This is a genomic window from Wolbachia endosymbiont of Kerria lacca, assembly GCF_051602725.1.
Classification (GTDB): domain Bacteria; phylum Pseudomonadota; class Alphaproteobacteria; order Rickettsiales; family Anaplasmataceae; genus Wolbachia.
On sequence record NZ_CP192272.1, the window covers coordinates 1268766 to 1324954 of the forward strand.

Sequence of the window (56189 nt, forward strand, 5' to 3'; positions counted from 1 at the left end):
ATAAATGAACGGTATTGATCCATTATTTCTTCTTCCATCTCCTGCCGTAACTGTTCTCTTTGCCTCTCAATTTGCTCATCTTTAGTCTCTAGCTCTCCCTCTGACGATTTAAAATCCCACTTTTCATCCCACTCTAGCTCACTTACCTCTTGTTCATCAGATTCTAAATGTGCGTTATGCTCACTTTGCAAATTTTGCATTTGAGGTTTTAAATTCGTTAAACGTTCATCCTGCCGTAACTGTTCTTCTTGACTCTTAATCTGCTTATTTTTAAGCTCTACCTCGTTCTTTAACTCTTCATATTTCCACTTTAGCTGATCTACCTCTTGTTTATAAGATTCCAGATTTGTGTTGTACTTATAATCTAAGCATTGAATTGTAGATTTTAAATTCTGTATATCTTTCCAATTTTCATCTAATATATCTCCTGCTTCCTCTTCCGCTTTTTTAAACTGTTTCAATTTATCTTCCAGTTTTTCATTTTTTGCATTAGCAATTGTTAACTTTTTCTCTAGATCTTTCTTTCCTTCATTTGCACTTTCAAGTTCTTGTATTTTCTCTTGCAGCTCTGTTGATATATTTTCTAGCTTCTCATCTTTTTGTGTTAGTCCAATTTGCAATTTTACGTTTTTTTGCTTTTCTTCTTCAAGTTTATTCTGTAAATCACTATTGCACTTCTCTAATTCTTCAATTTCTTGCTTAGCCTCCATGAGTTCCTGTTCTGATTTTTTTTGCTTTATTATGCAATTACTTAACAGCTGGTCTAATTCCTCTTGCAATTTTCTTACCTCACTTGTCAACTCTTCTTTTTCTGCATTAGCAACTTCCAGCCTCTTCTTTAGATCTTCTTTTTCTTCTTCATACACACTCTCAAGTTTTTGCGCTCTTTCTTCCAGCTCTGTTGACATATTTGCTAGCTTTTCATTTTTTTGTGTCAGTTCAGCTTGCAATTTTGCATTTTTTTGCTTTTCCTCTCCAAGTTCATTCTGTAAATCACTATTATGCTTTTCAAATTCTTGCTCAGCCTTGTCGAGCCTATATTTTAAATTCGTTAAGCGCTCATTCTCTTCGATCATTATACGTTCTGCTTGCTCGCTCTCTATCTGCAATGTATCTTCCAGTTTCTTATTTTTTACATTGGCAACTTCCAGCTTTTTCTTCAGGTCTTTCTTTTCTTCATATGCACCTTCAAGTTCTTGCGCTCTTTCTTGCAGCTCTGTTGACATATTTGCTAGTTTTTCATCTTTTTGTGTCAGTTCAGTTTGTAATTTTGCATTTTTTTGCTTTTCTTCTCCAAGTTTATTCTGTAAATCACTATTATGCTTTTTTAACTCTTCAAATTTTTGCTCAGCATCTTCGAGTCTACATTGTAAGTTGTTTCTCTGCTGATTTAACTCTCTAATTTCTTGCTTTTCTTCTCCAAGTTCATTCTGTAAGTCACTATTGTGCTTTTCTAACTCTTCAAGTTCTTGTTCAGCCTTGTCGAACCTATATCGTAATTCGTTCCTCTGCTCATTTAATTCTCTAATTTCTTGTTCAGCTTTTGTAAGCTTTTGATCTAGTTGTTGTGAGTTAACTTCTGTTTGCGCTGCAGCTTCTTGCAAATTAACTTCTGTCTGAGTTTCAGTTTCTTGAGAGCCAATTCCTGTTTGAGTCTTAACGTGTTGCACAGAGACCTCTGTTTGAGTTTCAGTGTGCTGTGAATTAACTTCTGTTTGAGTTGCAATTGCCTGAGTTGCAATCTGCTGTGGATTAACCTCTGATACATTGTTGCTAGTGAAAGAAAGAATAGGATTGCTTTTAGCATCATTTTCAAGATCTTTCATCTTTTCGTCTTGATTGATTACGATATGTTCGTTATTTTGCAGATTACTAACAGCCGGTGCAATGTTAGCATTTTTGTTCTTTTTCAATAATGCTTTTACAGCATCATGTAGAGAGAGGTCTTGAGTATATAATTCCTCATTTTGTCTTATTAATTCCCAAAACTCCTCAGGTGGCGATTCAAAATCTTTACCATTAAACTGTAGTACTTTAGTTATACCAGAATTACTTACATTCATAACCATAGTACAGGTAAAAGTTTTCCCATCCTTGTCCTGCACAGGCCAAGTGCTTGTCATTTCATAATATGCACCCTCTTTAAATTCATAATGTCTTTCCTTACCTTTTCGGTAAGCGTATATGTCATGCTTTTTATTGCAATAAATATTCAATGTGCTAATATCCCTTTCTTGCTGTAAGATATCACTAATTCTTATTGGCTCACTTCTATTGTAATTAATAAGATTAATGTTTAACACTTTATCAGAATTGTTAGTTTCTACATAAAAAGCTCGAAGGTCTATGTCTTTGTCTCTAAAATACTTACTTACAGCTTTTTTTGCCTGATTTGCTAATTCTATAAAGTTTTTTTTAAAGCTCTTGTTGAAAGATAGATCTATATATGCTTGCTTAAAATTTTCATCATTTGTCAAATCCATGAGCAAGTCATAAATCTCCCATTTGTCCTGATAGTATTCTTCTAAAACAGTAATGCTATTTTTTCTTTTCAGTTCTGCTAATATGTTTTTCAATGTCAGGAAATTTGTTGACATAGTATACCCCCTATTACTATTGTTTTGATAATATATTTACTTTGGGAGTGATTAACTCCTTTTGTATTAACCTTTTTAGTTGAATTTAATTGCGAGCGTTAAACTCGATCTTAGTCATTTTGTTTATTGTTCCCCACTATCTATTTGTGTTACTATACTAATAGTAGCACTAAGTTTTAGGCTATGCAAGAATTTCTATTGAACGTAAAGCTAGTAAACTTCAGAAATTTGGTATGCTAATTCTGTTGCAACTAATTCATGTTTATTACCAGAGGTATACTGTGTCTCAGTTCAATATTTTCTTTCCTAACAGACTTAGAATTGAGTTGAGTTAAAAATACGATTTTATTTAATACTTTTCAAAGATGACAATATTTTGTAAAAATAGGTTTTTAATAGGACAATAATATGGAAATTTTTCTTGATAGTGTTGATTTGAATGAAATTAAGGAGCTAAAAGAGTTCATTGATGGTATAACAACTAATCCTTCTTTAATAGCAAAATCTGGACATAAAGATAAGTACGAAGATTTAGTAAGCGAAATATGTTCTATTATAAAAGGACCTGTTAGTGTTGAAGTTGTTGCAGATAGCCATGAAGATATGGTTAAGGAAGGCCTTAAGTTAGCGAAAATCGCTAGTAATATCGTAGTAAAGTTACCTCTTACACATGAAGGATTAATTTCTTGTAAAAAGTTGTGGACAGAACATAAAATACCTGCTAACATTACATTATGTTTTTCTCCTGGACAAGCACTGTTTGCCGCTAAGGCCGGTGCTTGTTTTATTTCTCCCTTTGTTGGTCGCCTTGATGATATAAGCTATGATGGCTTATCGCTAATAGAAGATATATGCACTATATATTCTAATTATAATTTTAAGACAAAAGTTCTTGTTGCATCAGTAAGAAGTCCAGCACATGTAATAGAAGCTGCACGGATTGGTGCTCATTCAATTACTGTGCCAGCAAAAATACTTAGACAGTTAATTAATCATCCACTTACTGATCAAGGGCTCGCAATATTTGAAAAAGACTGGGGCGTAAAACAATAAATGACATTGCTAAAAAAGACATAAAAACACAGTAATTTATATAAAAAGGACATAGGTACCATCTGTCCTTTAAAGACATGTAGGTCAATGATATGCGTAATTCAGTGTTTTAAACATGATAGTCCTCCACTAATAAAAAAGATTGAGAAAAATGTATACAGCTACGACCGAAGTATAGCTAAAATATATTTTAACTGAAGATTATAGATTAATTGAATTGAAAAGTCTGCAGACGAAGATAGATTCCGAGCTCTAGAACACCTTCACTGTGCATGGTAACAAAACTATTAGAGTTTGTTAAGTAATTTTTTATCGTAATTTTACGAACGTGCCATGCCAGTAATTATATCTAGTTAAATTTGTAAAGTAATACAGTGTTTTCGATAGTTATAAAAAAGCTGGATTTCAGTACTGGAGTAACATTTTGGAAATTGGGATGAAAAGAGGGAAAGTACTGGTTTGAAATTAAGTTTTCTGGATGCCAGTGGGCTTTGTTGCACCACTCAAGGAAAGAACAGGCAGTTACTGATGGAATTTGTTATAAAATAGATATTTAGCCGACAAAGGAAAAATATGCCAATAAGAATGAAAGTCAGTAACTGCAATGAATATAACAAATTTCTTCAAGAAAGGGGAAATGTTTTTCATTATATCAACGATGCCATTGAAAATTGGTACGAAAATAGTCCAAAAGTAGCAGGTGGCAACAATGTCTACAGCGACAAAGTAGTGATTCTAATTCACATAATAACCTATCTATTCAGGATTGGTCTTAGGCAAACAGTGGGATTTATAGAGAAATATCTTGAGCAAATAGGGAAAATTTTGCAAATTATCAGCTATTCGCAGGCTTCAAGAAGGTTTAAAAAGCTTAATATCAAAATCAACGACTGCAGAGTTGATAAGAACGATATGGAAGATATTGAAATTGCTATAGATAGTACAGGTATCAGCATCTACAATAATATTCCAGGCCATAGTAAGGCAAATGGTACAGATAGAAAGTATCGCCGCTATGAGCAAACAAGAAAGCTACATGTAATGCTAGAGATAGGTAGTAAAAAAGTTATAGCTGCAAAATACAGTAGTGGAGTTTATTCCGACCACTATGGAGCCTGTGATCTTATTGAAAGAGTGGATACCAAGTATAACATAAGCACGATATATGCAGATAGGGCATATAATCGAAAGAAGTTATACAAACTGTGCGATGAGCTTGACATAAAGACAAGGATTCCTCCGCAAAATAATGCAGTAGAGCATCCAAAGTTGGATTATATGAATGAGAGAAATTCTACAATCAAGCTCATAAAGTCATATGATGAAGATGGTATGAAGAGGTGGAAAAAAGAGATAAATTATTGGAAGAGATCTTATATAGAAAGTTTTTTCTCGCGACTGAAGCAAATATTTGGATTTAGTTTTAGGAATAAATCTGAGATTAATCGTGAGAAGGAACTGCTACTCAAGTGTTATTTGCTTAACAAATTTACTGAAATAGGCATGGCTAAGTTTGATATAGCTTCATGAATTTATTATACATTACCCACTATCCGAAGAGCTGTGCAACAAAGCCATTCCAGTGCTGGAATGACAAGAGAGGAGCTCCAGGTACAGCTGTTACCTATAGAATGGCAGTACTAAAATGATAACAAACTGAATGACATATTTAATCTCTATACAGATGTACATCACGCACCGATTTCCATTCAAGGTAATGTCATTCCAGCATTAGAATCCAGTTAGATTTGCGAGTATAAAAGTAATACAACATTTTTGATGATGGAAGCCATTACTAGGATAACAAGAAAGGAAGTGCTGATTTCAGTGTTTATACGTTAGCCATGCATCTAAAAATTTATAAACAAAAGATTACACTTCACAACTTTGTGATGGAATAAGTTTTTCAATGCTGTTGACGCAAAACTCAGTTGTATTATTAGCTATTTCATCGAATTTATAATTTATATCCTTACCTATTTTTTCATCTTTAATATATTCATACAGAGCTAAAATAGCTATAGTTGAACATATTGCGATGAAACCAACTTTTGCTGTAATAAGTAATGATATCCCACCTGCAAGTATGGACACTGCTCCAATAGCTAGGTTTATAATTTTATTTTGTGTTGATTGATTCTCTTTATCCTCTAAAACGTTTGATATTGCTTTTGAGGCAATTTTTATTGCTATTGCTGTAGTTGAGATTATAACAAACATCATAGCTATTTTTGCTAAGAGAAAAATTGATGGTAGCATTATTACAAGAAACAGTGAAGCACCTCCTATAAATAACCATTTCTCATTTATTTTTTTAGACTGATCTGTATTATTAGGCATTGCAACCCTCCACTTTCATTAACAGTTTATTCATATAATATGAAACATGCGATAGTCAAGATGTTTTTGTGTGGAGAAGCTTGCGATTGAGTTTTGAAGAGCTTTAGCTTTACAAGATGGTAGATTTGGTGATTATCGTAAGATTCTTGCAGTCATTTTAGTGGGAAGAATTTGTAAAATATGAAAAAATAACCGCCAGAAAATTGGAAACGCTATAACTTTCTTTCCTTTAAATATACTTTTTAAAATATATGCTGCAGCTTTTTCTGGCTCCCATATGAAGGGAAGTGGTTTATTAGACTTAAACATATCTGTTTTTACTGGCCCTGGCATTATGGTGATAAACTTTGTGCTACTGTTAGAATATTGGATTTTTAGTGATTGAAAACAACTTTTTAGTGCTGCTTTGCTGGCACAGTATGCAGAAGCATGTGGTGTTGCATGCATAGCAACAAGAGAAGATATAACCGCAAAAGTTGCCAAGGAATTATGATGAATCCATTCTTCAATCCAGTTGATAACTCCAAAATAATTGGTTTCAAATGTTTTTCTATGAATGTTGGTATGAAACTTATCTTCTATTTCGCCACATCCTGCATTAAGAAAAAAGAGATTTGGTATAATATTTTGCTTTTTTAAAAAATCAGACGAGTTTTTAATATTTTCACTTTTGCTTACATCACATGTTATAGGTAAAAAATTACTACCTAATTCTTCTTTTAATTTTTCCAGTTTTTCAGTGCGCCTTGCAATGCCAACCACAAACCATCGATCTTTAATGAGCAACCGTGCTAGACTTTCTCCAATGCCAGATGATGCTCCTGTAATGAGACAAGTTTTTCTATCCATGTGAATTTATATAACATGAAGTATGAATGTAATGACTATTGCCTATTCACACAAGTTAAGTTTGCTATAATTTTCCTAAATAATAAAAAAAGAAAGCTACTTATAATTTTGAATTTTATATAAACTTAAAGGGAAATTTAGTATTTGCTTACTTGTAATTTAAAATTCTTATATAATATTTTAAATGAGTTGAGAGAATTAAATGCAGGATGCAGCTTTAGTTTTACAAGATGGCAAGTACTTTTTGGGAAAATCGGTAGGTAAAAGAGGCAAATGTATAGGTGAAGTTTGTTTTACCACTGGTATGACAGGTTATCAGCATACTATAACAGATCCTTCTTTTGCTGATCAAATAATAGCGTTCACTTTTCCTCATATTGGTAATGTTGGAATAAATCACAAAGATAATGAAGGAGAAAAAGTTTTTGCAAGTGGTGTGGTTATGCGTGAACTTTCTCCTATGTCTCACTCTTCTTCATATATTAGTTTAAATGATTGGTTGGAGAAAAATAATGTAGTTGGGATATCGGGAATTGATACTAGAGCTTTGACGAGATATTTGAGAAAACATGGATCTCAAAATGGAATGATATGTCCGTCAAGTGAGGTACATATATTAGATGAATTGAAGAAATACAAATCTGTAAATGGAATAGAAATAACTAAGAAAGTCAGTTTAAGTAATAACTTTCAAAGCGTTCTTAATGCAAAATATAGGGTTGTAATTGTTGATTTCGGTGTAAAAAATAGTATAATCTCACGCTTAGTAGAACTTGATTGTGCGGTTGAATTAGTCAAACCAGATACAGGTTTTGCTCACAAAATATTAAGCATGAATCCAGATGGTATAGTGCTTTCAAATGGCCCTGGTGATCCACAAGAGATAGGAGAGAGTGTAACTTCAGAAATAGAAATTATTGTGAAATCTAAAATACCAGTTTTTGGCATATGCCTGGGCCATCAATTACTTGCAGTTACTTTGGGAGCAAAGACTGTCAAGATGGATATTGGTCATCGAGGGAGTAATCATCCAGTTTATGATCTGGAGAGTAAAAAAGTTGAGATAACTAGCCAAAATCATGGTTTTGTTGTTGATTCAGCTTCTCTTCCAAGTAACGTTGAAGTTACTCAGATTTCTCTATTTGATAATAGTGTAGAGGGGATAATGATGAAGGATTACCCAGTCTTTTCTACTCAATACCATCCAGAAGAAGCGCCAGGTACACATGATTCACATTACTTATTTGGGCGTTTTATTGACAATATTTTGTTATATAAAAGTAAAATCTAACTGAAATCAGTTAGATTAGCTTTTATTACTTGATCTTTTGGATTTGGATGTTTAATATTAGGAATAATAAAACTTAAGTTAAGGTAGTGTTCTCTTAACAGATTTTTGTGGAGGAGTGACCGAGTGGTTAAAGGTAACAGACTGTAAATCTGTCCGCATTGCGTACGTAGGTTCGAATCCTACCTCCTCCATTGTGCGGGTATAGCTCAATGGTAGAGCTCTAGCCTTCCAAGCTAGTGACGTGGGTTCGATTCCCACTATCCGCTCTTTTTTTTGTTGTATTTATATAAAATCAACATATTATTTGTTGATGTATTTATATTTTAGGTAGAAGAGTTAAAATTATGACAGCGATAGTAGAAGCATTTGGAAAGCCGCATGTAAACGTGGGAACGATAGGACATGTGGATCATGGGAAGACAACGTTAACAGCGGCGATAACAAAGCATTATGGTAATTTTGTAGCATATGATCAAATAGATAAAGCGCCAGAAGAAAGAAAGAGAGGTATAACAATAGCAACAGCGCATGTTGAATATCAAACAGAAAAGAGACACTATGCACACGTTGATTGCCCTGGACATGCTGATTATGTAAAGAATATGATAGTAGGTGCAGCACAGATGGATGCAGCGATATTGGTAGTGTCAGGGGTTGATGGGCCGATGCCACAAACGAGAGAGCATATATTGCTGGCAAAACAGGTGGGTGTTGGATATATCGTGGTATATATAAATAAAGCTGATGTTGCTGATGCTGATATGATAGATTTGGTAGAGATGGAAGTGAGAGAGTTGCTGAGTAAGTATGGATTTCCAGGTGATGAAGTGCCTATGATAGTTGGGTCTGCGTTAAAAGCATTAGAGGATGATAGTAGTGAGTATGGAAAGAAATCAATAGATAAATTGATGGAGAAGTTAGATGAGTATGTGGCAGTACCTCCAAGGCCTATAGATTTGCCGTTTTTGTTGCCAATAGAAGATGTATTTTCAATATCGGGCCGAGGTACGGTAGTAACAGGAAGAATAGAGAAGGGGGAGATAAAGGCAGGAGATGAGATAGAGATAATAGGTCTGAAAGCGACGCAAAAGACGATATGTACTGGTGTTGAGATGTTTAAGAAGTTGCTAGATAAGGGAAGTGCAGGACTCAATGTAGGAATACTACTAAGAGGAACAAAGAGAGAAGAAGTGGAGAGAGGGCAAGTATTGGCAAAACCAGGGACAATAACCCCGCATAAGAAATTTAATGCGGAGGTGTATATATTGAAGAAAGAAGAAGGAGGAAGGCATACACCATTTTTTGGAAATTATCAGCCACAGTTTTATTTAAGGACAACGGATGTAACTGGGAGCATAAAATTGCTAGATGGAAAGGAGATGGTAATGCCAGGGGACAATGTAAGTATAGAAGTGGAGTTGCAAGTACCAATAGCAATGGATAAAGGATTACGTTTTGCGATAAGAGAAGGTGGTAGAACTGTTGGTTCTGGCGTTGTTTCGGAAATTTTAGAATGAGTATAATAACTAAGATGAAGCAAGATATATATATTAGAATCAAAGCTTTCGATTGTTCTTTGTTGGAAAAGTGTATTCGCGAGTTTATTGATCAATTAAAGCAGTTTAATGCAGATTTATCTGGTCCGATTGCGTTGCCAAGAAAAGATTCTAAATTTACTGTTAATAGGTCTCCTCATGTTGATAAAAAATCTCGTGAGCAATTTGAAATGAGAATTTCTAAGCGGTTAATTATTGTACATAATCCTACTTCTACTATGATGAAGATGCTTGCAGATTTATCTTTTTCTGCTGGTGTAGAAGTGGATTTAAAGGTTAAGGAAGTCAATATTTAGGAAAAGGAAATGAAGAGAATAAATTCGCTTAGGAGAATTGGTTTGTTAATGACCAATGTTGGCCATACTGCTATGTATTTTGATAATAGTCGCATGGCTGTAACCTTATTGCATCTCAGCGAAACTTATATTATCGATATAAAAGGACAAGATAAATGTGGCTACAATTCAGTCATTTTAGGCACAGGGGATTTAAAAAAAATAGCAAAACCTCAGTTGGAATATTTAAAGAAAAAGGGTATAAATAGTAAATGTAAATTATACGAAAGTAGATTAACTGATCTATTCGGAATAGAATGTGGTAAAAAGGTGGGGGTTAATCATTTTGTAGTTGGTCAATATCTTGACATTACGGGTTATTCTTTAGGCAAAGGGTTTGCTGGTGTGATGAAGCGGCATAACTTCAGTGGGCTTAGGGCATCTCATGGCGTTTCTATTGCTCATAGATCACAAGGTTCTACTGGTCAATGTCAAGATCCTGGTAGAGTATTCAAGGGGAAGAAAATGGCTGGTCATTTAGGTAATAGCAGAGTGACTGTACAGAATATGAAAATATTATCCATTGATTATGAAAATAGCATAATTGCTGTAAAGGGTAATAATGTTCCTGGGTTTAAAAGCTCTTATGTTTTTGTGAGAGATGCAGTTAAAAAGCCTTTACATAAAGATGTTCCTTTTCCAGTAGGTCTGCTGTTGAATATGAGTGATGATGCTAATAATTTGGTGAGTTAGTTATGGAATGTGAATTAGTTGATCTATCTAATAATAATGTAGGTAGTGTTGAGCTTAATCCCTTGATATTTTCTGCCAAGCAAAAATTGAGTATTTTGCATGATATAGTGAGATGGCAATTAGCAAAGAGAAGAGTTGGTGCTCATAAAACAAAGGGTATCAGTGATGTTTCTGGTACAACAGCTAAGCCGTATGGTCAAAAACGTACCGGTAGGGCGAGACAGGGGAGCTTGCGATCTCCTCAGTTTAGAGGTGGTGGAATTATTTTTGGTCCTGTTGTGAGGAGTCATGCTTATTCTCTTAATAAAAAAGTACGTAAATTTGGTTTGAAAATTGCTTTATCTCTAAAATATTTAAATAATCAAGTTGTTGTTCTTGATAGTTTAAATGTTGATGTGAAGAAAACATCTAAAATGTGTGAATATATTAAAAATTTTAAATTTTCTTCTTTTTTAATAGTTGGTGATTATGGAGATGATTTGTTACGTGCTGCTAAAAATTTGCATTATGTAGATTTAATCAAACCTATTGGGTTAAATGTTTTTGATATATTGAATCATGAATGCGTGATGTTAACAAAAGACACTTTAAAGCATCTTGAAGGTAGATTGTTATGATTAAATATAATAATATAATAAAATCTCCTGTAATCACAGAAAAGGCTTCTCTTTTAAGAGAGAAGTTTAATAAATACTCTTTGTATGTTTTTGTAAATGTAAATAAGCGTCAAATAAAATCGGCAATAGAGTCTTTATTTAATGTCAGAATTTCTTCTATAAATGTTATTAGAGTTAAACCTAAATATAGACGTTTCAGGGGTGTGGTTGGTTGTAAAAAACAGAGAAAAAAGGTTTATTTTTCTTTGATGGATGGTCAAAAATTAGATATAATGAGCGTTTAATATGGGTATGAAATTTTTTAATCCTGTTACTCCGTCTTCTCGTGGGACTATATTAATAAGTAAAATTGGTTTATCAAAAGATAAGCCGGAGAAGTCTCTTGTATTTGGCAAGAAATCCAGTGGTGGAAGAAATAATCATGGTAGAATTACAACTCGTCACAGGGGTGGTGGTCACAAGAAGAAGTATAGAGTTATAGATTTTAAACGTAATAGAAGTGATCAGGGTATAGTTGAGAAAATAGAGTATGATCCAAATAGAAGTGGGTTTTTAGCATTAATATCATATAAGGAAGATGATATTAAATCTTATATATTAGCTCCTCAAGGTATGAAGCCTGGTGATGTTGTGACAGCTGGAGATGATGCTGATATTTTGCCAGGGAATTGTTTACTACTCAAGCATATACCTGTTGGTTCTTTCGTTCATAATGTTGAGCTGAAGCCAGGTAATGGTGCTGCGATTGCTAGAGCTGCTGGTTGTTATGCACAAATCGTTGGTCGTGATGGCCAATATGTTTTATTACGACTCAGGTCTGGTCAAATTAGGTTGATTTTATCTTCTTGCAAGGCTACTATTGGTGTAGTATCTAACCCTGACCATAAGAATAGAAAGTTGGGTAAAGCTGGGAGAAGTAGGTGGCTTGGGATTAGACCTGGTGTACGTGGAGTTGCAATGAATCCGGTTGACCATCCTCATGGAGGTGGAGAGGGAAAAACTTCTGGCGGTCGTCATCCTGTTACTCCTTGGGGTGTTGCAACAAAAGGAAAAAAAACTAGGAAAAAAAATAAATCTAGTGATAAGTATATAAAAAAATTGAAAGGTTAATTTATGAGTAGATCTGTATGGAAACCACCTTTTTTACACCCATCTGTACTAAGATTAGTTCAGAGAGCTTTAAAAGAGGGTTCTATTAATAAGGTGATAAAAATTCATTCCAGGGCTTCTGTAATTCTTCCTAATTGTTTGGGTTTAAAATTTGCTGTTTATAATGGTAAAGATTACATTCCTGTTAGTGTTGATAATCAGAATATGATAGGTCATAAATTCGGTGAATTTTCACCTACTCGTAAATTTACTGGGCATGGTGGTGATAAAAAGGCAACAAGAAGGTAGGCAATTGATATGAAAAATAGGGATATAATAGTTGAGGCTGGTTCTAAGGTTTTAAGATCAACTCCTCGCAAATTAAATTTGGTTGCTGATTTAGTGCGTAATAAAAAAGTTTCTTTTGCTAATGTACAATTAAGATTTTGTGAAAAAAAGGCTGCCGGTTTTATAATGAAGGTGTTGAATTCTGCAATTGCTAATGCTCAAAATAATTATGGATTGAACGTTGATAATTTATATATAAAGGAAATTTTAATAGGTAAGTCACTTACTTTGCGTAGAGTATATCCAAAAGCTATGGGTAGGGCTAATAGAATGAGCAAATTTTATAGTAATATAACTATAAAATTGAAAGAAATTGTATGATTTATAGAAATGGAAAATTAATAAGGAAAGTGTAAAAATATGGGACAGAAGGTTAATCCTAAAGTATTTAGATTGCAAATAAATAGTAATACCTGGGATTCTGTTTGGTGTGCTACGGACGATTATAAACAGAAATTGCATCAAGATCTATTTATTCGCAGTTATATAAATGAATCCTTTAAGCATGCTGGTATTTCTAAAGTAACTGTAGAGCGTACAGTTACTTTAGTGTCTGTAATAATACATTCTTCTAAGCCTGGAGTTATAATAGGTAAGAAAGGTTTGGATGTTGAGAAGATAAAGCAAAAAATAGCTAAAAAAGTAGAAAGTAGTGTCGAAGTGAATGTAGTAGGAGTTAAAAAGTCTGAAATAGATGCAGTTTTAATATCAAGGAATATTACACATCAGCTAGAAAAAAGGATTTCATGTAGAAGAGCGATGAAAAAAGCTATTCAAAATTGTTTGAAGATGGGTGCTGAGGGTATTAAAGTAAGTTGCTCTGGGCGTCTTGGCGGAGCTGAAATAGCTCGTACTGAATGGTACAAAGAAGGTCGTTTGCCTTTACACACTTTGCGTGCTAATATAGATTATGCTTTTTGTGAAGCGAAGACTATATGTGGTATTATAGGAGTTAAAGTTTGGGTTTATGTTGGTAGTTAAGGTATATTGAGATGTTTGTTCCCAAAAAGAGTAAATATAAAAAGGTATTTAAGGGGAGAGTAAAGGGTAATGCTAAGGGTGGTAGCACGCTGTCTTTTGGAGATTATGGATTAAAAGCTATGGAAGTAGGTAAGGTTCAGTCCAAGCATATTGAAACTGCAAGGCGCGTAATATCTAGAACGTTAAAACGCTCTGGTAAAGTATGGATAAGAATTTTTCCTGATACTCCGGTTAGTAAAAAGCCAGCAGATGTACGTATGGGTAAAGGGAAAGGTGGTGTTGAATTTTGGGTATTTAAAGCTAAGCCCGGTAGGATTTTGTTTGAAATTAGTAGTGATGTTCCCATGCATTTAGCAAGATTGGCGCTTGAAAAAGCGACTGCTAAGCTTCCTATGAAGTGTAAATTTATATCTAATCATAATTGAATGGAGTTGCAATGGATATAGTTAAATTTGAATCAGAATCTTCACAAGGATTACATGAACTTCTTGTGAGTTTGAGGAAAGAATTTGTTAATTTGGCTTTTCAAAAAAAGCTGGGCCAGTGCAACAATTTTTCGCGTTTTAGCTTAATAAGAAAGAGCATAGCTCGTAGTCTAACTGTATTAAATAGAAGAAAGAGAGAGGGAAAAAATGCCTAAGAAGGTTTTTTGTGGTGTCGTAACTAATGCTGAGTCTGATAAGACTGTAAAGGTTTCGGTGTTACAAGTGTATAAGGATAGGCTGTATAAAAAAGTTATTAAAAAATACAAGAAGTATACAGCACATGATGAGAATAATAGTTGCAAAAAGGGAGATAGGGTTTTAATACAGGAACATAAGCCTATTTCTGTTACTAAAAAATGGGTTGTTATCAATAGCTAAAAAGGAATAGGTATTTATATGATTCAAAAAAATACATTGTTAGAAGTAGCTGATAATTCTGGTGCGCGTGCAGTGCTTTGTATTGGCTTGTTAGGTGGTAGGAAATCTGCATCTGTAGGTGATACGATTATTATATCTACTAAGTCTATTAATCCAAAAGGTAAAGTTGAAAAAGGAAAAGTATATAAAGCAGTTGTTGTTAGAGTAAAAAATAGTGTTAAGAAATCTGATGGTTCTGTAATTCGTTTTTCTAGCAATGCTGTGGTTTTAATTAATGATCAAGGTGAACCACTTGGCACTCGGGTGTTTGGTCCAGTAAAAAAGTTGTTATCTGGTTCTTTTATGAAAATAATGTCATTAGCTGATGAGGTTTTATAATGAGTGCTAAAATAAAAAGTGGTGATGATATTATAGTTTTAACTGGTAAAGATAAGAGAAAAATTGGTAAGGTAATCAAAGTTATAATACGTGATGCTAAAAAGAAAGTAGTTGTTTCTGGCGTAAATGTGTGTAAGAGACATACTAAACCAAGAGCTGGTAGTGGTGGTGGTATATTGAATAAAGAGTTAGCTATTGATGTATCCAATGTTGCAATATTGGATCCTAAGTGTAAAACTCCCACTAAAGTAGGATTTAAGATTATAGATGGTAGAAAAGTGCGTTTTGCAAAAGTTTCTGGAGAAGTGATAGATTAGGTTGATATGTTTAAACAGTTGTATAAAGATAATATAGTAAAATCTTTAAAGGATAAGTTTAATTACAGCAATGTAATGCAAGTGCCTAAACTTGTCAAGGTGTGTATCAATATGGGCGTTGGAGATGCTGCTACGGACAATAAAGCGATAAATGAGCCATTTGATAATCTACATTCGATTGCTGGGCAAAAGCCTGTGTTAACCTTTGCAAAAAAATCTATTTCTGGTTTCAAAATTAGAAAAGGTGCAACTGTAGGTTGTAAAGTGACTTTGCGTAGAAACAAAATGTATGAATTCTTAGAAAGATTAATATATATTGCTTTGCCAAGGGAAAAAGATTTTAGAGGGTTTAGTGTGAAGCAATTTGATGGTCATGGTAATTTTTCCTTTGGTATCAAGGAGCATATATCATTTTTAGAAATAGACTATGATAAAATAAGTAAAATTAGAGGTATGGATATTAATATTATAACAAGTGCAGTTAGTGATAAGGAAGCAAAGGAATTATTACTGGCTCTTAAATTCCCTTTTTTTGATAATTGAGAGAAAATATATATGGCAAAAAAATCCATGATACAGAAGAATCTTCGTAGAATAAAGTTATGCGATCAATATAGGGAGAGAAGGGAAGAATTAAAATCTATAATGAATAATAAGGATTTATCTATTGCAAAAAGGTTTGCAGCTCAAAGTAAGCTGATTAAAAAATTGCCTAGAGATTCTTCTAAAATCAGAATTAGGAATAGATGCGCTTTAACTGGTAGGCCGAGAGGAGTATATAGAAAATTTGGTTTATGTAGGATTGTTTTACGTGATTTGTGTTCTTTTGGACAAGTTCCAGGGGTTACAAAATCTAGTTGGTAAATGTGATATAAGGAGTGTAATAGTGTCGTTATCTGATGGTATTGGTGATTTTTTAACAAGAATACGTAATGCTCAATTGGCAATGCATAGGGAAACAAGAGTCCTATTCTCTAAAGTGAATTCTTCTATATTGAAGATCTTAAAAGAGGAAGGGTATATTCTTAATTATGAAAAGCAAGAGAGTGATAGTATCCCTTCCCTTGTTGTGCAGTTGAAGTATTATGATAAATCACCTGTGATTAATGATATAGCTAGGGTATCAAAGCCCGGTTGTCGTTATTATTCTAAGTGTAAGGACATTTCTAAAGCGTATAATGGTCTTGGAATTTTTATTATATCTACACCGAAAGGAGTGATGACCGATTATAATGCACGTAGATTAAAAGTTGGTGGAGAAGTTTTGTGTCGTGTATTTTAAATGATAGGAGAAATGTATGTCTCGTATAGGTGCCGCACCTATCAATATTCCTGCTGATCTTTCAGTTGAATATAATAATGGTAGGGTATTAATAAGAAGTGTTAGGGCAGAAAAAGAGCTGAACTTGTGTAGTGGCATTCTGTGTCAGATAGTTGATAACCAATTGTTACTTTCTGTTGATCAAGGCAGGGATGATTATGATAAAATAAAATCTATATGGGGCACTTATAGAAGTAATATTAATAACATGATTAACGGTATGGTTAATGATTTTTCTGTTGATCTTGAGATCAATGGTGTGGGGTATAAAGCAGAATGTGATGATAAGTATTTGACTTTATATCTTGGTTATAGTCATAATATTAAGTATAAAGTGCCTAAAGACGTTGAGATTAAGTGTATAAAGCCAACTCATTTAGTGATTCGCGGTATGGATAAGCAAAAAGTCTATATGGTGGCTTCTGATATATGCAAAATTAGAAAATATGATCCTTATAAAGGTAAGGGTATTGTAATAAAAGGCAAATTTATGCTGCGTAAGGTTGTAAATAAAAAGAAGTAATTAAAATGAAAAGATTGTATAATTTTTTAAGTAGCTATGAAAAAAGGAAACTTCGTAATAGAGCGAAGCTCGATAAGAGCGCTGGGCGTTTACGTATATCCATATTTAAGTCTAATAAACATTTCTATGTTCAGTTGATTAACGATGCAAAAGGAACAACCCTAGCTTCTGCTTCTACTTTGGATGATAAAATTAGGAATGTATGTAAAGGTAGGGTTAATGCTGAAACTATAAAACAGGTTTCTTCTTTATTGATTGAGCGTCTCCCTAGTACAAAATTGCAGCAGCGGTTCGTCTTTGATCGGGGGGCATATAAGTATACAGGATTGATTTCTCAATTTGCTGAAGCTTTAAGAAGCTCTGGATTTGAATTTTAGAAGGTTTGAAGTATGGCTGTAAAGAATTTACAAAATAATAATGATTTATCAGAACTTTTGGTTTCAGTCCGAAGGGTAACAACGGTTACTAAAGGTGGTAGAAGATTTTCATTTTCAACTTTGGTTGTTGTTGGTGATGGTAAGGGTAGGGTAGGATGTGGAATAGGTAAACACGCAGAGGTTGCTGAAGCAAGAGTGAAAGCTTTAAATGCTGCAAAGAAGTCGATGATTAGGGTGTACTTACGTGAAGGTAGAACTTTACATCATGATATTAAAGCTAAATTCTGTTCTGGTGAGATAGTTTTAAGAGCTGCAAGAGCTGGAACAGGTATTATTGCTGGTGGAGCAATGAGGTCGGTTTTTGAGGTATTAGGTATAAAGGATGTGGTAGCTAAGTCTACTAGATCAAATGATCCTCATAATATTATATGTGCAGTATTTAAGGCTTTTGATGTTATGTTATCTCCTCGCCAAGTGGCAGGTAAGAGGGGTAAAAAGATTAGTGAGATAGTTGGAAATAGGTAAACTATGAATGATGCTGTAAAATTAAATTCTATATTTACCAAATTATCTAAGAAAAAGAAGCCTAAATTATTAGGTAGAGGTATTGGTTGTGGTAAAGGTAAAACATCCGGTAGGGGGCATAAAGGGCAGAAAGCGAGAAGTGGCGTTTCTATAAATGGTTTTGAAGGTGGACAGCAGTCTATATATACTCGTTTACCTAAAAGAGGTTTTAAGCCTATACGCAAAAACTTATACTCTATATTTAATGTTGGGGATGTACAGTGCTTAATGGAAGCTAAAAAAATAGTCAAGGATTCTATCATAGATAAGGAGCTACTGCATAAGTTAGGTTTTATCAGATCTGTTAAAAGTAAAATCAAACTTCTTAATAAGGGTAAATTAAGCGAAAAATTTGTGTTTCATGTTGATTTTGCATCAGAAGCTGCAAAAAGATCTGTAGCTTCAGTTGGTGGTAGTGTAGAAATACTATCGTAAATCATGAACAGTAAATTTGCATTTAATAGTTTGGATTCTACGCTGTTATATAAAAGTGATTTACTAAAGCGTATATTTTTTACTCTAATGGCTTTAGTTTGTTATCGTTTAGGCACTTATGTTCCTATTCCTGGAATTAATCTTGATATAATCAATGATATATTTCCCAAAGAGAGTTCTGGTGTTTTTGGAGTATTTAATTTATTTTCTGGTGGCGCTTTAGCTAGAATGACGATCTTAGCGTTAAACGTTATGCCATACATAGTTGCATCCATAGTTATGCAATTATTATCTTCTGCCGTTAAAGGAATCAATGAAATTAAAAATGACGGAGAGTTGGGACGTCGAAAGATGAACTCTTATATACGCTATATGACTATAGTGTTTTGTATCTTTCAATCAATTACGATCTTAATAGGGTTAGAAAGAATGAATATAGAAGGGGTATTAGTTGTAGTTGAACCTGGTATTATGTTTCGTACTATAGGTGTCTTTAGCCTTTTAGGTGGAACTATATTTTTAATATGGCTTGGTGAGCGGATCAGTGTGAGCGGTATAGGCAATGGTATCTCATTAATCATTTTTACTGGCATAACATCTGAATTACATAATGCTTTATCATCTCTGCTAACATTAAATAAAAATGGTAGTATGTCGTTTTTCATTACCCTTTTTGTTATAGCATTGTTTTTTTTACTGCTCCTTTTAGTCATTTTTACAGAATCTTCTTATAGAAAGGTAATTGTTCAATATCCCAAAAAACAGTTTAAAAAATTACATAATGATGATTTTACTTACATTCCATTGAAGATCAATTTATCTGGTGTAATACCAACTATTTTTGCTAACGCAATTTTATTAACGCCTATTTCAATTGCAAATTTCTATAAGGGTCATGCCATTGCTGATTTTATTTTAAACTACTTTATGGAAAATAAAGTGATGTACATTATAACTTACTTAATACTCATAGTACTTTTTAATTTTTTCTATACCAATTTTATATTTAATCCAGAGGAAAATGCTGATTTTCTTAGGAAAAATGGTGGTTTTATTCCTGGTAGAGGGCCTGGAAAACATACTTCTGATTATCTTCAAGATATAGTTTTTAAATTAACATTTATTGGGTCTGCGTATTTGGTGGTAATATGTACTATACCTGAAATTATGAGGTATCATTATGATATACCATTTATTTTTGGTGGGACGAGCTTGCTGATTATAGTTAACGTTATTACTGATACTATTATGCAAGTACAATCTTATGTTTTTTCAAATAGGTACGATAGTTGGATAAAGAAATATGAGTCTAAAACAAGGAAGCTAAAGTGATTATTACAATTTTTGGTCCTCCTGGCTCTGGTAAGGGTACTCAGTCCAGTTTGTTAATAGCAAAGTATAATTTTAAATTAGTTTCAGTAGGAGATTTATTAAGGAATATTATATCTAGTGGGAGTAAATTAGGTAAAGGAATAAAGGATACTGTTGAATCTGGTAATTTAATTCAAGATGAAGTTATATGTAAATTATTGTGTGACCAGCTTGCATTAATAGATGGTGATTTTTTGTTAGATGGTTTTCCAAGAAATTTAAATCAAGCTCATTTTTTAACTCAAGTTTTGCAAAAAAGATGCAATAGGGATGTTGATCTTGTAATTGAGTTGCAGCTTGACGATAATATTGCAATTGATAGATTAAAAGATCGTCTTACTTGTTTGGATTGTAAAAGTATATATAGTATATCTTCTTTTAAGAATACTACTTGTGCTAAATGTAAAAGTACGAGATTGGAGAAGAGAATTGATGATGCTAATATGCTTGCAATTAATAAGAGGATAAGAGAATATCATTCTCAGATAGAGGGTTTGCGCGAGTATTATAAGGACAAGTTGTTAACAATTAACGCTAATTTGAGTGTTGATAGAGTAATGCAAGAGATTGAAAGTAAAATTTCTTGTAATTTGATTTGACTATAAGTTGTTTTATGGTATAAATTAAGAGTTATTATTAATAAAGTATCGAGGTATCAGTGGCACGTATTGCAGGCATAAATATTCCAGTGAAGAAGTGTGTTCCTTTTGCATTAACTTATATACATGGTATAGGTATTACTACTGCGAATATAATTTGTCGTAGCTGTAAAATTGATGAGCGTAAGCGTGTTTTAGAATTACAAGATGAAGATATAGAGAAAATTAGTAGTTTTATTAGGCAAAAATATGTCATAGAGGGTGAGCTCAGAAAAAAAGTAGCTATGGATATAAAATCTTTAATGGAAATCGGTTGCTATAGAGGATTAAGGCATAGAAAAGGTTTGCCTGTGAGGGGACAAAGAACCCATACTAATGCTAAAACTCGTAAAGGCAGATCTAAATTGCCTATTGCTGGAAAAAAATAAAATTTGTTATTATCGTGAGTTTTTATGAAAAAAGTTAAAACGGTTGGTAAGAATACAAAAAGGTTTATTACTGGTATTGTCCATATTCGTGCAACTTTTAATAATACTTTTGTAAATGTGACTGATGTTTGTGGTAATACGCTTTACCAGACTTCTGTTGGTGCATGTGGTTTTTCTGGTTCGAGAAAATCCACACCTTATGCTGCAGGTAAGGTTGCCGATTCTGCTGCGAAGAAAGTAATAGAGAGATTTGGTATGAAGGTTGTTTCTGTAATAATTCGTGGTCCTGGTTTTGGTGCAGAAGCTGCAGTTAAAGCACTTCGGAATTGTGGATTGACTGTCACTTCAATTGCAGATAAAACGGCGATACCTCATAATGGGTGTAGACTAAGGAAAAAAAGAAGAGTATAGGATATTTGGAAGGTTTTTGTATGTATTATAGTGATAATGTCTCTTTCTGTGGAAATTTAGATAGATTAACTAAGCCTAATGCGATTAAGGTAATATCAGGTGATTCAAGTAAAAAAAGTGATATAGTTCTAGAACCTTTGGAAAGTGGTTTTGCTTTAACGTTGGGTCATGCATTAAGGCGTGTAATGTTGTCTTCTCTTCGCGGTAGTGCTGTTTATGGAATAAAAATTGAAGGCGTGAATCATGAATTTACTTCGATCCAAGGAGTTAGGGAAGACATAACTGATATAGCATTAAATATGGGCATGTTGAGATGTAAGTTAAATAACACGTCTAATAAGTGCTTAAATTTGAGCGCTAAAGGGCCTTGTCAAGTATTAGCTGGAATGATAGAAACTGATGACCAATGCTCTATTGTTAATAAAGATTTGGTGATATGTACACTAGGTCAAGATGTGGAGCTTAACATTACTATATATATTGCTAGTGGAAAAGGTTATCTTTCTGTAAATAAATATAAAGAAAATGAATTTTTAAAGTCTATGAATGAACAAGATTTAATTGGTTTTATTCCAGTTAATGCTTTATATAGTCCTGTTGAGAGGGTTTCGTATAGAGTAGAGAATAGTCGTGTTGGTCAAGTTACTGATAAAGATAAGCTGATATTGTCAATTGAAACTGATGGTACAATCTCTCCAAGTCAAGCTGTTGACTATGCTGCAAGAATATTACAGGAGCAATTTCAGCCTTTTATTAGTTCTGATATGAGTTATAAAAAATCGCAAGTTTCTTTGTCTAGTGGTGCTAAAGATTTGGGCTATGATCCTGTTCTATTGCGTAAAGTAGATGAAATGGAATTATCTGTTAGATCTCATAACTGTCTGAAAAATGAAAATATCACTTATATAGGTGATCTTGTGCAAAAGACGGAAGTTGAAATGTTAAGAACTGCTAATTTTGGCCGAAAGTCTTTGAATGAAATCAAGGCAATTTTAAATAATTCAGGTTTGTCTTTGGGTATGAATATACCAAATTGGCCGCCTAAGGATATAGATGAACTGGCTAAACAACATACTGATGAGGATTAGGTAGTATATGAAACATGGAATAAAGAAAAATAAACTGTCTCGTTGTACCGAGCATAGGTTATCAATGTTAAAGAATCTATCTATCTCGTTAATTAATCATGAGCAGATTGTAACTACTTTACCAAAGGCTAAAGCACTTCGTCCATATGTGGAAAAGTTTATTACAATTGCTAAGAATAACGATTCTTTACATGGTAGAAGGCTTTTGCTTTCACGTCTTCATAATAGTAAGTTAGTAGTTGATAAATTATTAAGCGTTCTAGCTAATCGTTATCAAGACCGTAAAGGTGGATATTCTAGAATAATAAAATTTGGTACTCGAAAGGGTGATTGCGCTCCAATGGCAGTGATAGAGCTAGTTGATAGAGATATTTCAGCAAAAGGTGAGATTTATAGTAAAAATAAAAAAGGAAGCAAAGTAGTTACACAAAGCTAATTATTCTTTTTATGGTAAGTAGGTTACGCTATTTTGTAGGTTACTTTGGAGAATTGTTAGTTTCGATATATTTAAAGCTGAAATTCTATAATGTTATAAAACGTCGCTTCCGTTGTAAGTTGGGTGAAATTGACTTAATTGTATCTAAAAAAAGGGAGCTGATTTTTATAGAAGTTAAAACAAGTTTATTTGGAAAAGAAGTACCGATATCTCATTTTCAGTGTCAGTCTATTATAAATTCTTCTAAATATTTCTTAAGTAAAAATCTTGATTTTTTAGATTATTCAGTCAGATATGATTTATGTTTTCTTTCCTTAAGGAGAAGACCTATTTATATAAAAAATGCTTGGATTGAATAATGGTAGCTAAAATAATTTAGATTTACTAGAACAGGTAATTGAATATGAAAAACAATAATTTAGTTTCATCTTATGCTAGAGCACTGTTTCATGTCTCAGGAAGCAGATTAGGTATTATAAGAAAAGAAGTAGAATTTTTGTTAGCTTTTTTTAAAGATCAAGATGTTTTTGTGTATCTATCTCATCCTATGGTTTCTCTTTTGCACAAAAAAGAAGCGATACTTTCTATAAAGGAGAACTTGAGTGAAAACTTAGTCAAATTTATTATGGTTACACTTGCAAACAAGCGCTCCCGTTTATTAATCCTTATATTAGAAAAATTCTTAAATCTTGTAAGGGAAAGTGAAAATGAATTGGAAATTACTATAAAATCAGCAGAGATTTTAAAGAAACCTGATATAAAAATAATTACTGAATCTTTGAACTTTCTTGGTAAAATAATAAAAGTCAGTCATGTGGTTGATCCTTCTATACTAGGTGGCTTTGTAGTTAGGTATGGTTTTAACGTGATTGATGCTTCGCTTAAGAGTTATTTGGATAGATTGGTTGATTTGAGTAAAATGGAAATGTTGAAAATAAGGAATTGTATATGAAGAATAGCATAAATGCCTCTGAAGTAGTAAACATAATAAAAGAGAAGGTTGAGACATTTGATAATCCTATAAAACGAGAAAATATAGGTGAAGTAATTTCAGTAACCGATGGTATCACATTGGTCTATGGGCTGGAAAAAGCAAAGTTTGGTGAAAAGGTATCTTTTGCAAGCGGTGTAGAAGGAATAGTTCTTGATTTAGATCATGATACAGCTGGAATAGTTGTGCTTGGCAATGACCGTGATGTAAAAGAAGGGGACGTTGTAAAATGTAGTGGTGATGTTGTACAGGTGCCTGTAGGTCATGAATTATTAGGGAGAGTTGTAAATGCATTAGGCGATCCTATAGACGATGGCGGAGAAATTAGAGCCAAGAACAAAATGTATATAGAATCTAAAGCGCCAGGTATTATTGACCGTAAATCTGTGCATGAACCTCTGCAGACAGGAATTAAAATTATAGATTTGTTGATTCCTATAGGTAGAGGGCAACGTGAATTAATTATTGGCGATAGACAAATTGGTAAAACCACTATTGCGATTGATACTATTATCAATCAGAAGAAGATTAATGATGAGGTAAACGAAAATCAAAAAATTTACTGTGTTTATGTTGCTATTGGACAAAAAATTTCGACAGTAGCAAAAGTGGTGAATAAGCTAAAAGAAAGTGGAGCATTAGAGTATACAACCGTAGTTGTGGCTAGCGCATCTGACTGCGCGCCTATGCAATTTTTAGCACCTTATACCGGTTGCACTATTGGAGAATTTTTCCGTGATAATGGAATGCATTGCTTGGTGGTATATGATGATTTATCTAAGCATGCTGTGGCATATAGGCAGATGTCCTTATTGCTCAGACGTCCTCCTGGTCGTGAAGCTTATCCTGGAGATATATTCTATGTACACTCTCGCTTGCTTGAAAGAGCTGCCAAAATGTCTGATGAAAAAGGACAGGGATCTTTGACTGCTTTGCCGATTATTGAGACTCAGGCTGGTGATGTATCTGCATATGTTCCAACTAATGTGATTTCAATTACCGATGGACAAATTTTTCTTGAGTCTGAATTGTTTCACAAAGGATTTCGCCCTGCAGTGAATATAGGTTTATCGGTTTCTCGGGTTGGCTCTGCTGCACAATTGAAATCTGTGAAAAAAGTTGCTGGTTCTATAAAGCTGAGTTTGGCCCAATATAGAGAACTGGAAGACTTTGCTAAATTTGGTTCTGATCTTGATGCTACTGTTCAATTGTCCTTAAACAAAGGTAAATACCTTATTGAATTATTAAAGCAAAAACAGTATTCACCTATGCAAATAGAAGAGCAAGTATTGCTTATGTATATCTTTTCTAATCTGTATGGTCAATTAAATAAGGTACAGGTGAGCAACATCAATAGGTTCGAGTGTGATCTTATCAATTATTTTCAAACTGTTCACCCTGGAGTTTTAAAAAAGTTGTCGGGTGACATGAATGATGATATAAAAGATGATATTCTTGGTATTGTGAGTGATTTTGTCACTCAATTTAATTGCGTTTAGGCGGTGATTATGACTTCATCCATTGTTAACAAGTTTCCTATTACAAGGGAAGGTTTTGAGAGTATGCAAGTCGAACTTGAGAAATTAAAGGAAGAAAAACCTTCTATCATACAGGCTATTTCTGATGCTCGTGATCAAGGCGATTTATCAGAAAATGCAGAATATCATGCAGCACGGGAGAGATTAAGTTTTATTGAAGGCCGTATAATTGAGGTAGAAAGTAAACTTTCACATGCAGAAGTGATAGAAGTAAAAAATTTGTCTGGTGATACAGTAATGTTTGGTGCAACTGTTACGGTAAGCATGCTCGGTGATGATAACAGTGAAATTGAATATGTTTATAAGATTGTAGGTGGATATGAAGCTGATGCTTCAAAGCAGTTGATCTCTACGGATTCACCACTCGGTAGTGCTTTAATTGGCAAAAAAGTTGGTGAGTATGTGGAAGTGATAGTGCCAAATGGAGAGAAATTGTATAAAATAGTTAAGATTGAGTTTAAGTAAATCATGGTACAAGTAACTTATCCTTCAATTAGTCTACCTGGTATTTCTTCTGTGGAAGATGTATTGAGGGATGCTAGTTCTGGTAAATTATTCATTTTAGTTGACGATGAAAACAGAGAGAATGAAGGTGATCTGATTGTATTAGCTGAGAAATTAGAGCCAGAACATGTGGCTTTTATGGTTAGATACGGTACAGGGATTGTTTGCTTAGCAATGACTAAAGTTCACATGAAAAGGTTAGGCCTTAGTTTCATGGAAAAAAAAAATGTTGGTGAAAATCATACTGCTTTTACTACATCAATTGATGCACGTTATGGTATTACTACGGGTGTTTCAGCTGAGGATAGAACAAAAACTATACATGTTGCTATTGATAAAAATAGAACTCAGGATGACATTATAACTCCCGGTCATATTTTTCCTGTGATTGCACATGAGGGTGGAGTAGAGCAACGTGCTGGTCATACTGAAGCAAGTGTTGAGATAGCTAAGTTAGTGGGATGTAATCATTCTGCAGTTATTTGTGAATTAGTGAATGATGATGGCTCTATGATGCGCTTACCCCAGTTGCTTGAATTTGCTGAACAACATAATATTAAGTTAACTACCATTGATAAACTTATCAGTTACGTTCAAAATTTAAACTAGCGTTTATAGATTCGTATAGTTTAAGTGTTAAAATATAAAATTCCTCAAAGTTATACAAACAAGGAATTTCCATGTCTAAGCTTTTTGTTTTACTATTTTTTTTCGTATACTGTAATAGCGCTTACTCTGTTAGTATTATTAGAGATAGTGAAGTGGAAGCGGTAGTTAAGGATCTAGCGCAACCTTTATTTTCTGCTGCGGGTATTGATAATGATAAAATAAAAGTTTTTATAGTTGATGATAGATCGATTAATGCTTTTGTAATTAACAATAATAGCATTTTCATTCATTTAGGGCTTTTACAATATTCGACTGAACCTTATGTCTTACTTGGTATATTAGCACATGAAATTGCTCATATATCTGCTGGTCATGTATTACAAATGAGTAGTGCTGTAGGTTATTTTCAATCAATAGCAATGATTAGTTATATGGTAGGATTAGTTTCTAGTATTGTCATTAACCCTCAGGTTGCGAGTGCAATCTTGCTTAGTGGTGTAACGCTTAGTTCAAGGTTGTTTTTTAACTATTCTCAAGAGCAAGAGAGTGTAGCAGATAGCTATGCTTTAAGATACCTAGATGAATCTGGCTATGATAATTTGGGTATGAAAGAGATTTTTGACTATTTTAAGAGTATTGAGCATGAAAACACTGAAGAGTATTTCCGCACTCACCCACTTAGTGATAAGCGTATATTTGCTGTACAGAATTATAAGGTTAAAAACAATATAAAACCAATCCTTGCAGATAAATTGCTGAAGTTTGAGCGTATGGTTGCAAAGCTAGACTCTTTTTTTGCTCCTATTCATGTGTTATCTAATAAATATGAAGGTAGTTCTAAGTATGTAAATGCTGTAATTCACTATAGGCAAGGAAAGATAGAAGAGGCTATTACTAAAGTTAATTCATTGATTCAAGAGTCACGCAATGATCCTTATTTATATGAATTAAAAGCGGAGATGTTATACAAAGCTGGAAATTTAAGTGAAGCAATAAAAATGTATGAAGAATCACTTAGATATTTATCTGAGAAGAATAACTATTTAGTGAAACTTGCGTTATCTCATACTTTATTATTACACGGTGAAATAGAGAAGGCAATTTTTTACCTAGAGCAGGTTGCAAACGTAGAAACAAATAACGCCTTTGTCTGGAAGTATTTAAGTATTGCATATAAACGTAGCGCTGATATGGCAATGTATTATTTTGCTTTGACGAAAAAGGCTTGTATTGAAGGTAATTTAGAGAAATTTATGAAGTACGCTGAGTTAGCTATTAAAACTTTACCGAAAGACAGTCATTATTTGTTACAGATTGAAGACATGAAGGAACAATACACACAAAAACATCCTGATTTTTAAGTTATTTTTCCCCACACTTGCTCAACATACTATCTTGTTTAATGCTATCGGGTATAATTTTCATTATAATCGCTTTGGCACCAAAAAATACACCACAAAACATACCTAGGGCAAAGAGAGCTGGCCATGGCATTCTACCAAATATTGCAAGCAAAGCTGCACCTATTATGACTACAGTCATAAGTGGCCCACCTATTCCCCAAATATAACCAATAATATTGCATATTACTTGGGCAGTTGTATCATCTATATCAGTAGCAGCATTTGCGTAATCTGAAAAAGAGAGAAACAGCACTATACACAAAGCATTAAAAAATTTTTTTATTATATAGCTCATTCTTTTGCCTCCAAGTAATAAACTAACGCGAAAATAAATTTATATATATACTTATTGTAAAGTAAAACTTATAATTTGTCCATAAATAAGTGTTGCTACATAAATAGCCCACCATTGATGTTAAGCACATGTCCCGTTATATATTTTGCCTCATCGCTTGCTAAAAACAATACTCCTGCTGCTATTTCTTTTCCTGTTCCCACTCTTTTCATTGGGATGTTATCTAATATTTTTTCCTTTTGTCCTTCATTTAAAACTTCAGTCATTTTAGTATCTATAAATCCAGGAGCAATGCAATTTACTGTTACACCGCGACTTGCAACTTCTTTTGCTATAGATTTGCTCATAGCTATTATTCCAGCTTTTGATGCTGCATAATTTACTTGCCCGGCATTTCCTGTCAATCCTACTATTGAAGAAATATTTATGATTCTTCCCCAATTATTTTTAATTAATTTCTTGCATGCTTCTCTATTTAGCTTAAATGTGGAGGTCAAATTAATATCAATCACCTTTTGCCATGCTTCATCTGTCATTCTCAACAATAAGCTGTCTTGTGTAATTCCTGCATTGCATATGAGTCCATCAAAGCCTTTCATCAACTCACTTGCTTTATTTATTAGTTGATTTACCTCTTCAGGATTTGATAAGTTGCAAGGAAGTACGTGAATGTTTTTTTCATATTTTTTAGCAACTTCTTCGAGTATTTCTTTTTTTGTACTAGAAATACATAAAGTTGCTCTGGCCTTATGCATAATTTCTACAATTGCCTGGCCTATTCCGCCTGATGCACCAGTAATCAGAAATTTCTTATTCTCTAATCCAAACATAATAATTTTTATTTGTTCCAGCTCTTAACAGAATATTAAAAGACTTGCAATAGATTTTTTGCATAACTTTCATTTAATAGAAGCTTCTTGATAAATCTTGTGTTTATTGGCGAAATTATGGCGGCTGCATGCCTTTTTTTATTTTTTTCTATTCAGCCTAAACACGCTTCGTTTAAGCGTTAGCACATTATCAATTACAGTAATAAAATCAGCACCATGTGGATTCTTTTGCCTTTTTTTGATTGGTAAATTTCTTAACACTTATAGCTAAAGTAATTTAAGAGAGCCAGCGCGTGACTAGTTCTTATTACTTGATCAGTCTTCTGGATCCCAGTGTCTGGGCACTGGGATGACAGGAGTGTGAGATAAGGCTACATTCATACTCTAACAGGTATGACGGTGTCATTCCAGCACTTGACACTGGGATGGCTTTGTTGCACAGCTCTTCGGATAGTGGGTAATGTATAATAAATTCATGAAGCTATATCAAACTTAGCCATGCCTATTTCAGTAAATTTGTTAAGCAAATAACACTTGAGTAGCAGTTCCTTCTCACGATTAATCTCAGATTTATTCCTAAAACTAAATCCAAATATTTGCTTCAGTCGCGAGAAAAAACTTTCTATATAAGATCTCTTCCAATAATTTATCTCTTTTTTCCACCTCTTCATACCATCTTCATCATATGACTTTATGAGCTTGATTGTAGAATTTCTCTCATTCATATAATCCAACTTTGGATGCTCTACTGCATTATTTTGCGGAGGAATCCTTGTCTTTATGTCAAGCTCATCGCACAGTTTGTATAACTTCTTTCGATTATATGCCCTATCTGCATATATCGTGCTTATGTTATACTTGGTATCCACTCTTTCAATAAGATCACAGGCTCCATAGTGGTCGGAATAAACTCCACTACTGTATTTTGCAGCTATAACTTTTTTACTACCTATCTCTAGCATTACATGTAGCTTTCTTGTTTGCTCATAGCGGCGATACTTTCTATCTGTACCATTTGCCTTACTATGGCCTGGAATATTATTGTAGATGCTGATACCTGTACTATCTATAGCAATTTCAATATCTTCCATATCGTTCTTATCAACTCTGCAGTCGTTGATTTTGATATTAAGCTTTTTAAACCTTCTTGAAGCCTGCGAATAGCTGATAATTTGCAAAATTTTCCCTATTTGCTCAAGATATTTCTCTATAAATCCCACTGTTTGCCTAAGACCAATCCTGAATAGATAGGTTATTATGTGAATTAGAATCACTACTTTGTCGCTGTAGACATTGTTGCCACCTGCTACTTTTGGACTATTTTCGTACCAATTTTCAATGGCATCGTTGATATAATGAAAAACATTTCCCCTTTCTTGAAGAAATTTGTTATATTCATTGCAGTTACTGACTTTCATTCTTATTGGCATATTTTTCCTTTGTCGGCTAAATATCTATTTTATAACAAATTCCATCAGTAACTGCCTGTTCTTTCCTTGAGTGGTGCAACAAAGCCATTCCAGCGTCATGCGCTGGAATGACATCATAGAGGTCATTGAGATGACAGAAAAGAGTACTGGAATGAAAGGAAAAGAGGCTATTTAATTGTGCTGAATTTTACAAAATTTATTACTCCTGCCTGACAAATTTATTAGAATAGTATGTATAGTATGTTTATTAGTGAAAATCCGAAAAAAATGCAAGAAAAGTTAATATATTACTTTAGCCAAAGCAACTGTGAAGGTAATGCAGCAATGAGAAATCTACTAGGAGGGAAGGGAGCAAATCTGGCAGAGATGTGTAACATTGGCATTCCTGTTCCACCTGGTTTTACAATTTCCACTGCTGTTTGTCAGGCCTATTGTCAAGATAATGAATTGTCTTGTGATCTACGTAACGAGATAAAAAACTACATGGCGATGCTCGAAAGTGACATCGGTTGTAAATTCGGGGATTCAAATAATCCTTTATTAGTTTCCATACGCTCTGGTAGTGTGAATTCAATGCCGGGCATGCTCGATACAGTCCTAAATGTTGGCCTAAATGATGCAACCGTTGTTGGGCTTGCAAAAAAAAGTGGCGAACGTTTTGCCTATGATAGCTACTGTCGTTTCATCATGATGTACTCGAGTGTTGTACTACAGCTTGACCATCACTTATTTCAAGACATTGTTGATAGTGAACAGCAAAAAAGTGGAGCAAAAAGCTTAGCTGATCTTAATGTTGATGTTTTAAAGAAAATTGTTAATGATTTTAAAGAGATAGTATGTGAAAAAACTGGAAAGCATTTCCCGCAGAACGTTGAAGAGCAATTGTTAAACTCGGTTAATGCAGTATTTGCCTCTTGGAAAAACGATAGGGCTGTTTCCTATAGAAGAATACATAATATTCCTGAAAACCTTGGAACAGCGGTCAACGTGCAAGCAATGGTTTTTGGTAATTTAAATGATAATTCTGCAACCGGCGTGATATTTACACGTAATCCTTCAACTGGAGAAAAAAAGCTTTTTGGTGAGTTTTTAGTTAATGCTCAGGGTGAGGATGTGGTTTCTGGTGTTTATACTCCTATGCCAATTGACGGGGAGCAAGAAAGTACCATGGAGAAGTTGCTACCAAGTGTCTACCGAGAATTATGCGCGGTATGTGAAAAACTTGAAAGTCATAATAAGGACATGCAGGATATCGAATTTACTGTACAGGACGGTAAGTTATGGATTTTGCAGACTAGGTCTGGCAAGCGCACAGCCGAAGCTGCTATTCGCATAATAGTTGATATGGTAAACGAAGGAGTGATTACAAAAGAGGAAGGAATATTGAGAATTGATCCAAAAACTTTTGACAATTTATTGCATCCAGTTCTTGATGTTAAAATCGATCAAGAAGTAATAGGCAAAGGACTGCCAGCTTCTCCAGGTGTTGCTTCTGGATATGTAGTATTCAGTGCAAGTGATGCTGAAAAAGCTGCAGAGCAGGGTAAAAAAGTAATTTTGGTAAGATCAGAGACGAGCCCTGAAGATATTAATGGAATGAATGCTGCAAGTGGAATAGTAACAGCGCGAGGAGGTATGACCTCGCATGCCGCTGTTGTAACTCGTGGAATGGGTAAACCATGCATTTGTAGTCTAAATGGACTTTATATTGATAAAGATGAAAAATTTCTTTCTATGGGGGATATAAAAGTAAATAAAGGTGAATCAATCACCATCAATGGAGGAACAGGAGAGGTTATGCTTGGTATTCTTCCTACAATTTTGCCTGAATTATCTCAAGAATTCAAAACGATAATTAACTGGGTAGATGAAATCAAAACAGTGAAGGTGAGAGCGAATGCTGATACTCCAAAAGATGCAAAAATTGCAAAAGAATTCGGTTCAGAAGGTATAGGATTATGTCGCACAGAACATATGTTTTTTGCTAGTGATAGAATCGGATTCATTCAAAAGTTGATAATAGCTGATGATGAAAATGAAAGGACAAATGCATTAAATAAACTCGAAGAAATGCAAAAGTCTGATTTCAAAGAAATATTTTCTATTATGGAGGGCAGGGAGGTTACTATACGTTTACTTGATCCACCTCTACATGAGTTTTTGCCCCACAATCAATCTATTATAGAGAAAATTGCCAAATCACTGAATAAGTCAGTTGAATCAGTAAAAAATAAAATAGCACAGTTATCAGAAAAAAATCCAATGCTTGGCCATCGAGGTTGTAGACTTGCTATTTCTCATCCTGAAATATATGGCATGCAAATTAGGGCAATACTCAGTGCTGCAAGTGAATTAAGGAAAGAAAAGAAGATAGAAGTGAAACCTGAAATCATGATTCCTTTTATCATGAGTGAGAAAGAGTTTATTCTGATATGCGAGTTAATAAAGAAAGAAGCCGAAAATTTCGATGTGAACTATTCAATTGGAACGATGATAGAACTGCCAAGAGCAGCACTTATTGCTGACAAACTCGCAAAACACGCAGAATTTTTTAGTTTTGGCACTAATGATTTAACACAAACAACTATGGGACTTTCACGAGATGATTCAGTTAATTTCCTCGATTCTTATAAGGAAAGCAACATATTCAAAAACGATCCCTTTGAGGTGCTAGATGTCGAAGGGGTAGGGGAATTAATCAGAATAGCTATCGAAAGGGGCAAAAAAACCAGAAAAGAAATTAAACTTGGTATATGTGGAGAGCATGGAGCGAATCCACAGTCCATAGAGTTTTTCATCAAATCAGGGGTTGATTATGTGTCATGCTCGCCTTATAGAGTACTGGTTGCAAAATTAGTGGCAGCACAGCTTAGCATAAGTTTGTTGGGTAAATAGCGATAACTAACTGTGCGAACATAGATTCGGCTAACAAGTAGCGGAATGATGATTTTTCAAATTGTCGATAAATCTAAGTCAGTTTAGCTATTTTGCTGCTGCTTTTTCTTTTCTTAATATCTTAAGAAAGATTGACTTTTTGTCTAAAATAATAAATATAGGATAAAATAATAGTGAGTGAGGTAAAAATGTCAATATCAAAAGAACGTAAGGAATATTTACTAGAAAAGTTTAAATATGCTGCCAAAGAATTTGGCAAGTCTGGTACAAAGTCCAATCATCTAGCAGTACCAAAGGAACAGCAACTCTCTATTGATTTAGGTAATAGAAAAGTTTTTGGTATCATAAATAAGATTCTGTATTGGATAGAGAATAATTTTACTTATTTTTTTCCACGATATAATTTGTTTCCAGAAGTTGGAGTTGAAGGAAGAAAAATTCCTGGAACTAATACAAGGGTTAAGTATTTTAACTCTGATGAACAATTTGATCAAAGAAAATTTATTGGCGAGCAAGATGGGGAACTTAAGTTATACAACTTAGAGGGCAAATTATATGATACAACTGATAAAATTAGTAAGGGTAAAAAAGGTTGTGTAGCTTATGTTATCACGCTTGATGGAAAATTAGTAACTCATGAACATATTAATGTTAACAAAAGCGAATGGGCTTATCGTCATTCAACTCTTGCAGGCGGTAAGCCGATTTTATGTTCTGGTTTAATGAAAGTGGTAAATGGTAAAATAACTTATATAGACAATAATAGCGGGCATTATAAACCAGAATCAGCAAACTTATACAATGCAGTGAAAAAGTTAGAAGGTCTATTTTCGAAAGATGCGAAAGTTGTTTGCTTACCATATTGGATTAGCTTGAAAAAACAAATTCCGCTTATACGCAAAATTAATCTAGCCAAACGAGAGCCAGTAGAGGAATTCTTGAAAAGGATGGAGAAAAAAGGGAAAGATGGATTGACTCAATATAAAAGACATTTTGAAAAGATAAAGAAATTTAATGAGCAATATGAACAAAAATTCCTTCTTGCAAACTATAAGTCACCTACAAATGAACTGTCCTACAAACCAACTATACATAAAAAACACAGATTGAAATACTCTGAATATATTAACTTACACCTTAATTTTTTGAAAGAGTTTGATGAAAGTCCTGAAGTGCAAAAAATAGCAATAGAACATTCAATAAGAAGGGTTATTGGAGCAAATTATGGCCATAAGCCTACAGTTGCGCTTGCTAAGGCACAGGTAATAGATAAAGATGGAAAGCTGCAAGAAACGGACGAAATAGTAGGTATAAATGTTGCTTTTCACCATGAGAATGATCGTGATGGCTTTGCTAAACTTCTAGATTTTAAAAAGTATAGCTATATTTGCGAACCTCATTTGCAAGATAAAAAAAATAGAGCAGATATGGAAAAATTAATGCCCAATAAACATGCAGTTTTTATGAGTACAGACCAGGCTAATAAATTTATAAAGGGCACTTTACAAATTAAAATTGATAGTGTTGAGCAATTGGGTGTTGGTTTAGTGATGGGCTAAAGCTCTGTTTAAATATATATTTAGTTTTGTTACAATATTCTTATTTTCATCATATAATATGATGGAAATTTTATGCACAACTTTTTTATTTGATTAAAAATTGCATTTTTGCAATAAAAACTTATTTATTGTAAGAAAACTTGCTCATATAAAACTATTTATAGAGTGACAATAGCTGTGTTATACTTACACTTCTGATTCGAAAATTTATGCAGTTATTTCTAACAAGATTGGTCAATAAATTTTACTGTTTAAGGATGAGAAACAAAGTAATCATCGTTTCCGGTATTGCTCTTATTCTACTGTTTTTTATCAACAGTACATTTTTAAAAAAAGATCAGGCGGTTCATAGTGATAATCCAATTAGTAGTTTTTCATTAAAAACTCAGGATTATACTCCACAAAATCGCACTGTATATTTAAATTTTTCTGGTACGGTAAATCCCTTGCATAGGGTCAGCCTTGTCTCAAGAACAAGTGGTCAAGTTATTGCTATTTATTTGTCTGATGGTGAAAAAGTAAAAAGAGGCGATGTAATTTTAAAGATAGAAGATTATGACAGAGTTGAGCAAGTTGAAAAAGCCAAAGCTTTATTAAATCAGCGTGAAATTGAGTATGATTCCTCTCGAAAATTGAATACAAAAGGGTATGGAGCACAGATAAGAGTGGAATCAGCTTTTACTGCATTGCAGAGTGCAAAAGCTGACCTAAAAAGGCTAGAGTTGGATTTAGAAAATACTGCGATTAAATCCCCTATTGATGGTTATGTAGATAAGATCAACGTAAATGAAGGGGATTTTGTTAATCTTGGACATAAGATAACTGACATAGTTAATTTTGATCAGGTTCTTGTGGTGTTATATGTTTCAGAAAATGAAGTAAATAAAATAAAGCTAGGTAGCACAGCGCAAATTAATTTGCTAGACGGAAGGGAATTAGTAGGTGAAGTGAGTTTTATTAGTAAAATTGCTGAGCCTAAAACTGGATCTTATAGAGTGGAGGTAAAGGTAACTGATAATGAGATTATATCCTTGCAAGGACTGACTGCTAGTGTAGGCCTCCCTTCAGGTGAAAGATTTGCATATAAAATTCCCTCTTCAGCTTTGAGCTTAAATGACGATGGTATTCTTGGAATAAAGATTGTTGATGACAATAATTATGTAGTATTTACACCAATAGAAATTGTTGACCATGAAGACGATGGAGTTTGGGTAGTCGCAAATAATGAAAGTAAGCCTATAAAGTTAATAACATTGGGTCATCTATTTGTTAAGCCTGGTGATAAGGTTTAGCTTGTATATACACTTTTAGTAAAAATCAGATAAAATTCCGTGTTAGCAATAATTATAAAAATACTTACTAATATACTTATCTAAGTATTGACAATTATTAACAAGAAAGCTAGTTGTATAAATGTTTTATAAAAAAAGAGTGTATTATATGCCACGTATTAGTGAAGAAAAGTATAAGCGTTATCGTGAGTTGAATAACCTTGACTTAAATAAAAAGTTAAAAGAAGCTATAAATGAGCTAGATTATAATAAGATAAGGAGTATTATTTTTGACAATGAATTGGAGTCAATTGACGATGAAATATATGGTGCATTATTTTTGAATAAATATCCTAGCTTTCCCAAATTTTTACTTATGCTAGGAGACAGTAGTTCAAGTGATGTAGTTAACTTTTTTATACAACATGTTCCAAGTAAACTTTTGTGTGGAGAAGGCCCTAGAAATAGTTTGGGTAATATTCCATGCATAGAATTTATCTTTAGTTACAGACAAGACGCAATACCTACTCTATTAGAGGCTGTTTCAAAATCAGACAGAGACGATACTATCGTATTTGGAAAAGGTTTAGTTTCTAGTGTAAAGAAGAGAATAGAAAACATTGAGAGTAATGGGAGCCCTTATTATAGAAATGAATCTTGTGCAGCATATTCTTGTTCTGATAATCCACAAGATTACTACGATGCAAAAGAGGCTATTGAAGAATATTGCACACAAAATGTTAATGGTGATTACGAAATCGTTCCAGACTATCTTTTTACTATAAAAGATCAACCTCGAGAGCTAAAGCGATTGTTTATAGATATTGCTGCTGCCATAAGAAGTGATAGTCTTGATAAAGTGCAAAGTGGTCTGAAAGCAATTGAAGCAAGTGTTCCTAAAGCTGATCTGCGCATTATTGATAAAATCAGTACGTCATTAAGTTCTCTAATAAAAAAGGCTAAACAAAATGTAAATATGGTACGCGCTATTAGTGATGTACAGGCAAATATTACTTGGCCTGGTACATTTCTTAAAGAGAATGTCTTATGTACAAATAGTGTACAAAAGTCAAAAAACTAAAGTTTTTAATCAGGCTAGGTGTGAGGCACGCCTATTTTTTTCTTGCTTATTTCCTTACTAAACAATCTGTTTTTCTTTCAATAAACTCTGTAATTCACCTTTTTCATACATCTCGCGGATTATGTCACAGCCACCAATAAACTCTCCCTTTATATATATTTGTGGAATTGTTGGCCAATCAGAAAAACTTTTTATGGACTGACGTATTTCATCATTCTCAAGTACGTTGATGCATTTAAACTTTACATTCAAATTTTTGAGAATTGATACGACGAGCCCAGAGAATCCGCATTGAGGAAAGTCAGAGGTGCCTTTCATATACAGCACTACATCGTTTTCTGCTATGTCTTTTTTTATTTGTTCAAAGTTGTTCATAAATATCACCTTAATTTTAAGCTCCAGTTTCTAGTTGCAATGCATGTATAGATTGACCTTCAAGAGCCTTATATACCATTCTATGTTGTTCTATTTTTGTCCTTCCAGAAAAACACTGGGAAGTTATTTTTAAATGGTAGTGATCATCATCTCCAGCAAGATCCTTAATCTTTATATCGGCACCAGGGAATGACTGTTTGATAATTTTCTCTAATTCATGAACTGCAACAACCATTGATTCACTTTAAATTACAATACTCTTATTCTAAATCTAAAACAACTGAGCGCAATAAAAAATTGCTACATAAAAAATAGAAGTATGTTAGCATAAAAGTGAAATTATGTGAGGTTTATATGGCGAATAAAAGATTTAAATTTACATACCTACTAACTTTGCTCACTTTTTCATTTAGGTGCTTATCTTATGATAGTGAAATAAATAATTTAAAGAATTTTTATATTCAAGCTAACTATTTTGGAGCATTTTTCAATGCAATAGGTTCTCTAAAAGGAAAAGAAGATGCAGGTGAAAATGTAACGGAAGGTGTTTTTAGCTTTAATGAGGAGGAGAGGATTGAGGCTGGATATAGTCCTAAATACGTTCCAGGACTTGCAGGTGGTGCTTCAATAGGATATGTATTCAAAAATATGAGAGTTGATCTTGAAGTTCTATATTCTCAGACTAACTTAGATGATGAAGATTACTCAGATAAAGGAAAAGCAAGATATATTGAACTTCGTCGTAATGATGATGTTTCTGTTGGAACAGAACGTAAATCACCTTGGAGAAGTGGAAAAGTTGATATTGAAATTCAAGAAAAGCCGCCTAATGTTCAAGTAAAGTTCAAAGCTGCATTTAAGATGAAAAATGAAGGTTTTAATAATTTGGCTGGAATGATCAATGTGTATAATGATTTTAACGTCGGAGAAATGCTCTGCATTCCATATTTTGGAGTTGGTGCAGGTGTAACTAAGGTTAAATTTTTAGGAAAAACCAGATATGCTTTGGCTTACCAAGCAAAGCTTGGTGTTAATTATCCACTTACAACAAACACTCAAGCGTTTGCTGGTTTACGCTATTTTGGTATTCTTGGTAACGAATTTAAAGGTATTCTGCCAGTAGCAAAGATACTAGCTGGCGAAAAATATATTCCTGCTGGTAAAAGCAATGAAGTTGATGAAACTGCACGTATGCAATCAACAACTACAACAATTACCAATAGGTTTGGCATATATGGCTTAGAGTTTGGATTGGTTTATCGCTTTTAAATTTATCCAATTACGTATGTGAAGACAATAAATTGAGCGTGCTGAGAGCCTTAGCGAGGCGAGATTTTAATTGACTTGCATACTCATTCCAGTCCTCTATTTCCTTTCTTGCCACACCTGAGGTAACGGCAGCTTTTGCAACAGCAGGAGATACCATAGAAATTAATCTTGGATCAAATGGAGTAGGTATTATATATTCACGTCCATAGCTCATTTTACGACCGCCATAGGCTGCAGATATCTCATTTGGCACTGGCTCACGGGCAAGCTTCGCTATTGCATCTGCAGCTGCAATTTTCATTTCTTCATTTATTGTCGTTGCATGTACATCAAGTGCTCCTCTGAATATATAAGGAAACCCCATTACGTTATTGACTTGGTTGTTATAGTCTGACCTACCAGTTGCAATTATTGCATCTGGCCTTACAGACTTTGCAAACTCAGGCCTTATTTCTGGATCAGGATTAGCAAGAGCAAAAATGATCGGGTCTTTACCCATGCTTTTTAACATCTCTTCGCTGAGCACATCCTTTGCAGAGAGTCCGATGAATACATCAGCGCCTTTTATGGCATCAAGTAGAGAACGTTCTTTAGTGTCAATTGCATATTTTTCCTTCCACTTATTCATGTCCTCTTTTCTGTCTTTGTGTATTACTCCTTGTTTGTCACATAGCACTATGTTCTTAGCGCCCATGGACTTTAGTATTTCCAAACACGCAATACCAGCTGCTCCAGCACCATTCATGATGATCTTGACATTCTCTAATTTCTTTTCAGCAATATCGAGGGCATTTTCTATACCAGCTGCAACAACTACTGCAGTGCCATGTTGATCATCGTGGAACACCGGAATATCCATCAACTCATTTAGACGTTTCTCTATTATAAAACAATCAGGAGATCTTATATCTTCTAGATTTATTCCCCCCCAACTTGGACCAAGATACCTTACTGCATTGATGAAATCTTCTATGTTTTCTGTGTCAACTTCTATATCAATTGCATCAATGTCAGCAAAACGCTTAAATAAAACAGCTTTGCCTTCCATGACGGGTTTTGAAGCAAGAGGACCGATATTGCCAAGTCCCAGCACTGCGGTGCCATTTGAAATGACAGCCACATAATTGCTTTTTGCCGTGTAATCATAAACAGCTTTAGGATTTTTAGCTATTGCAAGGCATGGGGCTGCAACACCAGGGGAATAAGCAAGTGATAGGTCATGCTGTGTGGATAAGGGTTTTGTTGGTATAACTGATACCTTACCAGGTTTACCACTTTTATTATGGTACTTAAGTGCTTCTTGTTTTGTGGTGTTATCTAAATCATTATTCATGCTTTGAGCTTATTGTTAGTAATTTCCTAAGTATATGGGGTTTTTATGAATGTTCAACTATTAGCTTGTGAACTCTATTGTACTTCTGTATAAATTTATCTACTACGTAGGGTGATGTGACATGCTTAAGAAAAACGTGCCTAATTTGCTAACAATTTCTCGTGCGCTCGCAATACCGGCAATAATATCAAGCTTTTATATAGAGAGTAAGTATGCAAGTCTAATAACAATATTGATCTTTATGTTTGCGTGCATTACAGATTTTTTTGATGGTTATTTAGCGCGTGCATGGAAAGTCCAATCGAATTTTGGCAAATTATTTGATCCAATTGCCGACAAGTTAGTAGTAGCTTCAACAATAATCATGCTAGTTTATAAGCATAAGATAGATGATATTACAATTATACCGTCAGTTATAATTGTTTGTAGGGAGATATTAGTTTCAGGCTTGCGGGAGTTCTTGATAGCTACAAACGTTAGTTTACCTGTGAGTAAGGCTGGGAAAATTAAAACATTTTTGCAGATGGTTGCTATAGTAGCGTTAATAATGAGTGATTATGAAGCAACTAAATATATAGGTGTGGTTTGCTTATGGGCTGCGGCTGTTATGACTATGTGGTCAGGCTATAATTACGTTCTAGCTGGCATCAAACAGATTGACTAAATTGCTTAAGAGTATACAAAGAAAGTTAATAATTTCATAACATTGACTTAGTAATTAAAATCCTATATAATGTATTAGTTCATAAGTTGGTCTGTTCATATGACTAGTATTACAGGCACTAAGTTTTTTTTAAAAAGATCCAAAGGTAAAAAAGGTGCTAAAATGGAAGATTTTTTCTGGGATTTTTGGCCAACAGTTGATGAAGAAGTCAGAAAAGAAAGAGAGGAAGAAAAAAGCAAAAAGCTCGAACAAGAACTATTAACACTAAAAAAAAGAGAGCTACATAGGAAATGTGTATCATTGGTAACAATGGTTCCATTTGCATTATTGATGGCAATTGAGCTCGAAAAAACATGTAGCGATCAGGTATTACTTGGCCTTATAAGCAGCTCATTAGGCCATACTATATTACCTTTCACAGTCTTATCCCTTATTTGCACGCTATATTTAATTTATAATAATAGAAAAATAGCACAAAAAGAACGAGAATTGGAGAATATTGAAAGTGGGAAAACAGTAGAAAAAGAAAAGAGAGACCTTCCTTGTACCGTTGATGATTACTTTAACTATGCTGATGCTGCTTTAGTTACATTAGTTATTGTGGCTAGCATAGTAGGTGAAGCATTGGAGCAAGGAATAATAGGAGACGTAGCTTTTTCAATTTCTAGTCTATTTTACTTTGTAGCGAGTGCTACTTTCTGCTATCGCGAGTACAAGAAAAGTAAAAAATATGAAGTAGAAAAAGAGCAAGACTTTGATGAGAAGTTTGAAAAAAAGACAAGCAATATGTCTTCAGCTAAGTTAATGCTCGCTGGTTCTTCTTTATTACTAATCAGGAAAATAATATTGATTTCTGGAGTAGCATTAGCATCATCTGCTGTTGGGCCTGCTTTAGGTCTGGTAGGTATTGCTCTTTTGATGGTAGGAAGTGGATTGATCACACATTCTTATAGTAGAAAGCTAGAGAACGTAGAAGTGAGTGGAAAGGGTGTTGCAATAGGTGGTGGTGCGAGCAATATAGGTAATGGTGGCCAAGAGACGCTTTTCGTTCGATGATAATGCCAAAAATTTGTTTATTTAGGTAATATTTAGTCTATACTTTATTTTGATCAAAAAAAATCTTATGTATAAGACTTTAATCATATGCTTTTTTCTTCTGACTTGCCCCTTCACGCAGTTATATGCGAATGATCTTGAACACACTGAAACTGAACTATATGAGGAGGCAGTTAAGCTTTATGATCAGAAAAAATATAAGCAAGCTATTAGAGCATTTCAAAAGATAGAGGATTTGTATCCTTTATCTTATTGGGCAATGAAAGCAAAATTATTATCTGGAGTTTCTTACTATAATATGGGTAACTACAGCAGTGCTGCAAGTGATATAGATGATTATATATACGTTTATCCAAATGGTGAAGATTTGCCATATGTATATTACTTAAGAGTACTATCTTATTACATGCAAATTAATAAAGTGCAGCTTGGGCAACAAATTGCATATAAAACTTTAGAGCTAGCTACTGAATATATTAATCTTTTTCCGAATAGCGAATATATAGAAGAGATCAAAGAAAAAGAAAAATTAATCACAGAACATATATCAAAAAAAGAGTATTCTATTGGTGAATTTTACCTAAAGCGTGGTGAATATTTAGCAGCAATTAAGCGTTTTCAAGATATGATAAGCAATAAAGATTCTAAATATTCTTCTAGAGTTATTAGTTATTTAATAACAGCTCACTTAGCTCTTGGCCTTGACTTAGAAGCTGAGCAGTATGAAAATATGTTAGTAGAAGGGGTGAATTAGTTTTCTTATGGCTGGTCATTCACAGTTTTCAAATATAAAACATCGAAAAGGTGCTCAGGATGCAAAGCGCTCGCAAAAATTTACGAAGCTCATTAGGGAAATAACAGTTGCTGCAAAACAAGGGCTAACTGATCCCGAGCTTAATCCACGTCTTCGCTCTGCTATCTTTTCTGCGCGAAAGGAAAATCTACCAAAAGATAAAATAGAAACAGCAATAAAAAATGCAGCTGGTAACGTTGCTGGAGAAAGTTATGAAGAAATACAATATGAAGGCTGCGGACCTTCTGGTGCTGCACTTATTGTCCATGCTCTGACAAATAATCGCAACCGAACTGCTTCTGAGATACGTTATATCTTTTCTCGCAAAGGCGGTAATTTGGGAGAAACAGGATGTGTGAGTTACCTTTTCGATCATGTAGGCTTAATTGTCTATAAAGCAGAGGGTATAAATTTTGAAGATTTATTTAACTATGGAATTGAATTAGAAGTATTGAATGTTGAGGAAAATAACAAGGAAGAATTATATGTTATAACTTGTGAAGTGAAAGATTTTGGTAGAGTGCGTGATGCTTTCTATACAAAATTTGGAGAACCAGAACTTGCTCGTCTTTCATGGCAACCAAAGGACCTGATTGAAGTTAGCGACAAAGAATTAATTGATAAATTATCTATATTAGTTGAAGAGCTAGAAGATAATGATGATGTGCAGTATGTTGAAGGTAATTTTATTTTTGCTGATAAACTATGAGGCTGGTAATACTTCCACTGCTTTGTATTTTACCAGCATATGCAACTGAAACATTTGCGCAGAAATACTATTGTCATTCCAGTGCCCAGACACTGGAAATTGATTGTAAACAGCACGCTATACAACATTTTCGATTAAAAAACTGTTCAAGCACTGGAATAACAGAAAGCAACCTAAACCACTTTCCAGCGTTACTTCAGCACGGGATCAGAAAAAAAAAAGCTGCTTTGGTGACAGAAAGTGATAGAAAGTTGTTATTCATATCCAGTGACATAAAATCCTCTTTTTTTGACGCAGAAGGTTTGGCGCCAAATACAGTAATGAGATTAATCGACATATATAAAGGTTATGGTGTAGATTTTAAAAAAGACATTGTGCCCAAAAGCAAGTTGGAAGTTCTGTGTGAGAGTGATCAGAAGGCTGAAGAAAAAATTTTATATACTTCACTAACAACAAGCAATAAAGCTATAAGTTTATATTATTATGAGTCACAAAACGGCAAAGAAGAGTATTTTAATAAAGAGGGGATAAGCTTAAAGAGTTTCGTAAGTCCTTTAAACGGAGATTTTCGTATATCCTCGAATTTTGGTAATAGAAAGCATCCCATTCATGGTAAAATTGCTTTTCATAAAGGAGTAGATTATGCAGCTAAACTTGGCACTCCTATACACGCCACTGCAGAAGGTGTAATAGAATATATAGGAAAGAATGGTGGCTATGGGAATTACATCAAAATAAAGCACAACAATAAATATTCAACTTGTTACGCACATATAAGCAAATTTAGTAGCGATGTAAAGTTAGGCTCTAAAGTAAAGCAGGGACAAATCATTGCTTATGTTGGCAGCACTGGTGTTGCAACAGGACCTCATTTACATTATGAAGTTATATATAATGGTAAACATATTGATCCGCTTACGATAGCTCATGGCAATGAGATAAAGTTGCCTGATTGTGAATTAAGAGAGTTTAAATTATTTGTAAGTAAGGTAGATGAAATAATCAGCAGAGAGGGTGCAAGTGAAAAAGCAATCTGATGAAGACAGTACAGATAAAAATACAATAAATGATAGAAATCTAAGTAAAATTCGGGCTTTTCCTGTACTAATAGCGCTAGGGTTAATTTTATTGGTACTTTTTGTGTATGACAGCACAATTGCACTTGGAGTTGCTGCTGTTTCAATATTGACTTTTTCTCAAGGATTTTTCGTTAATGATCCTAATGAAGCAAGAGTGATAGAGTTTTTTGGTCATTATATTGGAACTTATTTTAAGTCTGGAATATGCGTAACGCTTCCGTTTTCGAGTAAATATAGAGTTTCTTTGAAATTTCAGAATATCAATACAGAAAAAATTAAAGTTAATGATGCTAATGGAAGTCCGATAGAGATTTCAGTAGTAATTGTTTGGAGAGTGAGCAGTCCTGCGAAGGCATATTATAATGTTAATAATTATCATGATTTTGTTTTTGTGCAAAGTGACTCGGTAATTAGAGAACTGGCAAGTAATTATCCGTATGATAGCGAAAACGATGAAGAATCTTTGCGTAAAAACTCTGACAAAATTTCAAATGAATTGCGGTCAATGCTACAACAAAGATTGAATATTTCTGGAATTGAAATTGCAGAAGCAAGAATATCGCATTTGGCCTATTCATCTGAGATTGCACAAGCAATGCTGAGGCGTCAACAAGCACATGCCATCACCTCTGCAAGAAAGCATATAGTGCAAAATGCAATAGGAATTATCGAAGAAGTAATAGCCCATTTTGAAAAAAATAAAAGCTTACAATTGGATGGAAAACAAAAGGTTCAATTGATAAACAATTTGCTAGTTGCTCTGATCTCTGAGCAGGATGCACAGCCGACTATTAGTTTGGATAATAATTAGCATAGAAGCCGATTGGGTTTCATGAATGCAAGTCACTGTTAATTTCTTGATTAATAGACTAAATGATGTTATAAATTACACGCATTAGGGGTGCTCTAAAAAAGCTGAGAGTACATAAAGTACAACCCTTTGAACCTGATCTTGTTAAAACAAACGTAGGAAAATGTATGTATATAAATATTGAAGAATGCTTTGGCTTCATCGCGTTCATTACATCTCTCATTGGGTTATTGCCTCAAGTATATAGAGCATATATCACAAAACTTACTCGTGACGTATCGATGCTAATGTTGGTGAATTATCTTATTTTTTCATCATCTTGGCTTATTTACGGTATTTGTCAGGGTTTAACTTTTATGATACTCAGTAATATTGCTGGATTAGTGATCAGTATAATATCAATTGTTCAAAAATGTTACTACGATGCAAAAACTGCACGAAGCGTTTTATAACCATATGCTACATTGTAGCGTGGAGCAAGAATATCGTTCTATTGTAGTACTAAATGGAGAAATACCTGATTCATCGTTTTTTAAACAAGATATACCTGTTATTGCTGTAGATGGAGGAGCAAATAAGCTTCTATCAATTGGCGTAAAACCTGATCTTGTAATAGGAGATTTGGATAGTATAAATCCGAATTTACGTGCTAACTTAAATACAGTATATCTACCTGATCAAGATTATTGCGACTTTTCTAAAGCAATGGCTCACTTAAAAACAGTAAAGTTATTGCCATCAATAGTAACGGGTATTACTGGAGGAGCAATTGATCATATACTACAAAATATCAACATTTTTTCAAGTACAGATAGTATCTTTTATATGCCTTCGCCTTCCATGGTGGGGTACGCCTTACAAAAAGGTATTAGCTATTTTTCCTCTTTGCTAAAAAATACTAAAATATCCTTACTTGGTATACCGAAAGCTCAAATATCAACTAAAGGATTACAATGGGAACTATGCCATAGTAACCTTGCTTTTCCAGGAAAGAATTCTTGCTTTAATCGAAGTCTAGGCAATGAGTTATCTATAGAAATACACAGCGGCGTGTGTTTAGCAATGATATATTTAGAAGCAGTAAATGATGATGGTGTGTATTGAGTTAAAACATTAAGAAAAAAAAAGTAGAAAAACCGTGTTAACACTAATTCTAAAAACTACAGGCGCCTGTTGTTAGCTAAAGTAAAGGTCAAATATCTGGAATTCTGGACATAAAATCCTCCTGTATAAAAAAGATTCAGAATGTACACACAACAGATGTAGCTGAATTTTTATTGAAAAATTGGTTAAAAGGTCTGCAGACCAAGATAAATTTTGAGCTCTCTAAATATCTCTACCATCATTATAATGGCATCTTGAGTATGCGGAAGCAATTTTTTCATTAAAATAAAAAATTTTATTCTACAGCTTAAAAAGGAGTTTGCTAATTTTCACACTGAATCGGATTTCACTACTCAAACCTAGAAACTTTAATGTATCAAGGTATCTGTTCAGGGGAATGTTCAAGTCAGTGCTCCCTTTCTTGTCATTCCAGTACTGGAATGGCTTTGTTGCACCACTCAAGGAAAGAACAGGCAGTTACTGATGGAATTTGTTATAAAATAGATATTTAGCCGACAAAGGAAAAATATGCCAATAAGAATGAAAGTCAGTAACTGCAATGAATATAACAAATTTCTTCAAGAAAGGGGAAATGTTTTTCATTATATCAACGATGCCATTGAAAATTGGTACGAAAATAGTCCAAAAGTAGCAGGTGGCAACAATGTCTACAGCGACAAAGTAGTGATTCTAATTCACATAATAACCTATCTATTCAGGATTGGTCTTAGGCAAACAGTGGGATTTATAGAGAAATATCTTGAGCAAATAGGGAAAATTTTGCAAATTATCAGCTATTCGCAGGCTTCAAGAAGGTTTAAAAAGCTTAATATCAAAATCAACGACTGCAGAGTTGATAAGAACGATATGGAAGATATTGAAATTGCTATAGATAGTACAGGTATCAGCATCTACAATAATATTCCAGGCCATAGTAAGGCAAATGGTACAGATAGAAAGTATCGCCGCTATGAGCAAACAAGAAAGCTACATGTAATGCTAGAGATAGGTAGTAAAAAAGTTATAGCTGCAAAATACAGTAGTGGAGTTTATTCCGACCACTATGGAGCCTGTGATCTTATTGAAAGAGTGGATACCAAGTATAACATAAGCACGATATATGCAGATAGGGCATATAATCGAAAGAAGTTATACAAACTGTGCGATGAGCTTGACATAAAGACAAGGATTCCTCCGCAAAATAATGCAGTAGAGCATCCAAAGTTGGATTATATGAATGAGAGAAATTCTACAATCAAGCTCATAAAGTCATATGATGAAGATGGTATGAAGAGGTGGAAAAAAGAGATAAATTATTGGAAGAGATCTTATATAGAAAGTTTTTTCTCGCGACTGAAGCAAATATTTGGATTTAGTTTTAGGAATAAATCTGAGATTAATCGTGAGAAGGAACTGCTACTCAAGTGTTATTTGCTTAACAAATTTACTGAAATAGGCATGGCTAAGTTTGATATAGCTTCATGAATTTATTATACATTACCCACTATCCGAAGAGCTGTGCAACAAAGCCCACTGGAATCCATTATACTCCGTAAATTTAACTGGGTGCCAGTGTCAGCTACTTTCATGACATCAACTGATTTTCCTTTGAATGCCAGTTATGCAAGAAATCTATTATATAATATTATTGTCACCCTCTTGATAGTTTGTTAGCTCCTCTCCTCCTGAGTTACTTGGTGCAATTATTTGATCATATTCAGTTGATGGTTCATCAGATCCAAACAACCATGAAAAAAAGCCACCAAAAAATGATGCAATTAAAGAAAAGGGCTTCATAATTATATTAAGCAAATTATCGAAAAAAGAGCTCGGTTGCTCTTCATTTGTCGATACTCTATTTTGTGTAGGTTCTGCATAAGGAAGATGTCCATTATCAGCAGCTTCAATTTTTACATCACTTTCTTCTTCTGCACTGATCTCCTGTGATTCTTCCTCTTGTTCTTGTAAACTTAGTTGGGCATTACCTTCTTGCTCAGCATCTTCCTCTTGACCTACTTCATTATCTTTTGATGCTATACTGTCATCAATTTTTTTGGGGGGTTTTAGTAATAGAGTTTTTATTTCTTCTGTGCTAGCTAAATCTAAAGGAGTCTTTCCATATTTATCTTGTGCATTAACATTTGCTTCTGCGTTTATTAGAGCTTCTACTATCTCTTTTCTATCATAGTTTGCAGCCCAATGTAAAGGAGTCCTCTCATCCTTATCTACTGCGTTAACATTTACTTCTGCGTTTATTAGAGCTTTTACTATCTCTTTTCTACCATATCCTGCAGCCCAATGTAAAGGAGTCCTCTCATCCTTATCTACTGCATTAACATTTGCCTTCATTCCTATTAGAATATCGACCATCTTTTCACGGCTCCACGATACATTAGGCAATGTATTCCAGTTGTTTTTTTCAATTACCAGGTGTAAAGGAGTCTTTCCATCTATATTTTGTAAATTAACATTGATACTTTCTACTTTCAGTAGATCGTCCAATTCAGGTATCTCCATCGCTTTCTTTTTTAAAAAAAAATGCAAAGGAGTCTCTTTATTTTTATCTGTTAGATTAACATTGATGCCTTTTTTGTTCAGTAGAGTATAGAATTTATCTGTATCTATATCTAGGTCTATTTTTTGAAGAATTAAATGTAAAGGGGTTTCTCCTGCATTATTTTGTGCATTAACGTCTGCTCCTTTATCAAGTAGAAATTTTACTATCTTTTCTGTATCTTTATATCTACTTTTAGCAGCAAAATGTAAAGGGGTACTTAGATCATCACTTTGTGCATCAACCTTTGCTCCTTTGCTGAGTAGAAATTCTACTACGTCTTTATGTCCATATTTAGCAGCAAAATGTAAAGGGGTGCTTAGATCATCACTTTGTGCATCAACCTTTGCTCCTTTACTGAATAGAAATTCTACTACACCTTTATGTCCATTTTGAGCAGCCAAATGTAGAGGAGTCTCTTCAAATTCATTTTTTGCATCAATTTTTGCTCCTTTGCTGAGTAGAAATTCCACTACGTCTTTATGTCCATTTTGAGCAGATAAGTGTAGAGGGGTCTCTTCAAATTCATTTTCTGCGTTAACCTGTACTTTTTCTTCTCTATTTAACAGATTTTCTACATCATCAATATTACCGCTTTTAGCAGCTTCAAGCAATTTGTCATTGGCATCTTTTATGCTTTGTAATAGATTTTTTATTTCTTCTGTCTTAGCTAAATCTAAAGGAGTCTGTCCTTTATCATTTTTTGTATTAACATTTGCTTCTTTCTTTAATAGGTCTTCTACTGCTTTCAAGTCGCCAAGTCTGGCAGCCAGATGTAGAGAAACCTTACAATGCTCAGCTTTTACTTCTTCGTATTTATTTAACACGTGGCGTTCTCGAGAAGAGTCATAAGCAATAAAATCTGCTCCATTATCTAATAGAACTTTTGCTATATAAGAATGATTATTTTTAACAGCCCAATATAGAGAATTACCTTGAGATCCATCATATGCATTAACATCAGCTTCTTCAATTATTAGGCGCTTTGCTTCATTAAGATCACCTCTTTTAGCAGCATCAAGTAAAGCAGCATCTATATTTCTGATTGAATAATTCATTTAACACTTCTCTATAAAATTGCATTACTATAGTAAGGTAATTAATAATTCATGAAATCTGGGTTGTAGAAATAATGATTATCCTTCGTGTTTTTCAGTATATTTAAGTAAACTATATATAAGAATTACAATTATAGAACATACAACTGTTAATAGTAAATTTGGTAAAATGCCATAAGAAAAGAATTTTCCTACTATGTATATTCCAACAGCCCCAAACATCATATTGCAAAATGAGAGAACTGCACTACCAAGCCCTATACTTTTGACCGTTTCTAAAGCAGAAGTTACGTTATTGCTGATTACGAGTGCAAGCCCGATATTGCTCGGAATCCAAGTAACTTGAAGAATAAGTACACTTAACTTGTTTGTGAGATAAAAATATACCAATAAACCATCCGATATCATCGGTAATACCAAACCTATTATTAACATCTTGCTCACTCCTATTTTTGGTACGTACCTTCTATTAATTAAAGTTCCAATTATGTAAAATATAACTATGATTGATATGAGATAGCCAAAATATTGTACTTCAACGCCCATTGATTCAAATATGAACGGGTAGTTAGCAATGTATGCCCAAAGCCACATGAAAGTTAATCCATGAATGGCTGAAAACCCAAGGAAACGATAATTCTTAAATATTAATATATACTGCTTGAAGATATTAATACTGGCTTTACTTTTATTTACGGTCACCGTTTCTTGTAGTTTCGAGTAAATAAAAATGAGCATAGTAATTGCAGCAAGTGATATGATAAAAAACAAAAATTTCCAACTATAACCATGTGAAATTATATAACTGCCTACCACTGGAGCTATTCCAGGTGAAAGCGCTACTACCATATTTAACTTTGAGATTACTCTTGAGTATTCACTACCTGAGTACATATCCCTGATTGCTGCATATCCGACAACGCCTGCAACACCAGCTCCAGCTCCTTGTATAAAACGGATTAATATTAAAAGTATAATATTATCAGCTATGCAACATACAATACTTGCCAAAGTAAAAATTGTCATACCAATAAGCATTATTAGGCGCCTACCATAATAGTCTGACAATGGGCCATAAATTAATCCAGATATTGCAATTCCTAATAAATTTAAACTGATCGTAAGCTGCGCTATATTACCTTTCACCTTAAAATAGTTGGCAATACTTGGCAATGCAACTGAGTATAAGTCTGTTGCCATATCAACAACTGCTACAGATAATATCATAATAAGAGAGATGATATTTTGTGAAAAAGCTGTCGACACTAATGATTTACTGGATTAAATATGTTTAATTGTAGTATATTTTTCTCATTAGTATATTAATTTAACTGCTAAAGTTTAAAATAATTATGTAAGCAATCTCTATATAAAATATGGATAAATCACAACTAGTTAAAGAGGTTTTCGATTCTGTAGCAAATTGCTACGACATCATGAATGATATAATGAGTTTTGGAATGCACAGGCTATGGAAGGATAAGATGGTAAATAGTGTGCATTTTAAAAAGCACTCCAAGGTTTTGGATATTGCTGGAGGAACCGGAGATATAGCTATAAGAATAGCAAGAGGGGAGCCAAGTGCTCAAGTTACAGTATGTGATATAAATCAAAACATGCTGGACAAAGGGTGTGATAAAGCTATAAATTCAAATCAGCTAAATTTCAATTGGGTATGTGCAAATGCAGAGAGTTTACCATTTGAAGATTCCGAATTTGATTATTATACAGTAGCTTTTGGTATTCGAAACTTTTCCGACCGTAAGAGGGCTTTAAGTGAAGCATATAGGGTATTGAAGCAAAATGGACAATTTGTCTGCTTGGAATTTGCCCCTATGCATTATCAAAATGAGATATTCACCAAATTTTATGACTTATACTCATTTAAAGTAATTCCTAAAATTGGCAGCATAGTTGCTAAAGATAAGGGTTCTTATGAATATCTAGTAAAAAGCATAAGAGAATTTCCAACTCAGACTAACTTTAAAATGGAAATTGAAGAGGTAGGCTTTAAGAATGTTGAGTTCCACAATATGAGTTATGGAATAGTAGCATTACATATTGGAACAAAATAAACTCTGGTCTATTCAGTAGTTTTTTTGCTAACTTTCTGTAATTTCGCAGCGTTTTTCCTTCAGAAGCTAAAGTTTCTTGAACGTATTGTTCTAAGGAAGTACACTGTAGACTAATGCTGTAACTTTTTCCTGAAGCTAAATACTTAACTTTAAAATAAAATGCAATCTAACATTAAGCAGTTATTTTACTATATAAAACCTAGTTTACATTATTTTACCGTAGCGTTTATTGCAGTTCTATTTTCAGCTTTAACGATTCTTCTTTTTGGTAGGGGCTTAAGCAACATAATTGATTCTGGCGCAGAGCATAATTTTACTACTAATCTATTAGTTGCAATACTGATAGTTTTAGGCATCTCTCTCACTGCATTTATTCGGTTATATTTCATTGGCATTGGAAGCGAAAAAGTTATCGCAAGAATCAGATATGACTTATATAGCAGTATTACTGATTTACAACCAAGTTTCTTTGAGAATACAGGTGTGCAAGATGTTATCTCAGCACTCATTACTGATACCTCTGCATTGCAATCGATAATAAACAGCAGCTTATTGACAATATTGAGGAATGCAGTGGTACTAACTGGTAGTGTTGCAATGCTGTTATACACAAATCTACATTTAACCGCATATGCAGCTGCAATAATACCTATACTGCTCATTGTCATGACTTCACTTGGGAAAAAAGTACGCAATTATGCACGCTTTGCTCAGGATAAATTAAGTGAGCTTGCATCATTTAGTGAGGAAAATTTTAGATCTATAGTAACTATCAAATCGTTTGTACTCGAAGAAAATGAAAAAATCCATTTTCAGAAACATCTAAACTCAGTATCAAAATCATACGTAAAATTAGTACTCTTGCGTGCTATTTTAGTAACTCTAGTTATCACGTGTGTGATAGGTTCGCTAGTTGTTTTGCTTTTTTTGGGAATAAAAGAAGTCTTAAGTAATAATATGACCATTGGAGAACTCTCCTCATTTGTGTTTTATTCAGCACTTGCTGCAGGGGCTGTAAACAATCTAAGCGATAACATCAGTGATTTGCAACGAGGTCTTGGAATTGTAGAGCGTTTATTTGAATTTATGAACATGAAAAGCTCTATATTAGATAATGATAATCCTATAAGGATCAATAGTGTTCAAAAAGGAATTTCGTTTAACGATGTAACATTTTTTTATGCTGATAAGCCAGCATTAAATAACGTATCATTTTCTATAGAGGCAGGCCAATCAGTATCAATTGTTGGACCATCTGGCAGTGGCAAGAGCACCATTTTAAAGCTTTTGCTCCGTTTTCACGATCCAAGTGAAGGCAGTATTACTATCGATGGACAGAATATTAAGACAATTGCGCTAAATGATCTAAGATCGCTGTTTGGCTTAGTACCACAAGATCACATGATATTTTCTTGCTCAATAATGGAAAATATACTATATGGTAAACCAGATGCTGAATATGAAGAGGTGAAGCAAGCAGCTATCAGTGCGTATGCAATGGAATTTATTGATAAGCTGCCGGATAAATTTGATACATTTGTAGGAAAAAGAGGACTAAAGCTTTCCGAAGGACAAAAGCAACGTATTATAATAGCAAGAGCAATACTGAAAAATCCTCAGGTTTTAATACTGGATGAAGCAACCTCTGCCCTTGATTATAAAAGTGAGAACCTCGTGCAAAAAGCACTGAGCAAATTAATGCAAAACAGAACAACAATTATAATCACACACAGACTATCAACCGCACTCAAAACTGACAAGATTATAGTGATCAATCATGGAAGAGTAGAGGAAGTAGGAACTCATGACTCTCTAATGAGTAAAGATGGGCTGTATGCAAAATTGGTGAAGATATAGTAAAAACTGAAGGAAAATTTGAGTCATACTTGTTGGTTGTTATGCTAAATTTGGCAATCTGGTTGTTAAATCTTTAATTATTTTGACCTATAATAGTTCTATAATATTTTTAGAGGATTATTATGATTCATATTCGTAACGCTTTGCCAAAACAGCATATGACTTCTTATGCGTTAAAAGTACCAGCATTCTCGCATATGCAGTCTCATATGCTTGCACATGCACCTAATTTACACCATGGCCAATTTGATTTATATCATAATCATTTTGGTTTGCATAATAATTATCATGATACATTCTACAATTATCATGATACATTCCACAATTATCATGATGGATTTGGTTTTCTCTATTAGAGAATTATTGACTCATGTTCCAATAAGCTTACTTAAAGATATGGCAGACTGTCCAGTTTATAATAAGTTTTTTTATTTGATTTTATTTAATTTTAACATAACCATTTCAGGAGGTTTATATGTCTCATAACTCACATATCAACATATTATCTAATAACGATATTAAAAGTGGCAACAATACTGATAAAAAGAAATTTACATTACATGTAGATCAGTCCGTCTTAGATAAGACCACCAATATAATCAACGAAGAAGAACTTATAGTTGAAGAAAAAAAAACTACAGGTGGTGAAGAGGAACCTACAGGTGGTGAAGAGGAACCTACAGGTGATGGAGAAAAAACTAAAGGTGATGAGGTTAAGTCTATAGTGGATGAGGTTAAAAAACTGATAGAGGAAATAAGAGTTGTAGTGGACGAAGTTAAACCTAAGGTTGATGAAGAGAAACCTACAGGTGATGGAGAAAAAACTAAAGGTGATGAGGTTAAGTCTATAGTGGATGAGGTTAAAAAACTGATAGAGGAAATAAGAGTTGTAGTGGACGAAGTTAAACCTAAGGTTGATGAAGAGAAACCTACAGGTGATGGAGAAAAAACTAAAGGTGATGAGGTTAAGTCTATAGTGGATGAGGTTAAAAAACTGATAGAGGAAATAAGAGTTGTAGTGGACGAAGTTAAACCTAAGGTTGATGAAGAGAAACCTACAGGTGATGGAGAAAAAACTAAAGGTGATGAGGTTAAGTCTATAGTGGATGAGGTTAAAAAACTGATAGAGGAAATAAGAGTTGTAGTGGACGAAGTTAAACCTAAGGTTGATGAAGAGAAACCTACAGGTGATGAGGATAAGTCTATAATGGATGAGATTAAGGAGCTTATAGTAGATGGGATAAAACTCATAATGGATGAAGTTAAACCTAAGGTTGATGACACGATAGATAAGGAAAAGCTTACGGTGGATAAGGTTAGGGAACTTATCGAAGATAGGATTAAATCTGTAATAGATGAGAAAAAACCTACTGTAGATGAAGAAAAGTCTATCATGAATGAGATCAAAGAACTTATAGTAGATGGAATAAAGCTTATAATGGATGAAGTTAAACCTAAGGTTGATGACACGATAGATAAGGAAAAGCTTACGGTGGATAAGGTTAGGGAACTTATCGAAGATAGGATTAAATCTGTAATAGATGAGAAAAAACCTACTGTAGATGAAGAAAAGTCTATCATGAATGAGATCAAAGAACTTATAGTAGATGGAATAAAGCTTATAATGGATGAAGTTAAACCTAAGGTTGATGACAAAGTAGGTAAAGACAAATCTATAGAAAGTGAGTGGAAACCTATAATGGATGAAATTAAACTCATAATAGATAAGGTTATACCTACGTTAGATGAGAAAAAACCTACGGTGCAAGAAGAAAAGCTTACGATGGATAAGGTTATGAAACTTATCAAAGATGAGGTTACTACTATAAATGAGAAAAAACACACAGAAAATGAGGTTAAATCTGCAATAGATGGAATGAAACAATCTATAATAGATGGAATTAAATCTGTAATAGATGAGAAAAAACCTACAGTAAATGAGGTTAAACCTGTAATATGTGAGTTTAAGCCTATAATTGATAATTACCCGCATTACAAACATCATCATGATCAGTATTTCAATAGTTATCATGGCAGTCCTTGTCATAGTGGTTACGATGCAGGATGGAATCACTGTGGTTCTGGCCACAAGGTAATGTTCAATGCATTACCTGATACAGGATATTTAGGATATTCTGACTATTTGTACTAATTAGCTTCCCTAGTCGTACAGCCGTACTATCAGC

66 protein-coding genes, 2 tRNA genes and 1 riboswitch (1 of these 69 only partly in view) are annotated in these 56189 nt (G+C 33.8%); of the genes, 57 read left to right on the forward strand and 11 right to left on the reverse strand.

Features of this window, described 5'->3' with window-relative positions; translation table 11 throughout:
- On the reverse strand, window positions 1–2597 hold the 5' portion of the coding sequence (locus ACQ4M0_RS05925; RefSeq protein WP_438456387.1) for a hypothetical protein. 352 nt of this gene lie to the left of the window's left edge; the window shows 2597 of its 2949 coding nt (coding positions 1–2597); the start codon lies at window positions 2595–2597; the stop codon falls past the left edge of the window.
- 408 nt (window positions 2598–3005) lie between these two features.
- Here ACQ4M0_RS05925 and fsa point away from each other — a divergent pair, with 408 nt between their 5' ends.
- Both fsa and ACQ4M0_RS05935 read left to right on the forward strand, forming a co-directional pair.
- Entirely contained in the window at window positions 3006–3650 is a 645-nt protein-coding gene (gene fsa, locus ACQ4M0_RS05930) for a fructose-6-phosphate aldolase (protein WP_438456388.1), read from the forward strand.
- Between the two features lie 573 nt (window positions 3651–4223).
- Window positions 4224–5180: an IS5 family transposase gene (locus ACQ4M0_RS05935; protein WP_213863789.1), complete on the forward strand. Its 957-nt coding sequence runs from the start codon at window positions 4224–4226 to the stop codon at window positions 5178–5180.
- A gap of 342 nt (window positions 5181–5522) precedes the next feature.
- On the opposite strand, the gene ACQ4M0_RS05940 is transcribed toward ACQ4M0_RS05935, so the two are convergent.
- Both ACQ4M0_RS05940 and ACQ4M0_RS05945 read right to left on the reverse strand, forming a co-directional pair.
- A complete protein-coding gene (locus ACQ4M0_RS05940) occupies window positions 5523–5990 on the reverse strand; it encodes a hypothetical protein (protein ID WP_254229862.1) in 468 nt (155 codons plus the stop codon).
- A 132-nt stretch (window positions 5991–6122) separates the two neighbouring features.
- Entirely contained in the window at window positions 6123–6839 is a 717-nt protein-coding gene (locus tag ACQ4M0_RS05945; protein WP_007302529.1) for an SDR family NAD(P)-dependent oxidoreductase, read from the reverse strand.
- 202 nt (window positions 6840–7041) lie between these two features.
- Between ACQ4M0_RS05945 and carA the strand changes: the two genes are divergently transcribed.
- The 36 genes from carA (at window position 7042) to ACQ4M0_RS06125 (ending at window position 27863) form a co-directional block, all read left to right on the forward strand.
- Window positions 7042–8130: a glutamine-hydrolyzing carbamoyl-phosphate synthase small subunit gene (gene carA, locus ACQ4M0_RS05950; RefSeq protein WP_438456389.1), complete on the forward strand. Its 1089-nt coding sequence runs from the start codon at window positions 7042–7044 to the stop codon at window positions 8128–8130.
- A gap of 109 nt (window positions 8131–8239) precedes the next feature.
- A tRNA-Tyr gene (locus ACQ4M0_RS05955) sits at window positions 8240–8321 on the forward strand.
- A 4-nt stretch (window positions 8322–8325) separates the two neighbouring features.
- A tRNA-Gly gene (locus ACQ4M0_RS05960) sits at window positions 8326–8396 on the forward strand.
- 78 nt (window positions 8397–8474) lie between these two features.
- Complete coding sequence (gene tuf, locus ACQ4M0_RS05965) at window positions 8475–9647, forward strand: elongation factor Tu (RefSeq protein WP_265024966.1); 1173 nt, start codon at window positions 8475–8477, stop codon at window positions 9645–9647.
- 14 nt (window positions 9648–9661) lie between these two features.
- Window positions 9662–9982, forward strand: a complete 321-nt coding sequence (rpsJ, locus tag ACQ4M0_RS05970; RefSeq protein WP_012482004.1) for a 30S ribosomal protein S10 — start codon at window positions 9662–9664, stop codon at window positions 9980–9982.
- A 9-nt stretch (window positions 9983–9991) separates the two neighbouring features.
- A complete protein-coding gene (rplC, locus tag ACQ4M0_RS05975) occupies window positions 9992–10714 on the forward strand; it encodes a 50S ribosomal protein L3 (protein WP_438456390.1) in 723 nt (240 codons plus the stop codon).
- Between the two features lie 2 nt (window positions 10715–10716).
- Window positions 10717–11331, forward strand: a complete 615-nt coding sequence (gene rplD / locus ACQ4M0_RS05980) for a 50S ribosomal protein L4 (RefSeq protein ID WP_007302533.1) — start codon at window positions 10717–10719, stop codon at window positions 11329–11331.
- Window positions 11328–11615, forward strand: a complete 288-nt coding sequence (locus tag ACQ4M0_RS05985) for a 50S ribosomal protein L23 (RefSeq protein ID WP_007302534.1) — start codon at window positions 11328–11330, stop codon at window positions 11613–11615. Before rplD ends, ACQ4M0_RS05985 begins: the two co-directional genes overlap by 4 nt.
- Before the next feature lies 1 nt (window position 11616).
- Window positions 11617–12441 (forward strand): 50S ribosomal protein L2, encoded by an 825-nt coding sequence (gene rplB / locus ACQ4M0_RS05990; protein WP_438456391.1) that lies wholly within the window; start codon window positions 11617–11619, stop codon window positions 12439–12441.
- 3 nt (window positions 12442–12444) lie between these two features.
- Window positions 12445–12729: a 30S ribosomal protein S19 gene (rpsS, locus tag ACQ4M0_RS05995; protein ID WP_010404687.1), complete on the forward strand. Its 285-nt coding sequence runs from the start codon at window positions 12445–12447 to the stop codon at window positions 12727–12729.
- 9 nt (window positions 12730–12738) lie between these two features.
- Window positions 12739–13089, forward strand: a complete 351-nt coding sequence (gene rplV, locus ACQ4M0_RS06000; protein ID WP_007302537.1) for a 50S ribosomal protein L22 — start codon at window positions 12739–12741, stop codon at window positions 13087–13089.
- 39 nt (window positions 13090–13128) lie between these two features.
- The gene (gene rpsC / locus ACQ4M0_RS06005; RefSeq protein ID WP_019236921.1) at window positions 13129–13749 is read left to right on the forward strand and encodes a 30S ribosomal protein S3; all 621 of its coding nucleotides are present in this window, start codon (window positions 13129–13131) and stop codon (window positions 13747–13749) included.
- An 11-nt stretch (window positions 13750–13760) separates the two neighbouring features.
- Window positions 13761–14174 (forward strand): 50S ribosomal protein L16, encoded by a 414-nt coding sequence (rplP, locus tag ACQ4M0_RS06010; RefSeq protein ID WP_438456392.1) that lies wholly within the window; start codon window positions 13761–13763, stop codon window positions 14172–14174.
- An 11-nt stretch (window positions 14175–14185) separates the two neighbouring features.
- On the forward strand, window positions 14186–14389 hold the full coding sequence (gene rpmC, locus ACQ4M0_RS06015) for a 50S ribosomal protein L29 (RefSeq protein WP_038198186.1): 204 nt from the start codon (window positions 14186–14188) through the stop codon (window positions 14387–14389).
- Window positions 14382–14612, forward strand: coding sequence for a 30S ribosomal protein S17 (gene rpsQ, locus ACQ4M0_RS06020; protein WP_010404696.1), 231 nt, complete (start codon window positions 14382–14384; stop codon window positions 14610–14612). Before rpmC ends, rpsQ begins: the two co-directional genes overlap by 8 nt.
- An 18-nt stretch (window positions 14613–14630) precedes the next feature.
- Window positions 14631–14990 carry a 50S ribosomal protein L14 gene (gene rplN, locus ACQ4M0_RS06025; RefSeq protein WP_007302542.1) on the forward strand — a complete coding sequence of 120 codons (360 nt, stop codon included), beginning with the start codon at window positions 14631–14633 and terminating at the stop codon, window positions 14988–14990.
- Window positions 14990–15307 carry a 50S ribosomal protein L24 gene (rplX, locus tag ACQ4M0_RS06030; protein WP_010404700.1) on the forward strand — a complete coding sequence of 106 codons (318 nt, stop codon included), beginning with the start codon at window positions 14990–14992 and terminating at the stop codon, window positions 15305–15307. Before rplN ends, rplX begins: the two co-directional genes overlap by 1 nt.
- A gap of 6 nt (window positions 15308–15313) precedes the next feature.
- On the forward strand, window positions 15314–15850 hold the full coding sequence (rplE, locus tag ACQ4M0_RS06035) for a 50S ribosomal protein L5 (protein WP_007302544.1): 537 nt from the start codon (window positions 15314–15316) through the stop codon (window positions 15848–15850).
- A gap of 12 nt (window positions 15851–15862) precedes the next feature.
- On the forward strand, window positions 15863–16171 hold the full coding sequence (rpsN, locus tag ACQ4M0_RS06040; RefSeq protein ID WP_007302545.1) for a 30S ribosomal protein S14: 309 nt from the start codon (window positions 15863–15865) through the stop codon (window positions 16169–16171).
- A gap of 22 nt (window positions 16172–16193) precedes the next feature.
- Window positions 16194–16589: a 30S ribosomal protein S8 gene (gene rpsH / locus ACQ4M0_RS06045; RefSeq protein WP_007302546.1), complete on the forward strand. Its 396-nt coding sequence runs from the start codon at window positions 16194–16196 to the stop codon at window positions 16587–16589.
- A gap of 16 nt (window positions 16590–16605) precedes the next feature.
- On the forward strand, window positions 16606–17151 hold the full coding sequence (gene rplF / locus ACQ4M0_RS06050) for a 50S ribosomal protein L6 (protein WP_007302547.1): 546 nt from the start codon (window positions 16606–16608) through the stop codon (window positions 17149–17151).
- A 5-nt stretch (window positions 17152–17156) separates the two neighbouring features.
- Complete coding sequence (rplR, locus tag ACQ4M0_RS06055; protein ID WP_213863922.1) at window positions 17157–17528, forward strand: 50S ribosomal protein L18; 372 nt, start codon at window positions 17157–17159, stop codon at window positions 17526–17528.
- A gap of 12 nt (window positions 17529–17540) precedes the next feature.
- Complete coding sequence (gene rpsE, locus ACQ4M0_RS06060) at window positions 17541–18053, forward strand: 30S ribosomal protein S5 (RefSeq protein WP_007302549.1); 513 nt, start codon at window positions 17541–17543, stop codon at window positions 18051–18053.
- A 3-nt stretch (window positions 18054–18056) separates the two neighbouring features.
- The gene (gene rplO, locus ACQ4M0_RS06065) at window positions 18057–18527 is read left to right on the forward strand and encodes a 50S ribosomal protein L15 (RefSeq protein WP_019236927.1); all 471 of its coding nucleotides are present in this window, start codon (window positions 18057–18059) and stop codon (window positions 18525–18527) included.
- A 3-nt stretch (window positions 18528–18530) separates the two neighbouring features.
- Window positions 18531–19859, forward strand: coding sequence for a preprotein translocase subunit SecY (gene secY / locus ACQ4M0_RS06070; protein WP_213863923.1), 1329 nt, complete (start codon window positions 18531–18533; stop codon window positions 19857–19859).
- Complete coding sequence (locus ACQ4M0_RS06075) at window positions 19856–20497, forward strand: adenylate kinase family protein (RefSeq protein ID WP_052265056.1); 642 nt, start codon at window positions 19856–19858, stop codon at window positions 20495–20497. Before secY ends, ACQ4M0_RS06075 begins: the two co-directional genes overlap by 4 nt.
- A 59-nt stretch (window positions 20498–20556) precedes the next feature.
- Entirely contained in the window at window positions 20557–20925 is a 369-nt protein-coding gene (gene rpsM / locus ACQ4M0_RS06080; RefSeq protein WP_213863924.1) for a 30S ribosomal protein S13, read from the forward strand.
- A gap of 24 nt (window positions 20926–20949) precedes the next feature.
- The gene (gene rpsK, locus ACQ4M0_RS06085; protein ID WP_006012273.1) at window positions 20950–21336 is read left to right on the forward strand and encodes a 30S ribosomal protein S11; all 387 of its coding nucleotides are present in this window, start codon (window positions 20950–20952) and stop codon (window positions 21334–21336) included.
- Window positions 21337–21356: 20 nt separating this feature from the next.
- The gene (locus ACQ4M0_RS06090) at window positions 21357–22424 is read left to right on the forward strand and encodes a DNA-directed RNA polymerase subunit alpha (protein ID WP_007302554.1); all 1068 of its coding nucleotides are present in this window, start codon (window positions 21357–21359) and stop codon (window positions 22422–22424) included.
- A 7-nt stretch (window positions 22425–22431) separates the two neighbouring features.
- A complete protein-coding gene (gene rplQ, locus ACQ4M0_RS06095) occupies window positions 22432–22860 on the forward strand; it encodes a 50S ribosomal protein L17 (protein ID WP_010404731.1) in 429 nt (142 codons plus the stop codon).
- 11 nt (window positions 22861–22871) lie between these two features.
- Window positions 22872–23219 carry a YraN family protein gene (locus ACQ4M0_RS06100; RefSeq protein ID WP_438456393.1) on the forward strand — a complete coding sequence of 116 codons (348 nt, stop codon included), beginning with the start codon at window positions 22872–22874 and terminating at the stop codon, window positions 23217–23219.
- Between the two features lie 44 nt (window positions 23220–23263).
- The gene (atpH, locus tag ACQ4M0_RS06105; protein WP_007302557.1) at window positions 23264–23812 is read left to right on the forward strand and encodes an ATP synthase F1 subunit delta; all 549 of its coding nucleotides are present in this window, start codon (window positions 23264–23266) and stop codon (window positions 23810–23812) included.
- Complete coding sequence (gene atpA / locus ACQ4M0_RS06110) at window positions 23809–25350, forward strand: F0F1 ATP synthase subunit alpha (RefSeq protein ID WP_007302558.1); 1542 nt, start codon at window positions 23809–23811, stop codon at window positions 25348–25350. The genes atpH and atpA overlap by 4 nt, the downstream gene beginning before the upstream one ends.
- Window positions 25351–25359: 9 nt before the next feature.
- A complete protein-coding gene (gene greA / locus ACQ4M0_RS06115) occupies window positions 25360–25854 on the forward strand; it encodes a transcription elongation factor GreA (protein WP_007302559.1) in 495 nt (164 codons plus the stop codon).
- A 3-nt stretch (window positions 25855–25857) separates the two neighbouring features.
- Window positions 25858–26502 (forward strand): 3,4-dihydroxy-2-butanone-4-phosphate synthase, encoded by a 645-nt coding sequence (ribB, locus tag ACQ4M0_RS06120; protein WP_007302560.1) that lies wholly within the window; start codon window positions 25858–25860, stop codon window positions 26500–26502.
- Between the two features lie 71 nt (window positions 26503–26573).
- Entirely contained in the window at window positions 26574–27863 is a 1290-nt protein-coding gene (locus ACQ4M0_RS06125) for a M48 family metalloprotease (RefSeq protein WP_007302561.1), read from the forward strand.
- Between the two features lies 1 nt (window position 27864).
- Here the strand turns inward: ACQ4M0_RS06125 and ACQ4M0_RS06130 are convergent, their stop codons facing one another.
- The 3 genes from ACQ4M0_RS06130 to ACQ4M0_RS06140 form a co-directional block, all read right to left on the reverse strand.
- A complete protein-coding gene (locus tag ACQ4M0_RS06130) occupies window positions 27865–28200 on the reverse strand; it encodes a TrbC/VirB2 family protein (RefSeq protein WP_007302562.1) in 336 nt (111 codons plus the stop codon).
- A gap of 95 nt (window positions 28201–28295) precedes the next feature.
- Window positions 28296–29030 (reverse strand): 3-oxoacyl-[acyl-carrier-protein] reductase, encoded by a 735-nt coding sequence (fabG, locus tag ACQ4M0_RS06135; protein ID WP_213863926.1) that lies wholly within the window; start codon window positions 29028–29030, stop codon window positions 28296–28298.
- Window positions 29031–29503: 473 nt separating this feature from the next.
- Window positions 29504–30460 (reverse strand): IS5 family transposase, encoded by a 957-nt coding sequence (locus tag ACQ4M0_RS06140; RefSeq protein ID WP_213863789.1) that lies wholly within the window; start codon window positions 30458–30460, stop codon window positions 29504–29506.
- A gap of 240 nt (window positions 30461–30700) precedes the next feature.
- Between ACQ4M0_RS06140 and ppdK the strand changes: the two genes are divergently transcribed.
- From ppdK to ACQ4M0_RS06160, 4 genes are all read left to right on the forward strand, one after another.
- Window positions 30701–33355, forward strand: coding sequence for a pyruvate, phosphate dikinase (gene ppdK / locus ACQ4M0_RS06145; RefSeq protein ID WP_438456671.1), 2655 nt, complete (start codon window positions 30701–30703; stop codon window positions 33353–33355).
- A gap of 188 nt (window positions 33356–33543) precedes the next feature.
- Entirely contained in the window at window positions 33544–34914 is a 1371-nt protein-coding gene (locus tag ACQ4M0_RS06150) for a hypothetical protein (RefSeq protein ID WP_264685495.1), read from the forward strand.
- Window positions 34915–35171: 257 nt separating this feature from the next.
- Window positions 35172–36206 (forward strand): efflux RND transporter periplasmic adaptor subunit, encoded by a 1035-nt coding sequence (locus ACQ4M0_RS06155; protein WP_438456394.1) that lies wholly within the window; start codon window positions 35172–35174, stop codon window positions 36204–36206.
- 148 nt (window positions 36207–36354) lie between these two features.
- Window positions 36355–37266: a hypothetical protein gene (locus ACQ4M0_RS06160; RefSeq protein WP_264684832.1), complete on the forward strand. Its 912-nt coding sequence runs from the start codon at window positions 36355–36357 to the stop codon at window positions 37264–37266.
- Window positions 37267–37323: 57 nt separating this feature from the next.
- Here ACQ4M0_RS06160 and grxD read toward each other — a convergent pair whose 3' ends face one another.
- Both grxD and ACQ4M0_RS06170 read right to left on the reverse strand, forming a co-directional pair.
- A complete protein-coding gene (gene grxD, locus ACQ4M0_RS06165) occupies window positions 37324–37641 on the reverse strand; it encodes a Grx4 family monothiol glutaredoxin (RefSeq protein ID WP_007302570.1) in 318 nt (105 codons plus the stop codon).
- Between the two features lie 16 nt (window positions 37642–37657).
- Entirely contained in the window at window positions 37658–37876 is a 219-nt protein-coding gene (locus tag ACQ4M0_RS06170; RefSeq protein ID WP_007302571.1) for a BolA/IbaG family iron-sulfur metabolism protein, read from the reverse strand.
- 119 nt (window positions 37877–37995) lie between these two features.
- Here ACQ4M0_RS06170 and ACQ4M0_RS06175 point away from each other — a divergent pair, with 119 nt between their 5' ends.
- Window positions 37996–38910 carry a P44/Msp2 family outer membrane protein gene (locus ACQ4M0_RS06175; protein ID WP_019236934.1) on the forward strand — a complete coding sequence of 305 codons (915 nt, stop codon included), beginning with the start codon at window positions 37996–37998 and terminating at the stop codon, window positions 38908–38910.
- Window positions 38911–38920: 10 nt separating this feature from the next.
- Here ACQ4M0_RS06175 and ACQ4M0_RS06180 read toward each other — a convergent pair whose 3' ends face one another.
- The gene (locus tag ACQ4M0_RS06180; RefSeq protein ID WP_082241867.1) at window positions 38921–40243 is read right to left on the reverse strand and encodes a malic enzyme-like NAD(P)-binding protein; all 1323 of its coding nucleotides are present in this window, start codon (window positions 40241–40243) and stop codon (window positions 38921–38923) included.
- A gap of 121 nt (window positions 40244–40364) precedes the next feature.
- On the opposite strand from ACQ4M0_RS06180, the gene pgsA reads away from it, so the two are divergent.
- From pgsA to ACQ4M0_RS06230, 10 genes are all read left to right on the forward strand, one after another.
- Window positions 40365–40907, forward strand: a complete 543-nt coding sequence (pgsA, locus tag ACQ4M0_RS06185; protein WP_006012406.1) for a CDP-diacylglycerol--glycerol-3-phosphate 3-phosphatidyltransferase — start codon at window positions 40365–40367, stop codon at window positions 40905–40907.
- 99 nt (window positions 40908–41006) lie between these two features.
- Window positions 41007–41963, forward strand: coding sequence for a hypothetical protein (locus tag ACQ4M0_RS06190; RefSeq protein WP_007302576.1), 957 nt, complete (start codon window positions 41007–41009; stop codon window positions 41961–41963).
- 67 nt (window positions 41964–42030) lie between these two features.
- A complete protein-coding gene (gene bamD, locus ACQ4M0_RS06195; RefSeq protein WP_019236936.1) occupies window positions 42031–42717 on the forward strand; it encodes an outer membrane protein assembly factor BamD in 687 nt (228 codons plus the stop codon).
- 7 nt (window positions 42718–42724) lie between these two features.
- Window positions 42725–43465 (forward strand): YebC/PmpR family DNA-binding transcriptional regulator, encoded by a 741-nt coding sequence (locus ACQ4M0_RS06200; RefSeq protein WP_019236937.1) that lies wholly within the window; start codon window positions 42725–42727, stop codon window positions 43463–43465.
- The gene (locus ACQ4M0_RS06205) at window positions 43462–44502 is read left to right on the forward strand and encodes a M23 family metallopeptidase (RefSeq protein WP_019236938.1); all 1041 of its coding nucleotides are present in this window, start codon (window positions 43462–43464) and stop codon (window positions 44500–44502) included. Before ACQ4M0_RS06200 ends, ACQ4M0_RS06205 begins: the two co-directional genes overlap by 4 nt.
- Window positions 44486–45355: an SPFH domain-containing protein gene (locus tag ACQ4M0_RS06210; RefSeq protein WP_438456395.1), complete on the forward strand. Its 870-nt coding sequence runs from the start codon at window positions 44486–44488 to the stop codon at window positions 45353–45355. The genes ACQ4M0_RS06205 and ACQ4M0_RS06210 overlap by 17 nt, the downstream gene beginning before the upstream one ends.
- A gap of 76 nt (window positions 45356–45431) precedes the next feature.
- A riboswitch (TPP riboswitch) is annotated at window positions 45432–45534 on the forward strand.
- Window positions 45523–45807, forward strand: coding sequence for a SemiSWEET family sugar transporter (locus ACQ4M0_RS06215; RefSeq protein ID WP_026097271.1), 285 nt, complete (start codon window positions 45523–45525; stop codon window positions 45805–45807). It overlaps the preceding riboswitch by 12 nt.
- Window positions 45779–46459 carry a thiamine diphosphokinase gene (locus tag ACQ4M0_RS06220; protein ID WP_213863930.1) on the forward strand — a complete coding sequence of 227 codons (681 nt, stop codon included), beginning with the start codon at window positions 45779–45781 and terminating at the stop codon, window positions 46457–46459. Before ACQ4M0_RS06215 ends, ACQ4M0_RS06220 begins: the two co-directional genes overlap by 29 nt.
- 371 nt (window positions 46460–46830) lie before the next feature.
- Complete coding sequence (locus tag ACQ4M0_RS06225) at window positions 46831–46971, forward strand: hypothetical protein (RefSeq protein WP_438456396.1); 141 nt, start codon at window positions 46831–46833, stop codon at window positions 46969–46971.
- A gap of 16 nt (window positions 46972–46987) precedes the next feature.
- Window positions 46988–47944: an IS5 family transposase gene (locus tag ACQ4M0_RS06230; RefSeq protein ID WP_213863789.1), complete on the forward strand. Its 957-nt coding sequence runs from the start codon at window positions 46988–46990 to the stop codon at window positions 47942–47944.
- Window positions 47945–48094: 150 nt separating this feature from the next.
- Here the strand turns inward: ACQ4M0_RS06230 and ACQ4M0_RS06235 are convergent, their stop codons facing one another.
- Window positions 48095–50071 (reverse strand): ankyrin repeat domain-containing protein, encoded by a 1977-nt coding sequence (locus ACQ4M0_RS06235; RefSeq protein WP_007302582.1) that lies wholly within the window; start codon window positions 50069–50071, stop codon window positions 48095–48097.
- A 78-nt stretch (window positions 50072–50149) separates the two neighbouring features.
- Window positions 50150–51298 (reverse strand): Bcr/CflA family efflux MFS transporter, encoded by a 1149-nt coding sequence (locus ACQ4M0_RS06240; RefSeq protein WP_438456397.1) that lies wholly within the window; start codon window positions 51296–51298, stop codon window positions 50150–50152.
- 149 nt (window positions 51299–51447) lie between these two features.
- On the opposite strand from ACQ4M0_RS06240, the gene ubiE reads away from it, so the two are divergent.
- The 4 genes from ubiE (at window position 51448) to ACQ4M0_RS06260 (ending at window position 56155) form a co-directional block, all read left to right on the forward strand.
- Entirely contained in the window at window positions 51448–52146 is a 699-nt protein-coding gene (gene ubiE / locus ACQ4M0_RS06245) for a bifunctional demethylmenaquinone methyltransferase/2-methoxy-6-polyprenyl-1,4-benzoquinol methylase UbiE (RefSeq protein WP_052265047.1), read from the forward strand.
- A gap of 159 nt (window positions 52147–52305) precedes the next feature.
- On the forward strand, window positions 52306–54003 hold the full coding sequence (locus ACQ4M0_RS06250) for an ABC transporter ATP-binding protein (RefSeq protein WP_213863932.1): 1698 nt from the start codon (window positions 52306–52308) through the stop codon (window positions 54001–54003).
- 122 nt (window positions 54004–54125) lie between these two features.
- Entirely contained in the window at window positions 54126–54359 is a 234-nt protein-coding gene (locus ACQ4M0_RS06255; protein ID WP_438456398.1) for a hypothetical protein, read from the forward strand.
- 119 nt (window positions 54360–54478) lie between these two features.
- Window positions 54479–56155 (forward strand): hypothetical protein, encoded by a 1677-nt coding sequence (locus tag ACQ4M0_RS06260; RefSeq protein WP_438456399.1) that lies wholly within the window; start codon window positions 54479–54481, stop codon window positions 56153–56155.
- Window positions 56156–56189 lie beyond the last annotated feature (34 nt).

Excerpts from the sequence above, each read along its gene's own strand:
- fsa (WP_438456388.1), top strand. The coding sequence starts at position 3,006 with ATGGAAATTTTTCTTGATAGTGTTGATTTGAATGAAATTAAGGAGCTA.
- ACQ4M0_RS05935 (WP_213863789.1), top strand. The coding sequence starts at position 4,224 with ATGCCAATAAGAATGAAAGTCAGTAACTGCAATGAATATAACAAATTT.
- ACQ4M0_RS05940 (WP_254229862.1), bottom strand. The coding sequence starts at position 5,990 with ATGCCTAATAATACAGATCAGTCTAAAAAAATAAATGAGAAATGGTTA.
- ACQ4M0_RS05945 (WP_007302529.1), bottom strand. The coding sequence starts at position 6,839 with ATGGATAGAAAAACTTGTCTCATTACAGGAGCATCATCTGGCATTGGA.
- carA (WP_438456389.1), top strand. The coding sequence starts at position 7,042 with ATGCAGGATGCAGCTTTAGTTTTACAAGATGGCAAGTACTTTTTGGGA.
- tuf (WP_265024966.1), top strand. The coding sequence starts at position 8,475 with ATGACAGCGATAGTAGAAGCATTTGGAAAGCCGCATGTAAACGTGGGA.
- rpsJ (WP_012482004.1), top strand. The coding sequence starts at position 9,662 with ATGAAGCAAGATATATATATTAGAATCAAAGCTTTCGATTGTTCTTTG.
- rplC (WP_438456390.1), top strand. The coding sequence starts at position 9,992 with ATGAAGAGAATAAATTCGCTTAGGAGAATTGGTTTGTTAATGACCAAT.
- rplD (WP_007302533.1), top strand. The coding sequence starts at position 10,717 with ATGGAATGTGAATTAGTTGATCTATCTAATAATAATGTAGGTAGTGTT.
- ACQ4M0_RS05985 (WP_007302534.1), top strand. The coding sequence starts at position 11,328 with ATGATTAAATATAATAATATAATAAAATCTCCTGTAATCACAGAAAAG.
- rplB (WP_438456391.1), top strand. The coding sequence starts at position 11,617 with ATGGGTATGAAATTTTTTAATCCTGTTACTCCGTCTTCTCGTGGGACT.
- rpsS (WP_010404687.1), top strand. The coding sequence starts at position 12,445 with ATGAGTAGATCTGTATGGAAACCACCTTTTTTACACCCATCTGTACTA.
- rplV (WP_007302537.1), top strand. The coding sequence starts at position 12,739 with ATGAAAAATAGGGATATAATAGTTGAGGCTGGTTCTAAGGTTTTAAGA.
- rpsC (WP_019236921.1), top strand. The coding sequence starts at position 13,129 with ATGGGACAGAAGGTTAATCCTAAAGTATTTAGATTGCAAATAAATAGT.
- rplP (WP_438456392.1), top strand. The coding sequence starts at position 13,761 with ATGTTTGTTCCCAAAAAGAGTAAATATAAAAAGGTATTTAAGGGGAGA.
- rpmC (WP_038198186.1), top strand. The coding sequence starts at position 14,186 with ATGGATATAGTTAAATTTGAATCAGAATCTTCACAAGGATTACATGAA.
- rpsQ (WP_010404696.1), top strand. The coding sequence starts at position 14,382 with ATGCCTAAGAAGGTTTTTTGTGGTGTCGTAACTAATGCTGAGTCTGAT.
- rplN (WP_007302542.1), top strand. The coding sequence starts at position 14,631 with ATGATTCAAAAAAATACATTGTTAGAAGTAGCTGATAATTCTGGTGCG.
- rplX (WP_010404700.1), top strand. The coding sequence starts at position 14,990 with ATGAGTGCTAAAATAAAAAGTGGTGATGATATTATAGTTTTAACTGGT.
- rplE (WP_007302544.1), top strand. The coding sequence starts at position 15,314 with ATGTTTAAACAGTTGTATAAAGATAATATAGTAAAATCTTTAAAGGAT.
- rpsN (WP_007302545.1), top strand. The coding sequence starts at position 15,863 with ATGGCAAAAAAATCCATGATACAGAAGAATCTTCGTAGAATAAAGTTA.
- rplF (WP_007302547.1), top strand. The coding sequence starts at position 16,606 with ATGTCTCGTATAGGTGCCGCACCTATCAATATTCCTGCTGATCTTTCA.
- rplR (WP_213863922.1), top strand. The coding sequence starts at position 17,157 with ATGAAAAGATTGTATAATTTTTTAAGTAGCTATGAAAAAAGGAAACTT.
- rpsE (WP_007302549.1), top strand. The coding sequence starts at position 17,541 with ATGGCTGTAAAGAATTTACAAAATAATAATGATTTATCAGAACTTTTG.
- rplO (WP_019236927.1), top strand. The coding sequence starts at position 18,057 with ATGAATGATGCTGTAAAATTAAATTCTATATTTACCAAATTATCTAAG.
- secY (WP_213863923.1), top strand. The coding sequence starts at position 18,531 with ATGAACAGTAAATTTGCATTTAATAGTTTGGATTCTACGCTGTTATAT.
- rpsK (WP_006012273.1), top strand. The coding sequence starts at position 20,950 with ATGAAAAAAGTTAAAACGGTTGGTAAGAATACAAAAAGGTTTATTACT.
- ACQ4M0_RS06090 (WP_007302554.1), top strand. The coding sequence starts at position 21,357 with ATGTATTATAGTGATAATGTCTCTTTCTGTGGAAATTTAGATAGATTA.
- rplQ (WP_010404731.1), top strand. The coding sequence starts at position 22,432 with ATGAAACATGGAATAAAGAAAAATAAACTGTCTCGTTGTACCGAGCAT.
- ACQ4M0_RS06100 (WP_438456393.1), top strand. The coding sequence starts at position 22,872 with ATGGTAAGTAGGTTACGCTATTTTGTAGGTTACTTTGGAGAATTGTTA.
- atpH (WP_007302557.1), top strand. The coding sequence starts at position 23,264 with ATGAAAAACAATAATTTAGTTTCATCTTATGCTAGAGCACTGTTTCAT.
- atpA (WP_007302558.1), top strand. The coding sequence starts at position 23,809 with ATGAAGAATAGCATAAATGCCTCTGAAGTAGTAAACATAATAAAAGAG.
- greA (WP_007302559.1), top strand. The coding sequence starts at position 25,360 with ATGACTTCATCCATTGTTAACAAGTTTCCTATTACAAGGGAAGGTTTT.
- ribB (WP_007302560.1), top strand. The coding sequence starts at position 25,858 with ATGGTACAAGTAACTTATCCTTCAATTAGTCTACCTGGTATTTCTTCT.
- ACQ4M0_RS06125 (WP_007302561.1), top strand. The coding sequence starts at position 26,574 with ATGTCTAAGCTTTTTGTTTTACTATTTTTTTTCGTATACTGTAATAGC.
- ACQ4M0_RS06130 (WP_007302562.1), bottom strand. The coding sequence starts at position 28,200 with ATGAGCTATATAATAAAAAAATTTTTTAATGCTTTGTGTATAGTGCTG.
- fabG (WP_213863926.1), bottom strand. The coding sequence starts at position 29,030 with ATGTTTGGATTAGAGAATAAGAAATTTCTGATTACTGGTGCATCAGGC.
- ACQ4M0_RS06140 (WP_213863789.1), bottom strand. The coding sequence starts at position 30,460 with ATGCCAATAAGAATGAAAGTCAGTAACTGCAATGAATATAACAAATTT.
- ppdK (WP_438456671.1), top strand. The coding sequence starts at position 30,701 with ATGTTTATTAGTGAAAATCCGAAAAAAATGCAAGAAAAGTTAATATAT.
- ACQ4M0_RS06150 (WP_264685495.1), top strand. The coding sequence starts at position 33,544 with ATGTCAATATCAAAAGAACGTAAGGAATATTTACTAGAAAAGTTTAAA.
- ACQ4M0_RS06155 (WP_438456394.1), top strand. The coding sequence starts at position 35,172 with ATGAGAAACAAAGTAATCATCGTTTCCGGTATTGCTCTTATTCTACTG.
- ACQ4M0_RS06160 (WP_264684832.1), top strand. The coding sequence starts at position 36,355 with ATGCCACGTATTAGTGAAGAAAAGTATAAGCGTTATCGTGAGTTGAAT.
- grxD (WP_007302570.1), bottom strand. The coding sequence starts at position 37,641 with ATGAACAACTTTGAACAAATAAAAAAAGACATAGCAGAAAACGATGTA.
- ACQ4M0_RS06170 (WP_007302571.1), bottom strand. The coding sequence starts at position 37,876 with ATGGTTGTTGCAGTTCATGAATTAGAGAAAATTATCAAACAGTCATTC.
- ACQ4M0_RS06175 (WP_019236934.1), top strand. The coding sequence starts at position 37,996 with ATGGCGAATAAAAGATTTAAATTTACATACCTACTAACTTTGCTCACT.
- ACQ4M0_RS06180 (WP_082241867.1), bottom strand. The coding sequence starts at position 40,243 with ATGAATAATGATTTAGATAACACCACAAAACAAGAAGCACTTAAGTAC.
- pgsA (WP_006012406.1), top strand. The coding sequence starts at position 40,365 with ATGCTTAAGAAAAACGTGCCTAATTTGCTAACAATTTCTCGTGCGCTC.
- ACQ4M0_RS06190 (WP_007302576.1), top strand. The coding sequence starts at position 41,007 with ATGACTAGTATTACAGGCACTAAGTTTTTTTTAAAAAGATCCAAAGGT.
- bamD (WP_019236936.1), top strand. The coding sequence starts at position 42,031 with ATGTATAAGACTTTAATCATATGCTTTTTTCTTCTGACTTGCCCCTTC.
- ACQ4M0_RS06200 (WP_019236937.1), top strand. The coding sequence starts at position 42,725 with ATGGCTGGTCATTCACAGTTTTCAAATATAAAACATCGAAAAGGTGCT.
- ACQ4M0_RS06205 (WP_019236938.1), top strand. The coding sequence starts at position 43,462 with ATGAGGCTGGTAATACTTCCACTGCTTTGTATTTTACCAGCATATGCA.
- ACQ4M0_RS06215 (WP_026097271.1), top strand. The coding sequence starts at position 45,523 with ATGTATATAAATATTGAAGAATGCTTTGGCTTCATCGCGTTCATTACA.
- ACQ4M0_RS06220 (WP_213863930.1), top strand. The coding sequence starts at position 45,779 with ATGCAAAAACTGCACGAAGCGTTTTATAACCATATGCTACATTGTAGC.
- ACQ4M0_RS06225 (WP_438456396.1), top strand. The coding sequence starts at position 46,831 with ATGTATCAAGGTATCTGTTCAGGGGAATGTTCAAGTCAGTGCTCCCTT.
- ACQ4M0_RS06230 (WP_213863789.1), top strand. The coding sequence starts at position 46,988 with ATGCCAATAAGAATGAAAGTCAGTAACTGCAATGAATATAACAAATTT.
- ACQ4M0_RS06235 (WP_007302582.1), bottom strand. The coding sequence starts at position 50,071 with ATGAATTATTCAATCAGAAATATAGATGCTGCTTTACTTGATGCTGCT.
- ACQ4M0_RS06240 (WP_438456397.1), bottom strand. The coding sequence starts at position 51,298 with ATGATATTATCTGTAGCAGTTGTTGATATGGCAACAGACTTATACTCA.
- ubiE (WP_052265047.1), top strand. The coding sequence starts at position 51,448 with ATGGATAAATCACAACTAGTTAAAGAGGTTTTCGATTCTGTAGCAAAT.
- ACQ4M0_RS06250 (WP_213863932.1), top strand. The coding sequence starts at position 52,306 with ATGCAATCTAACATTAAGCAGTTATTTTACTATATAAAACCTAGTTTA.
- ACQ4M0_RS06255 (WP_438456398.1), top strand. The coding sequence starts at position 54,126 with ATGATTCATATTCGTAACGCTTTGCCAAAACAGCATATGACTTCTTAT.
- ACQ4M0_RS06260 (WP_438456399.1), top strand. The coding sequence starts at position 54,479 with ATGTCTCATAACTCACATATCAACATATTATCTAATAACGATATTAAA.